This window comes from Ornithinicoccus halotolerans (assembly GCF_009602535.1).
GTDB classification, from domain to species: Bacteria; Actinomycetota; Actinomycetes; order Actinomycetales; family Dermatophilaceae; genus Ornithinicoccus; species Ornithinicoccus halotolerans.
The window spans coordinates 1-40,394 of the sequence record NZ_WIQI01000018.1 but is presented as its reverse complement, the minus strand read 5'-3'; the positions used below and the strand labels follow the sequence as shown (position 1 = coordinate 40,394).

Genomic DNA, 40,394 nt, shown 5'->3' with positions numbered 1-40,394 from the left:
CCACCGAGGAGGCCGACCAGTACGTCCCGGTGCGGGTCCCCCCGCGGCCGCGCCGGCGGCGTGGCGTGGCGCCGGTCACACCGGCCGCGGGTCAGGACCGGAGCGGCTTCGACCTGCCCGGCGAGGCCCGCCCCGGGAGCGGAGCCCGGGGCGGCGAGGAGCCACGCGCGTGGCCGGAGGACCCGGACGCCACCGGGCCGATCCCACGGCCGGGACGTGCCCGCCAGGGCCCACCGGGCACGACATAGGATCGGTCCCCGTCCGACCCGTCCGCCGCGCCCGAGGAGCAACCGACCGTGGCAGTCCGCGACATCACCGTCATCGGCCACCGCGCCCTGCACCAGCCCACCCGCCGGGTGCGCGAGGTGACCGACGAGGTGCGCACCCTGGTGGCGGACATGTTCGAGACCATGGAGGCCGCCGAGGGCGTGGGGCTGGCCGCCAACCAGGTGGGCGTGCGGCTGCGGCTGTTCGTCTACGACTGCCCCGTGCCGGAGCAGGAGAACGCCCGCGGCGTGGTCGTCAACCCGGTGCTGGAGCGGCTCGGCACTCCGGAGCCGCTGGACGAGGAGGAGGACGGCGAGGGCTGCCTCTCGGTCCCGGCCGAGTACTTCCCGCTGGCGCGGCACCCGCGGGCCCGGGTGACCGGGACCGACCTGGACGGCAACGAGGTGGTCGTCGAGGGCGAGGGTCTGCTCGCCCGCTGCCTGCAGCACGAGACCGACCACCTGGACGGCACCCTGTACGTCGACCGGCTGACCGGGCCGTGGAAGCGCGTGGCGCGGGAGGCGATCAAGGACCGCGGCTGGGCCGAGCGCAAGGTCCTCAAGTGGGACCCGGCCCGCCTCAAGGCCGAGAAGGTGTGACCGGGCCCGGAGCGCGGTTCCCGTCCGCAGGCCCTACATGTCCTCCAGCTCCCGGCCCTTGGTCTCGGGCACCCACTTGAGCACGAAGATCAACGAGGCCACCGCGCAGAACGTGTAGAAGCCGTAGGTGAGCCCCAGGCTGACCGCCGCCATGGCCGGGAACGACATCGAGATCGCGAAGTTCGCGAGCCACTGCGCGGCCGCCGCGAGGCCGAGAGCGGTGCCCCGGATGCGGTTGCTGAACATCTCCCCCAGCAGCACCCACACGCCCGGCCCCCAGGACATGCCGAAGAAGACGACGAACGCGTTCGCCGCGATCAGCGCGATCACGCCGCCGGTGTCGGTCAGCTCCGGCACCCGCTCGCCTCGGTCGCCCACGACGGTGGGGGCCATGGCAAAGATCCAGGCCAGCACGCCCAGCGAGATCGCCATGCCGGTGGAGCCGATGGTGAGCAGCCGTCGCCGGCCGATCTTGTCGATCAGCGCGATCGCCACCACGGTGACCACGATGTTGGTGACGGAGGTGATCACGGTCTGGGTGAGGGCGTCCTCCTCGGTGAAGCCGACTGCCTGCCACAGCGTCGAGGAGTAGTAGAAGATCACGTTGATGCCGACGAACTGCTGGAACACCGACAACGCGATGCCGATCCAGACGATCGGTAGCAGGGTCCGGCCGCCGGGCTTTACCAGGTCCCGCACCGAGGTGCGGGCGTCCCGCGCCACCGTCCGGCGGATCTCCTTGATCCGCTCCTCGATGCCGCTCACCAGCACCTGCCGCAGCACCTGTCGGGCGGTGCGCTCGTCGTTGCGGGCCACCAGGAACCGCGGCGACTCGGGGATGGTGAAGGCCAGCAACCCGTACGCCAGCGCCGGCACGATCTCGGCGATGAACATCCACCGCCACGCGCTGGCGCCGAACCACAACTGCTCCGCGGCGCCACCAGCCAGCCCTGCCAGCCAGGCGTCCGACAGCAGCGCCACGAAGATGCCGACCACGATGGCCAGCTGCTGCAGCGAGCCGAGCCGGCCGCGGATCTCGGCAGGGGAGATCTCGGCGATGTAGGCGGGCGCGATGACCGAGGCCGCCCCGACGCCGAGGCCGCCGACCACCCGCCAGAAGGTCAGGTCGACCGCGCCCTGGGCGAGGCCGGAGCCGATGGCGCTGACGAGGAACATCGCCGCCGCCAGCATCATCACGCGGGTGCGGCCGATCCGGTCGGCGAGCCGGCCGGCCAGGTAGGCACCGGCGACGCAGCCCAGCAGCGCCGAGGCCACCACGAACCCGGTCAGCCAGGGACCCATCCCGAACTGGGACTGCACGGCGGTGACGGCGCCGTTGATGACCGCGGTGTCGAACCCGAAGAGGAAGCCTCCGAGGGCCGCGACCGACGCCAGGTGGATCGCCTTGGTCAGGTGGTAGTCGCGTCCGCTGTGCTGATCGACGCTGCGTGCCTCCGTCATGGCCGACACCTTCCCACTCGCCGCGCCCGGCTGCTACCGCTGCGGCCGCGGCGTCGTAGGGTTGCCCCGACCGGCCGGCACACGAAGGAGTGGAGTATGGCGCTCGCCCAGCGACTGTCCCGCCTGGGGACCGAGACCGCGTTCGCGGTGGCCCTGGCAGCGGCGGACTGGAAGGCCCGGGGGAACACGGTCTACCCGTTCCACCTGGGAGACCTCGACATCCCCACCGCCCCGCACATCGTGGAGGCGATGAACCGCGCGATCGCCGACGGCAAGACCGGCTACTGCCCGGGCGCCGGGATCCCCGAGCTGCGCGAGGCCCTCGCCGAGGACATCGGCGGGATGCGCGACCTGAGCATCGACCCGGCCCAGGTCGTGGTGATGACGGGCGGCAAGCCGGTCATCACCAAGTTCATCCAGACCGTGATGGACCCGGGCCGGGAGGTGCTCTACCCCAGCCCCGGATTCCCGATCTACGAGTCCCAGATCGAGTACCACGGCGGTGTCGGCGTGCCTTACGGGTACCTGCCCGACGAGAGCGGGTTCCGGATCGACCTGGACCGGCTGCGGGACTCGATCACGCCCAACACCGTCGCGATCATCTACAACGACCTGCAGAACCCCATCTCGGCCGAGTCCAGCGACGCCGAGCGGGAGGAGATCGCGCGGCTGGCGAGGGAGCACGACCTGTGGGTGCTCTCCGACGAGGCCTACTTCGAGATGCGCTACGAGGGCACCTCCACCTCGATCGCCTCGCTGCCGGGCATGGCCGAGCGCACCGTCATCCTCTACACGTTCAGCAAGAAGTTCGCGATGACCGGGTCCCGGCTCGGGTGCGCGGTGGCCCCGGCCGAGGTGGCGAAGGTCTTCAGCACGCTCAACACCAACGACGAGTCCTGCACCACCCACTACGTGCAGTGGGCCGGCATCGAGGCGCTGCGCGGCACCCAGGAGCCGGTCCGGCAGATGCTGGACACGCTGCGTGAGCGCCGCGACGTCGCCTGCGACCTGGTCAACGCCACCCCGGGGATGTCGGTGCGCACGCCGCAGTCGACGTTCTACCTCTTCCCCGACGTCACCGAGGCGGTGTCACGAGTCGGTGCCGGCAACGTGGCCGAGTTCGCCGAGCGCGCGCTGCACGAGACCGGGGTCAGCTTCTGCACCCGGCACCACTTCGGCCGTCCGCTGCCCGGGGAGGACCGGGCCTACATCCGGCTGGCCTACTCCGGCATCGGCGTGGAGGCGATCCGGGAAGGCCTGGGGCGGCTGCAGGACTGGGTGGAGTCGGCATGAGCAGGGTGGTCGTCACCGGGCGCGTCCCACAGCCGGCGCTCGAGGCTCTCACCGCCACGCACGAGGTGGACCTGTGGGACGCCGAGGACCCGATCCCGCGCGAGGAGCTGCTGCGCCGGGTGGCCGGGGCCGACGCCCTGGTCACCCTGCTGACCGAGCAGGTCGACGGCGAGCTGCTGGACGCCGCGGGCGAGCAGCTGCGGGTCGTGGCCAACGTGGCCGTCGGCTACAACAACGTCGACGTAGCGGCCTGCCGCGAGCGCGGTGTCGTCGTCACCAACACCCCCGGCGTGCTGACCGAGGCCACCGCGGACATCGCCTTCGCGCTGATCCTGATGGCCACCCGCCGGCTCGGGGAGGGCGAGCGGATCGTCCGCTCGGGCGCTCCATGGCAGTGGGGCATGTTCTTCCTGCTCGGGTCCGGGCTGCAGGGCAAGCGCCTCGGGATCATCGGCATGGGCGGCATCGGCCAGGCCACCGCCCGCCGGGCCCGTGCCTTCGGGATGGAGGTCGGCTACCACTCCCGCAGCGCCTGTGACCCCGAGGTCGAGGCCGAGCTGGCGGCGACCCGGCTGGAGCTGGACGAGCTGCTCGCCAGCAGCGACGTGGTCTCCGTGCACTGCCCCTACAGCGAGGCCACCCACCACCTGATCGGCGAGCCGCAGCTGGCGGCGATGAAGGACACCGCCTACCTGGTCAACAGCGCACGCGGGCCGATCGTGGACGAGGCGGCGCTGGCACGCGCGCTGCGCGAGGGCACCATCGCCGGGGCCGGGCTGGACGTCTTCGAGCAGGAGCCACAGGTCCACCCCGAGCTGATGCAGCTGGAGAACGTCGTGCTGCTGCCACACCTGGGCTCGGCCACCGTCGAGACCCGCACCGCGATGGCGCAGCTGGCGGCCGACAACGCGCTCGCCGTGCTGGCCGGTGAGGAGCCGCCCACCCCCGTGCGCGGCTGAGAACGATCGGACCACCGCGGCCGAGGGACTGCGGACGGCGGCGCGCCGTCAGCAGGCTTGACGTGAGGGGCCGCCGGCACGACGATGCGCTTCACGGCATGCACATCCGATGTCTAGCGCACTCAACGCCGAGGAGCTCGCCATGTCACCCGCGGTCGACAAACTAGAGAAGGCCGATCCGTACCTGCTGACCCCGGAGGGGATCAAGGAACCGCCGGTCGGCTGGAAGGCCAGCTTCCGCTACTTCGGACCAGGGCTGATTCTTAGCGCCTCGATCGTCGGCTCCGGCGAGCTCATCGCCACCACGACGCTCGGGGCGCAGGCCGGGTTCGCCCTGCTCTGGCTGGTCATCTTCAGCACGCTCGTCAAGGTGGCGGTCCAGGTCGAGCTGGCCCGCTGGACGATCGCCACCGGCGAGCCGGCGCTGACCGGCTACAACAAGGTCCCGCCGAAGTTCGGCCGGATCGGCTGGATCAACGTGCTGTGGATCATCATGGCCCTGACCAAGCTGCTGCAGCTGGGCGGGATCATCGGTGGCGTCGCCGTGGCCTTCAGCATCCTGTTCCCCTTCGGCGGTGACCCGCTGGCCACCCAGTCGCTGGCGATCTGGACCACGATCGTGGCCGCCGGCAGCATCGCGATCCTCTACTCCAACAAGTACTCCCTCATCGAGCGGGGCGCGGTCGGCCTGGTCGTGGTGTTCTCGATCGTCACGATCATGATCGCGCTGGGGCTGCCGCTGACGCCGTTCGCCTACGAGGGCGCGGACCTGATGAGCGGCCTGGCCTTCGTCATCCCGGCCGGCGCGCTGGGTGCGGCGCTGGCGATGTTCGGCATCACCGGCGTCGGCGCCGACGAGATCACCTTCTACACCTACTGGTGCCTGGAGAAGGGCTACGCACGCTGGGCCGGCCCCAACGACGGCAGCGAGGAGTGGAAGCGCCGCGCGAACGGCTGGATCCGGGTGATGTACAAGGACGCGCTGGTGTCCTGGGTCATCTACACGTTCGGCACGCTGGCCTTCTACCTGATGGGCGCGGCGGTGCTGCACGAGCGGGGACTGGTGCCCGAGGGCAACGAGATGATCACCACGCTGTCGCGGATCTACACCGACGTGCTCGGTGACTGGGCCAGCGTGTTCTTCCTGGTCGGCGCGATCGCGGTGCTGGGCTCCACCATGTGGGCCTCCATCCCGAGCTGGTCGCGGATGTACGTGAACCTGCTGTCCACGGTGGGCATCGTGGACTGGAAGGACTGGGGCCAGCGGGTGCGCTGGATCCGCGGCTTCACCGTCGCGCTGCCCATCATCTGGGGCATCGCCTACCTGCTCATCCAGTCTCCGGTGATCATGGTGCAGATCGGTGGCGTCATGACCGGTGTCTTCCTGCTCGGCGTCGTCGTCGCCGTCTGGTACCTGCGCCGGACCGAGACCGACCCGCAGCTGCACGGCGGCACCTGGTTCAACGCGGTGCTGGTCATCAGCAGCATCGCGATCTTCCTGCTGGGCATCTACACCGTGCTCAACGTGCTGGGGATGACGCCGGAGGCCTGAGCTCCCTCTCGGTAGCGGCACGCGCACGACCGCGACGGCCCGGGCTCCCGGGGACCAGACGGCACCACCAGGTGACCGTCGTCCCGGGGCCCGGGCCTCGTCGTGCTGCGACCTCAGTGCTCCTCAGCGGCGTCCGCCTCGGCCTTGGTGGCGTGGACGGTGCCGTGCGGGTGCTCCGGCGGGGCGTAGACCGAGTACAGCTGCAGCGGCTCCTGGCCGATGTTGGTCACGTTGTGCCAGCTCCCGGCGGGCACCAGCACCACCCAGTCGTCACTGACCTCCTGGTCGAACGACAGGTCGTCGGGCTCGGGACCCATCTGCACCCGTGCCCGGCCGGCCTCGACGCGCAGGAACTGGTCGCGGTCCGGGTGGGACTCCAGACCGATCTCGTCGCCGGCGGCGATGCTCATCACGGTGAGCTGCAGGTTGCTGCCGGTCCACAGGGCGGTGCGGAACGTGGAGTTGGCCAGGGTGACCCGTTCGATGTCGACGACGTAGGGGCTGGGCCCCTCGTCGCGCAGCGGCGGGGCCGTGCTCGGGTCGGTCATGGCGGGGTTCCTCTGCTCTAGTCGACGTCGGGCGGCGACTGCTCGGCGACGAAGGCCACCAGCTCCGCAGGCACCGTCATCGCCTCGTCCTCCAGGCTGGAGGGCCACCACGACGTCGCCACCGGCGAGATCCCGGCATCACGCACACCCTGCTGCACCCACTCCGGCAGCGGGTCGCCCTCTTCGAAGCGCTTCGCCTCCGCCTTGTCCTCCTCCGGCAGGGCGACCCACCATCGCTTCAGTGCGTCCTTCTCCTCATCGGTCATGACATCCGACCCTAGGACAAGGCCCGACGCGCCGCTCCCGGACGGTGGGTCTCCGCAGCCGTGCGGACGAGGCCATCCGGCGCCACACTGGGACACGAAGGAAAGGAGGTCGCCATGCCCAAGACGACCAAGAGCGGCAAGCCCAAGCAGGACGAGCTGCCCAGCACCCTGCAGCGCTCCCCCGCCGAGGCGCAGCGGACGTTCGCCAAGGCCCACGACTCCGCCGTGGAGGAGTACGGCGAGGGGGAGCGCGCCAACCGCACGGCGTACGCGGCGCTGAAGCACAGCTTCGAGAAGGTCGGTGACCACTGGGAGCCGAAGGACGAGAAGGGTCCCTCCGACCAGCAGGCCAAGGGCGGCCGGGGCACCAACCGGAAGACTGCCGGCGGCGTCGACGCCAACGCCTCGAAGTCGCACCTGTACGAGGTCGCCAAGAAGCTCGACGTCCCCGGGCGCTCCTCGATGACCAAGGATCAGCTGGTCGAGGCGATCCAGAAGGCCAACGAGCGACAGACCCGCAAGTCCCGGTCCTGACCGGCTGCCGGGCGGTGGCCACCCGGACCGCTCGGCACCGGCCACAGCGCAGGACGACCCCCGCGCTCAGCGGTCGGTGAACCGGCGCACCGGTGGCGCCACCGCCCCGTCACCGGACACGGTCCGGTGGCCGCGCAGCGACGTCGCGCAGCCGATCCCGGCGATGGTGCCCTCCCCGGCAGCGACCGGTACCAGCTGCATACCGGGAGTGAGGTCGCCGGCGGCGTAGACGCCGGCGACGCTGGTGAGCTGGAACTCGTTCACCCGCACGTGGCCGTCCTCATCGAGGTCGCAGCCGAGCTCGCGGGCCAGGTCGTTGCCAGGGTCGTGCCCGTACGAGAAGAACACGATGCTGCCGCTGACGATGCCGCCGGCCTGCAGCCGGACGCCCTGCAGCTGCCCGGGGTCGCCCACGAGCGCCACGGGCCTGCCGTCGACGATCCCCACCTCGTGCTCGGCGCAGGTGTCACGCTGCGCGACGGTGAAGGGAGGGTCGTCACGGTCGGTGACGATGCACACCCCCTCGGCCCAGTCCAGCAGCTCTGCGGCGAAGGCAGGCACGTGCCGGCCCGCGCCGAGCACCACCACCCGGCGTCCGCGCGCCTCCTGACCGTCACAGGCCGGACAGTGGTACACGTCCTGCCCGTAGTGCTCTGCGAAGCCCTCCACGTCCGGGACCACATCGCGCACGCCGGTGGCCAGCACGATGCGGCGGGTGAACACCTCGGTGCCGTCCACGGTGGCCGCGAAGCCGTCGTCGCCGACCGCACGCACCGCGGTCACGCGGCCGTCGTGCAGCGTCACGGTCGGGTACTGCTGGAGGCCACCGCGGGCCTCGGTGAGGAACTCCTGCGGGGTGACGGGGTCCCGGGTGAGGTAGCCGCGGACGCGGGCGGTGCAGCGGTTGCGGTGCCCGTCGTCGTCCACGACGAGAGTGGTTCGCTGGTAGCGGCCCAGCCAGGTGGCCGCAGCGAGGCCGGCAGCGCCCCCGCCGACCACCAGGGCGTCGACGTGGTGAGGGAGGCTCATCCGGTCAGCTGGCTCACTCGCGGCCCTTCGCTGGCGGCGGTCCGGGGTCGGGAGCCCGGAACGGAGGGTCCAGCTGGCGGCGGTCCACCTCCTCCTCCAGGTCCGCCTCCGCCTCCTGCTCCGCCGCGGGCTCGGGCATGACGTCGGGCTCGGCGCCCTCCCACGGGGCGTCGTCGGACTCCGGGACGCCCGGCCCGGGGTCTGCGGCGGGCACGCCCTCGTTCCGGTCCCCGTGGCTGTCGCCCAGCGCGAACGGCTGCTCCGACGTCGACATGTGACCAACGTATACGGGGCCCGCTGCCACGGCCACGGGACGGATGAGCGTGCGCGCCTGAGCCGCGCACCTTCCGCTGACACGAGAAACATGGGCGCTGGTCCCCGGCGCGTCCCAACCGGCAGCCGTCCCGGTGCGTCACAATGACGCACCGACACAGGGAGGGGAACACCGTGCGCCCAGATGCTGACCGGCCGGGCCGACCCCGCCGCGCCCGAGCCGCGGCCGCTACTGCTACCGGGCTTGCCCTGGTCGTCGTCGCTGCCGCCGGGGTGGTCGCGCTCGGCGGCCAGGACGGCGCCCCTGCCACGAGTGACTCCCGCTCGACCGTCGCCAGTACACCCACCAGCGACCCGACCGCCGCGGCATCCGACACGGCCGCAGCCACCAGCCCGGCCGAGGTGACGACGGATGTGGCGGAGCGAACCGGGGAGCAGAGCCTGGCCACGTCACCGCCAGCGGCCACGTCGCCGCCGGCGGCCGCCCCCACGACCAGTGCCCTGCCGACGACGACCGACGACGCGGTGGCCATCTCGACGTCACCTGCTGAGTCCGACACCGCCAGCGAAACCGTGACCGGACCCCCGGAAGAGACCGCCGCGCCGGGGGACGCACCCGAGGACTCGCCCGACGCCGCACCAGGCGACCCGGCGGACGAGGGCCCCATGGCCGAGTGCTCCACCGGCGCGTACACCCCCGGGTCGTTGACCACCGACGGGTTGCCAGTGGCCGTGGCAGCCACCGCCGGACAGCTCCTCGAGGCGGCCATGGACTGCGACCAGGACTTCCTCATCGACCGGGCCGAACAGGACGGCACCGTGCTGTCCTTCGGCCAGGTGAGCGCCGAGGAGGCCCTGTCCATCCCGCAGGAGGATCCTCGCTACCTGGTGATGGCGGCCCTCCTCACCCGCACCAGCTGGACAGTCGACGACAGCCGCGGTGTCCGGCTGTACACCTGGCCCGCCGCCGCACTCCCCGGTAGCGCCACCGAGCAGCACTGGGCCGAGCTGCACGAGGCCGGCATCCACGACCCGCAGCTGGAGGAGACGATGCGCCGCAACAGTCACTACGACGGCTGGCGGATCTCGATCACCGAATCCGGCCAGTGGCGGCTGCTCGTTGCCGGTGACTGACGGGCAGCACCGCAGGTCCTAGCGGCTAACCGACGCTCTGCGTGATCGCGTGGTCAACTCTCGGGTCGAGCATCACAGCCTCGTGAGGACCGGTTGGCTCGGGACAGCTGGGAACCGCTCGGTTCTTGGGCGTGGGGGCGGCCCGCTCCACCACTCCTTCACCGCGCCCGTGGCACGCCTCGCGTGTTGGTGCCGCAGCCGTCTCCGAGGACGTGTCCCCAGAGCGATCAGCGCTGTGGGGCGCGCCCGTACGGGTTTCGAGGCCTCAACCACCTGACGTGTAGGTGCTGCACACGGCCTGGCGCAAGGCCCGAGCCGCCGCCGCACGCGAGGACCTCAGGATCCACGACCTCAGGCACACGGGCGCGACCATGGCCGCCATGACCGGCGCCACCCTTGCCGAGCTGCAGGCGCGTCTCGGGCACTCGACCGTGGCCGCCGCGCTGCGCTACCAGCACGCCGCTCAGGGCCGGGACGCCGAAATCGCCGCGAAGCTCTCCGACCTCGCCCGCCCCAGGGATGCGTAAGTAGGCAGTCTGCGGCACGGTGGCGAACCAGGCAGGGGGGCGTGACATCACCCTCACGCCGAGTAGCGGATCTTTAGATCCCGCCCTCCTCCAGCACACCGGGCATCCAGGTGGGGACCTAGACGCCGAGGACAAGGCAGAGCGATAGCTGCAGCCGAACGCCCTGATGGAGACGATCGACGGTCTCTACAAGGCAGAGTGCAATCCGCACCTCGGTCTTCCACGACGGGTCCTACGAGACCATTCCCGACGTCGCGTACGTGCCCGCCGCCCGGGTCGACTGGCACAACGACTGCCAGCGCCACTCGACCGTGGGCAAGGTCTCACCCATCGAGTAGAAGCAGCAGGAGCACTAGGCTGCACTCACGCCCGAGCCGCAGCCCAAATCACGCGGACAGAGAACATGGGGCGCGTCAGGGTGTAGCCAATAGACACTAGGGAGACCATGTCGACGCAATACCACCTCGCGCAGAGGGCAGACGTGCTCGCCTGGGCCGACCGCATCAACGCGAGATCCCAACTGCCTGAGATCATCCGTCGACTGATCCGCGAGACGAACGATCAGATCCTGAGCATCGACATGCCCAGCGACGAAGGCGTTGCCCGGCACGGGTATGACGGCATCGTACGAGCCGGGCGGGCGTCTCCTTTCGTCCCGAACGGTGTGAGTGTCTGGGAAATGGGTACGGACAAAAATGTACGGCGAAAGGCTGAAAAGGAGTACTCCGGCCGCACGCGGGACCCCTTGGGCGTCGACCCCGCGACCACGACGTTCTGCTTTGTCACTCCGCGCCAATTTCCAAACAAGCGGCGATGGCAGGAGGATAGGCGCGCGGAAGGCGCCTGGAAGGATGTTCGCGTCTTCGACGTCGACGATCTCTGGACTGAACTTGGCGATGCGCCAGCTACCCAATTTCGCTTGTCCGAGTTGCTTGACCTTCCGGCGAGCGGAGCTCGGTCGCTCGTCACATGGTGGGAGCGGTTTGCGCGACAGTCCACACCCGGCCTGACGCCTGAACTTGTCCTGACCGATCGCGCTGACGCCTCAGCCGAGCTCCTAGTCATCCTTGATAGGGACACCTCACACACGGTTGTTCATGGCGCAAGTGTTGACGACGTCCTGGCATTCGTTGCTTCCTCGCTACTCGCCGCCGACCCAACAGCCGGACGGCCCCTCCTTGACAAAGCACTGGTCGTCTCGGACGCCACTGCCCTGCGGTATCTCGACGCTCGCGGTGGCCTACTAATCCTTCTGCCTTTTGAGGAAGGTCTATACCGCGAGGCGCGACTGCTTACCAACCACCATGTCATTTACCTGGCGGAGGGGAACGCACCGAGCGACATTGCGCTCAAGCCGCTCGATCCCAGGAAGTTCGCCATGGGCCTACAGATATTGGGTGTCCCAGAGGGTCGCGCCAGGGCCCTCGGGGACGCGGCTAGCCGCAGCCTGGTGGCATTCCAGCGACAAGCGCCCGCGGGCGGAGAAGTACGGCACCCGAGTTGGAGCGATCAGTTGGCGTCGTCCTCTCGACGCCGCGTATGGCTGGCAGGAGCGTGGAATGCCTCCAGGTCAGCCGACCGCGAGGTCCTTGTTGCCCTAACCGGTGACCACTACGAAGCGCTCGAGGAGGATCTGAGTGAAATTCTCACAGACCCCGATCCAGTCCTAACACGTACTGGGCAGACTTGGGCGGTCGTGGATCGTCGCGACAGTTGGCAATACGCCGTGCCCAAATTGACCTTGACCGATCTTGAGCGCCTTGAAGGCGCCATCCAAACTGTCCTCGGTGCCATCGATCCGGCGCTTGAACTCCCAACGAGCGAGCGCTGGCTGGCCGGGATTCGAGGTCTAAGCCGAATTCATTCCTCCGACCTTCGGGCATCCATCGCGGCCTCCCTAGCCGTTCTCGGCGTGCGGGGTCGCATCGTCCAGCTCGGGAACGGACGGACCGCGGAGCAATGGGTCGATGGCGTAGTCTTCGCCCTACTGCAACGCGCCAACAAAGACACCTCACTCATGATGTGGACATCGCTGGCCGAGGCGCTCCCGGTGCTGGCCGAAGCTAGTCCCTCGATTTTCCTCGGCGCGCTTTCCGAGGGTCTTGACGGGGACGAGCCACTACTTGGCAAGATATTCACCGACACCGAGGAAGCCGGCCACTCCTTCCTCTCCGGCTCAAGTCCTCATTCGTCCTTTCTCTGGGCCCTCGAAACGCTCGCGTGGTCTCCAGAGCATGTCAGTCTGGCGGTCGAACTCCTTGCACGCCTTTCCGAGCTCGATCCAGGCGGACGTTTGGCGAACCGTCCATCGGCTAGCTTGCAAGCCATATTCCGGCCTTGGGCGCCGCAGACCAGTGCCACGTCGGAGGAGAGAGCGACGCTGACAGCCGGCCTTGCCGCGCGTCATCCTGACATTGCATGGAAACTCCTCTTGTCCATCATCCCTGAACCGCATGCAGTCGGCATGTATGGCCGCGCACCCGAGTACCGGGACTGGCCTGCTGAGAGAGACCAGAAGGTGACCTTCGGGGAGATCTGGAGGCAGGGAGACGATGCCATCACCAAGCTCCTGAGCCTCTTGGTCGACAATCCGCGCAAATGGCCGGAACTTCTCGAACGCGTTGACGACATGACAGACCCTCAACGCCAGCGGGTGCTGGAGGCTTTGACCAACGGCGAGAAGTTGGAGGAGGATCTACGGTTGGCCGTCTGGTCCACGCTCACCGAGATGATTCGGCGACACGAGGCGTTCCCGGACGCAAGCTGGTCCTTCGCCCCGGAACAGCTGGAGGCGCTCCGGGCAGTCGCAGACGAAATCAAGCCCGCACTGCCGATCGAGAAGCATCGCTGGCTATTCGAAGACGCCATGCCTGACATCCCCGAGCGCCGAGGCATGCCCTTCTCCGATTTCGAAGCCGAAGTTCAGCGACTCCGAGACGAAGCATTAGGCGAGATCGTAGACAATGGTGGGCAAGAGACCCTCCTCGCCCTCGCGTCTGAGGTGAAGTATCCCGGAATAGTAGGGGCGACCGCTGCAAGCGTGGGCTTGAACCTCGATGGCCTCATGGCTGGCCTCCTAGATGCGAGAGCACCAAGTCTTGTTGCCACGTCCATGGGCTACTTCCAGCGCCTCGCGGAAGATGAGGTGCGTCTCGAAACGGTGGTCCAAGGCAGCGCTCCCTCCGCCCTTGCCAAAGCAAGGCTCCTGCTGTGCCTCAAGCCTGAACCGGGCTTGTGGGCGAAGCTGCAAGAGTTCGGCCAGGAAGTGGTCGACCTCTATTGGGGCGAGTTCCGACCTTGGGGGCTAGGGTCGGGCTTCCCACACGTGAACGAGGCCGCGCGCGAACTGCTGCGGGTCGGGCGGCCCGCCGTTGCCCTCGACCTCTTGACGTTGTATCGCCGGAGCGAGTCGCTGGACCCCAGCCTCATCGTGCAGGGACTCAGAGACGCTCTAGCCGCGGGCCCCGACACCTTCGGGCAGGTCCGGGAGTATGACCTAGAGGAACTGCTCGACGCTCTGCGGCAGAGCGACATCGACCGCTCTGTGGTTGCGGAACTCGAGTGGCAGTGGCTACCGCTCCTTGGCTTCGACACCCCAAGCCCAACACTCGAGTTGGAGATGGCCAGCAGTCCACAGTTCTTCATGGAGGTCCTGTCACTCGCTTTTCGGGCCGAGGGGGACGATGCAGAGCCGAACCAACAATCGCGAGCCATGGCCAATCACGCTTTCCGGCTGCTGCATGAGTTCAAGGTGGTTCCTGGAAGCACCGGGCGCGGCGAGCCGATCAATGAGCACGTCCTGTGGACTTGGATGCAAGAGGTTCGGAACATCGCGAGGGGCTGCGATCGAGTCGCCATCGCCGAGGTGTACATCGGCCACATCCTGGCTCACGCAGCCGAGGATCCCGACGGCACTTGGCCAAGCCTCCCGGTGAGAAACGTCATCGAAGCCAGCGCCTCCCCGCGACTTGAGAACGGCTTCAGTGTTGAGACTTTCAACAAGCGCGGAGTCACCTCGCGGAGCCTGGACGAGGGCGGTGCCCAGGAGTACGAGCTGGCGGCGAAGTTCCGCGCGTGGGCGAGTGCTGTGCGTGCGACGGCACCTCGCACGGCAGCAGTCCTGAGTGGCCTCGGCGACGGCTACGAGAGAGACGGCCGTGCTGAGGATGAGCGCGCGGAGCTTCGTCGAAAGGGCCTAGGTTGGTGAGTACTTCACTGGCTAAACGCGGCTCCGACGCGAGCTGCGAGGCCCTCGATGGGGCCCCCGACGCCCGGGCGCTTCACGCCCTCCGCGCACCCTGACGCACCCGCGGGCCGGCATGAAGACGACGCCCGGCAGGCGCCAGGACGTCGGTGACTTGGCCTCGGCCTACCAGTCGTCTTCCCCCTGCCCACCTGCCACTGCACGAGAGCTTCGCTCATCAGGTCGGCGATCAGACGGCGTCGGCGTTCTGAGTGATCGCACTCGGGGCGTACGGCCGACGCACGCTTCTGCCGCGAGCCGGCTCGAGCCATGGGCAACGCGCCGAGTGCGAGCCACGCCCAGGATCGAGGTGGCCGGGCAGTGCTGACGGAAGGCACCGTGCCCTCTCGGCTCAATGCCGGGGAGGGGAGCTACCAACGGCTCTGGCGGCGGTGGAGCTTGTCGCTGCGTGCGCGGTAGGCAGCGACCACCCGGGCCAGAGACGGTTCAATCTCTGCTAGATCCTCGAGGTCCATGCGGTTGCTACCGAGTGCCCATTCGAGCCGGCTCAGCACCTCGACCCACTCCCTAGCGGACCGAGGCGTCCGCGACGCGGCCACCTGCACCCGCCTCTCTTCGACGACCTTCTCGACTCGCACGACCTCGACCACGCGGTCGACGACTTCAACCGCTGCGAGACCGGCGTCAGCGGCGCGCGTTGCTCCCAGGCGCGATGACGGCAGGAGCTGGAGCACCACTTCGGGACGCGTCCGCGAGGTGGCACCGACACCTCTGTCTCGCACCAACCGCACAGGATCGTCTGCCCTGCTTTCCGGCGAGCAGTGGAAGCGCCCCCGCCCTTGGGGGCGCCGCTATCCGTGGTCTCCATGAGCGCCTCCAGCGGGCCGCTGCGGTAGGGACGTTGATCGTGCCAACGATTTACCCGGTCCGGCAGTGCAAGAGGTGTGTGGGACATGAGCGGGCGGATTCTGGTCAGCGCCAGTATCGCTGAGCCTGCGAGGCACGGGCGCGGCTCAGGACCGATGAGCCTGCGCGAGGCGTGCTGGGCACGTGCGAGTCGGGGAGGGGCGAGTCGATGCGGCGGTGAGTCCTTAGGGGAGGGTCGTCCGCTTCAGGTGTGCAGAAGGTGCCGAGTGAGTCGATGAGGAGGTCCGTGGTGCAGAAGCAGGCGCATAGGCAGCAGGCGCGGCTCCGAGCTCGGCAGGCTCGAGCGAAGGTGCGCGAGGAGCAGGCGGAGAAGGAGCGGCGGCTGGCCCGGTGGGGCGAGGCAGTGGTCGTGGCACTGACCGAGCGTGACGCAGCGGTAGCCGAGTGCGAGCAGCGAGCAGGGCGAGCTCTGCGGTCGTTGATGGCGGAAGGGGGGGACTGCGGACGCAAGAGGCGCTGGCATGGTGCGGTTCCGAGACGTTGACGGGACGGGAGGTTCACCGGCTCATCCGAGGGGTGGTCGACGCCGCCGAGGGCGACGACCTAGACCAGGGCGAGCACCCGCACCAGGACATCGCTGATGCGGGCTGATCGGATGGCGTCCCGAGCAGGCGGGTCTGCTCAGTACCGTCCCCGCGACTTTGCCGGCGGCCCGGGGCGAACGGGGCTTAGCCAATCGACCTTGCGGGAGACCGGGCAAAGCCTCGGTATAGACCCCAGCTCGTCGCGGCAATGTCGGATGCGCCGAAGGTTGGCGTCCTCCTGGCGGCAGAAGCGTGCATCCGACTCCGAGTGATGCCCCAGCAGCCATCGCTCGTCAACGGTGCCGATCGCGGCCTCGCTGGCCTCAGTCCTCTGACTCAGCCATGAGGGCTACGGCCCGGTCTATGATCTGCCGTCGACGATGGTGCTCCGAGCCGGGGCGCCAGTCAGTGTCGTCTGGCTTTCCGTACCCCAACGGAGACTGCAATTGGTCGAGCAGCGCCTGGGCCTGGCGCTGCCCAGACTCTCGGGCAACCATCGCAAGTGGAATTACCGCGTTCCACGCAACGCTCATAGGAATCGCTGACCCTGTTGGTTGGTGCGACGCCTTCGCAAGCTGCTTCAGCGACTTACTGCCGTCGATCAGGTCGGCGAGTGCTTGGTGGGCATTCACGAGACGGGCCAGAGCATCCTCGACGAGCGGGATCGATAGCACAGTGTCCGCGTCCGCCCACTTGTCGAACTCACGGTCCAGCGACGCGTGCCCTGCCCACTTGTTCCTAACGAAGTGCACGTACTTCAGCGACGGGATGGTTCGGTGATCGACAGACGCCTTGATGTTGGCGAGCCCTTGCTGCTCCACAGATGTCCCGGTCGTGCCCTGTAGCGCGACAGTGAGGGCATCTACCGTGTGAGGCAGTGATCTCGTGCGGCTGTTCTGTCCGGCGTCGTTGACGGCGGCAACGGCAATGACGGCCAACCGCATCAGGTCATCGGCAACCCGCCTCAACGCAGCCGGAGCGACCTGGTTGGTGTAACCGGTGAAGGATGCGACGACCCTCCCGACGCCCTTCGCCAGGTAGAAGCTGTGAACGGCATCGATGACGAGGGTCTGTTGCGAGCCTTCCACCCGCCTACTGAGCGGCATTGAGCCGACGGCGGTGTCGAGCGTGCTGTGGCTGAGGGGCGCCCCAGCGATTTGGGGTAGGACGGATGCGTCGAACTCGGACTCGAACGGTGGCAGCTTCATAGGTCAACCCTGCCGTATCGGATCAGTCCGGGAGGCGCCCGCGCCCATCTAAGGCGAAACCTGCCGGGTTGCAGTCGGACTTTGGCGGAGTCGTGATGTCACTCACCTCGGCGTGGTTGACCAGCAGAGTCAGCGATGTGCAGTGAGCGCCGGCAGCGGCCGCCCGCTCGCGAAGACGCGCTACGGCTGGGACAAGACCGAAGGCGATGAGGACCTGAAGGACCGCGACCTCGTTCCTTCGCCGGTGGTGGCCCACCCCGACCGCATGAGCGCGTGAACGTCAACCGGGTGACGATGTCGGGGGCACACGGTGGAATGGGGCACGTGAGTCGGATGCCAGCTACCCCCTGACGCCGTCTTGGAGCGCATCTGCCAAGAGAACCTGGCGGTGTACCGCGAGTCGGCGGGTCGCCTGCAGGAGGACGTCAGTCAAGAGTCTCGGGCCTCATCGGGCCATACGGCCGGCAAGAAGCAGAAGAGCAGGTCCTCTGGCAGTGGCTCGAGACCGAGGCGCGCGGCAGCTCCGACACTGGGAATCAGCCGCACTTCGTTCGACTCCAACACATCGAGGTCGACCCACTCCGTGCCTGCGAAGTGCGCTTCTTCACGGTCAGGCGCCCAATCACCGCGTGTCATGCGCGCAGTCTGGCAGTCGAACTCGCCAAATGGGGGTACCCGGTCCAGACGCCTCAACGTCGACAGGCCACCGTCGACCGCGACCGGCAGGCGGCAATAGCGTGCGTTGCGACGGCAGGGGGCGTCGTGCGTGCGCGGCCGGGCGGGACGCCATCGCTTGGTTGACCGTAGCATCACAGCCGGGTTTCGACCGGGTCGTTCACCATGTCGCACCTGCGAGAACTCAACGCCTTGTCGTCCCATGCGCGAGGACTTTCCCGCGTGCGGCGTCAGTGAGTCAGGATTCCGATGACTTGGACCACGATCTCCGGCTGGTCGAGGTACACTGTGTACCTGCTGCTGTCGGCTATGACCAGCCGGCCGTTGGTCGACCGGGTGACTAGGTCTTCCTGGAGGTCTCGCCGAAGCGCCTCGTGGCGTCCACGAGCGGGATGTTACCGAGCGATCATGCGCCACCGACCTGCCGTGTCACTTCCGCGTAGGACTTCCACTCGACGACCGCGGCCAGGAGGTTTATGAGGCTGGACGGCCGGGTGGCCCAGTGCAGCTGCAGCACGCGCGGAAGCTGTCGCGCCGCACGGCCTCCCCGTGCCGCTATCGCCGCGACCCGAGGTCAGGGGTCCGGTCCTGCCGGAGTCCCGCAAAGCGGTGTGGGACCACGGGAACGCACGTGGTCGCCACCTCGACCACCACGCGGGCACTTTCGTCGCGAGGGCGAGCAGGGCGAGGACTGAGCAGTGGGCTGAGCCTGGACCACAGTGGCGATGCCATACATACGGCGACACTCCGGGGTCTCCGCATCCGAGTGATACGCGCGAGATGCGCTATGAATCGAGAGTGACGACCTCCTCGCCTGACAGCGGGTCTGGAGCTGTAGCCGGTTCAAACAAGGCCCGGGAATCTTTGTCGCAGTTTGTGGCCCGCGTGCTCGATCAGCTGGCCATCAGCGCCTGGCTGCCTTCGGCAGCCATGGTGCTTAGCCTTGCTTTCATGTTCCAGTATGCCTCCATAATGACAACTCAGACATCCCCTCCCCCCATCATCGAGGTGATGGTGATGGCAGCGCAACGACTCGCCAACATGAGCATTGGTGGCGCGCTTCTACTGCTTTTGTGTATCGTCGCCCTTACCGTACTGACTCAGGCCTTCGCTTTCGAGGCCATACGTACGCTTGAGGGATACTGGGGAACCTTCCGGGTCGCCGAATGGGTAGCAGGAAAGCGTCGTCAACGTTTTGCGAACCGGCGCGAGAAGTTGGACACCAAATACGATAGCTTGACAGCGCAGGCTTGGACAACCGCCCGGGATTGGCTGGAGCATGAGCAGCGACGACTGCAACGTGAGTATCCAGAAGGCGCCCTCTTGACCCCAAACGTGCTCGCGACCGTCGACGCTCGGGTTAGAGGTGAGGAGCAGCCATCGGTGACGTTGAGCAAGGACGAACGGGCGGTTGCGAATGATCTGGAGTGGAGCCGGTGGGCATCCCCTGAGCTGCTGCGTCGGCGCTTGAACGTCGACAAAAGGCGCCGAGACTTTCCCGAGCCGCACCGTGCTCTCCCCACTCGCTTGGGTAACGTTCTTCGTGCGCATGAGGATGACACCGGCGCAGATGATGTCGAAACCTTCGTGCAACGCTCCTTCGATGATCTTCCGTTCTCGCTGCGGGTCGAGCACGATGAGCAGCGGACTCGACTCGATCTATACTGCTCCATGGTTTTCGTGGCGGCCTTCGTAGGGCTGCTGTCCGCATTTCGCCTCAGTCAACTCGGCATCGGACATGTCGCAGTGACTCTAATACTCACGCTCGGTATGATGCTTGTCATGTATCGCGCGGCCTTGGCAAGCGCGCGTGCGTATGGTCTGCTTTTGGTCACAATAGCCGACAGGTTGCGTTGCGAAAACGAGCACATCGTGCCGCCAGCAGAAAAAGGGTGGAGTCTCAGGCTTCGCCTCGAGTCTCTTCAACGGCGTCTGACTGGCCGCATCTGAGAAAGTGGATGCAAGCTATGCGCCGGCGGTTTAACAGGTGACTCACGCTCGAATGTGCATCCCGCGTGGTCACAACGCCAACGCTTGTCTGACCTTTCCGGCGTTGGCGCCCTCCTGTCTATCACGCGTCCAGTGTCCTCCCGGGCCGGCCGCACGTCAATGGTCTGTGCTGAGGGGTGCCGTGGGCAATCCCGGAGGCTGGGACACGTGCAGCGGCGGCCGGCCCGCTGCGCTACGCGCCCACAACTTTTACGGGCAAGGCCGCTGTGCACGGGACCCGCCGTGAGCCGGCCAGCGGTCAACGGCCAGAGACGTGGTGGCACCATGGTGACACCAGCCCGCGCGGCGGCCGACTTACTCAGCGCGACCAACCGCACAGCGGCAGATGCGTGTACTCGGCTCTTGACTTAAGCTCCGCGATGAAGATGCCGGAATCGTGCGCTAAGGATCGATGCTCGCGCTGCCGCGTGACAAGTCCCTGCATATGGGCGGCGTGCGTCGCCAGAGCCCTCAGAGGCGCTGCGGCCATACGCTTCATCAGCATGCCTTCGCGAACGACCGTGGCGCTACTCGGTGATGGTTCGCAACCTTTCCCTTTCGCGCGGACGCAAGTGTTCAAGGATGGTGCCCATGCGCAAGTAACTGGACCCTACTGACTCTCGGCCATCCACCACCGAGCTGAGCGTGTAGAGCGACCACTCACCATCGTAATCTGGCTCCTGTGGCAACGTCTTGCGGAGGACCTGTAGGATGATCAACCGTGTCGTCGCAGCGTCCAGTGAAAACCAGAGGAATCTCCAATATCGGCGCGCGCGGACTCGGTCAGCATAGGGCGACAGAAGGAAGTGGTCAATCATCCAGGCGACGATCCCAAGTATCATCCAGGTGACGACTCGCGGTGCCGCATTTGGAGTCATCCACGCCAGGCCGTCAGTGAGGACAGCTACACCCAGACCCCCTATAATCAAGCCCCATATAAGTGGGTGCAGGTAACCCGACAGTTGCCATTTAGCGTGTTCAAGGCGCGCCCTATCGCTGAGCCGACGTGCAACCGATAAACCGAGTTCGCCTTGTTGGGTCCTATGACGACCCGGGTCGGCCTGCTCCCAGCCCTTACCCGTTATCGACCTGAGACGATCGTCCCGTTCCTGGGTCGCCACCTTCCTAGCCTCTAGATGATCTTCCACTACCGCTTCGATTCTGGCGCCATGCTCCTCAAGTGCCTCGACCGCCTTCATGACCTCCGCTGCTCGAAGTTGCCTACTCGATGAGCTCAGCCACTTCTCCGTGCCGACAGCGTGGCCCATGAGACAGTCTCCCGGGTACAGTTCAGCAAGATGCCGGAACTCACGAAGCGGTTCCTCATGTCGGTTCATTCTCCTTCACATCCCTGTCCGATCCACTGCGCACTGACCAAGAGGTAGAGGGTACGACTCTTGAGGGCGTTACCACTCAGGCCTGGACCTAGGAGGGGGTTGCACACACTCCTATGCGATGAGACTATGCATCTTCCGTCGCGTACTTTGCCTCCGATCTCCGCGTGCAAGCATCTGCCTTTAGAAATGGGAATGATAATAAGGCAAGCGCCATTTCCAAAGGGTGCTTGTAGGCTCGAGTCCATGGTGGCATGGCGCCGACGGTTCCCGCTAGCAGTCGCTCAACAGGAAGACAAGAGGCGATCGCGAAGGGCATCTGCTTCAGCAACGTTGGCGCGCCTGGTGGTCAGCCACCGGCACGTTCGTGAGCATCAGGTGCTAGGACCCGGGGCCATGCGAGAAGAGTATGAAGGCATCCACCCATCGGCGTGTCGGGCGATAGTGAGGACGCTCACGAGCATCCGGACATCGGCCGGATGAGCGATGTCACGACCGCGCATCGCGGGCTTGTGCGGAGGAGGGACGGATGGGGGTGCCGTCACCGGCCGGCATGTGGACGCAGATGAGATTGACGGGTAGGAAGCTAAGCACGCCGGTTTGGGTGCGCCATCCGATTGAGAGCCGGGTGGCAGACGGCGCACAGGACCTAGCGTTGCCAGCCTCCACGGCCTCGCTCCCAACCTCTGACGCGCTCGACCAGCACGGCGCGCCAGGCGGCCTCCCGCATCAGGTGAGGCTTCTTGAAGAAGATGTTCGCCCGCGCCACCATCGGTCCCGCGTTGGCCCCTCCGTACGGGAAGTAGTCCAGCGGGTCGCTGAGCGCGAAGTCGTTAGGAACGGCCATGACGTCGTAGCGGCTGCCGTAGTCGTCGTCGAAGATGCCTCCTTACCGAAGAAGCCCCGGGAGTGGTCAAAGCCCAGGACGTGCCCGAACTCATGGCACACAGTGCTGTGGTCGTTCGTCGTGAGGACGACCGCGTCAGCTCCCCAGCCGCCCCACTCGATCGCGTCACCGCCGTGCACGACCACGAAGACGTGGTCGAAGTCTTCCCGGCGCAGTCCCCGCTGGAGAAACGCTGCCGACACAGCCGCGTCTATCAACCTTGAGCGTGGGATGCGGCCGTCCTCGAGCGGGGTTCTGTCGGGAGAGATCTCGACCACACGTAGGAACCACGTCGTCTCGATCGCGAGCCCGGGGACGTTCTCGAGCCAGAACTTGGTCACCGACCACGGCCCGGCCTCGACCACGCGCCGCACCGCGTCGTCGGAGGGAACAGGGCCCTCCGTGCTGACCCCCGCCGGGTCATGCCCGTAGATGACCGCCACCCTGTGCGTCTCACCCATGATCGAGTGTGGCACCGTCCGGGATACACGGACAAGGTCGCGCGGATCGCCGTAAGCGGTCATCCGGAACCTGGGCGAGTCCATCTCCCGGGCATGGGAGGCAACCGTGCCCCCTTGATGTCAGCCGTTCCAGTGGCTTGTCGACTCGGCACTCGGTGTTCGTATGTCCGCCGATTCCCAATGCTGACTGCGCCGCTTTGTACCGACGCCGTGAGGGGTTCCCTTGGTGAGCAGGGGCAGCCAGTCTCCTCCAGACGGTCAGGTGCCCGGTAGGGTCATTGCTCAGCACCAGATTCGTGTGGCACCACGGGCCTGCTGAAGGCTGGTCAACGCGTGCCAATGGAGGGGCTGGGAGAGGCTCGTAACCACTCGTGCGCTCGGCCGCAAGTCAGATCGAGCCACGAGGAGTCATCGATGATGCACGTATGTTGCACGAAAGCGCCCATCGCCTGCTGTTCCGTGCGATATGCCCAGGTCAGCGGCTTTCGCCTGGGTGTCTTGTAATCAGATGCTTGGTGAGTCGATCTATGTCCACGACGTGGCCCTCCCATGTCACCCTTCCGCGCGTGGGACTCCGACGAGCGGGGTAGAGCCGGCGCAGACCGCAGTGGGACGCGCCCCGCGGCGTCGTTGCAGCGGCTGGAGAGACACCCTGGTCGTACCGCTGTGGCGACCATCCCCATGGAGGGTGGGGGACTGAACTGGATAATTTCCTGTTGGTCACCGCCAGTGCCGGCATCCCGGTCATTCAAGGCGTTGCATGGGCCGCGCCTTCACCGAACTGCCGACGGAGACGTTCATGTGTCTACGGCGTGCCGGGAAATCACTAGGTGTTCTGACGCCGCGGGGCACACCGCGTCGTCACGACCGGCACGAACAACCTCCAGGTTGGAGTCGTTTCCCCTGGGCGGTGGCCGTCCGAGTGGGTAGTGCCTCCCACATCGCAGAGGCAGCTAGGGGTTCTCGGCAGCGGAGCAGAGCGTCAGGAGGGGCAGCGGGGAGTTCCCCTGCCGGGTCCTGACCGGCGGCGGCCACACCGGACACAAATGCGGGCGTCTGTCCATGTGCGCGGACACGCGAGGCATGGTGGCGCGAGGCCCCCGCAGCAGGGCCTGCGGAGTCCACGGAACACCGGTGTGCGGAATAGCATTTGCGTTGGTTGAGAGGAGGGATCTGCCACGGAGGTGGACCTGCTCAGATGGGCGCGCCCGTAGGGATTCGAACCCCAAACCTTCTGATCCGTAGTCAGATGCTCTATCCGTTGAGCTACGGGCGCCCGTCGCCAGGAGGCAACGCCGGACCACTGTACCCGACCCTCGGCCACCGGGAGAAATCGTCTCAGGCCGCCGCCGACCTGCCGCGACGGAGCCGGTCCAGCGAGGTCATCACCGGCGTCGCGGCGACGCCGTGGACCACGACCGAGAGCACGATCGTGAACGCCACAACGCCCCACAGCTGCAGCCCCTCGGCGACGTACTCGCTGCTCAGTGCATAGGACAGGTAGAACACCGAGCCGATACCGCGCACCCCGAACCCGGCGACCGTCCAACGCTCGCTCCGGCTGAGGTCCGGCGTCCCGAGCAGCGACAGCCAGCCCGCGGCGGGGCGCACCACGAACAGGAACGCCACACCGACCAGCACGGCGGGCCAGTCCAGCTCCAGCAGCAGCCCGGCGCTCAGCGCGGCACCCAGCATCAGCAGCACCACAAGCGTCAGGATCGCCTCCAGCTGCTCGACCAGCTCGTGCAGCTGCTGGTGATAGTGGTGACTGCGCTCGACCGACCGGATCCCGAGGGCGGCCGCGAAGACGGCGAGGAAGCCGTAGCCGCCGATCAGCTCGGTCAGCCCGTAGACGGCGAAGGTGGCGGCCAGGGCCAGCAACGGGTTGCCGATCTCAGCGAGGCGCAGCAGCGGAACCCGGCTCCAGAACGCCATTCGGCCCAGCGCCAGCCCGGCGAACCAGCCGACCGCCGCGCCCAGCAGGATCTTGCCGACGAGGGTCCACAGCACCCACTCCAGTCCCCAGTCGCTGATGCTGCCGCGACCCATGAGGAACAGCCCCAGGTAGACGAACGGGAAAGCCAGCGCGTCGTTGAGGCCGGCCTCGGAGGTCAGCGCGAAGCGCACCTCGTCGTTGTCCCCGTCCTCGACGTCCGAACCGCCCTCTCCCGGCGTCGTCGGCGGCGGGACCTGCACCTCGGAGGCCAGCACCGGGTCGGTCGGGGCGAGCACTGCCCCCAGCAGGACGGCCGCGGGCACGGTTAGCCCCATCGACCACCAGCCGAGCAGCGCGACCCCGGCGATGCACAGCGGCATCGCCAGGCCCAGCAGCCGCCAGGTCACCCGCCAGCGCCGCCACCCCAGCGGCCGCTCCAGCGCCAGGCCCACCCCCATGAGCGAGACGATCACCGTGGCCTCCGCCAGGTGGGCGGTGGCCTGGGCGTTGAGGATCGGCGACATCGGGTCGTCGCCAGGCACCAGCAGGCCGACTACCACCCCGAAGCCCAGCACCACCATGGGCACCGACATCGCCCGGCCGTGCAGCATCTTGGGAAGCACGGTGGCCAGGAGCAGCCCGAGCCCGATGATGAGGTAGACCAGCTCCGGGGGCACGCAGCCACTGTAAGCGGCACGCCCCTCGCCCACCGTGCGGATCCGCGCTGGGCCGCTACGGTGGGAACCGGTAGACGAGGACACGACCACCGAGTCGAGGAGCGTGTCATGGACGCACGGCCCACCGCGCCCGGAGAGGGCAGCAGCAAGCCCCTCGTGGCGGACCAGCCGCTCCCACCAGGCAGCAACGCCGAAGAGATCGTCGACGAGCTGGACGCTCGGATCCGCCGGGGCGGCCCCGACGAGATCAAGGAGGCCGACGAGCAGGCCGACGCCGTCGAGGACCAGGACGACAACGGCGACAGCCGCGAGGAGGAGGCCTCCGACTCGGACTCGGACCCCACGGACGACGGCCGCGAGCAGGACGAGCAGTCCTGAGCCGAGGCACCCGCCAGGTAGCGGCGACACGACCGGTCCCCCACCGAGCACACAGACCAACAAACCCCCGGCGCCGACAGGCTCCGGGGGTTCGGTGCGCTCGGCACCGGTGGGCGGAGGCGGAGGGATTTGAACCCTCGATGGGGTTGTAGCCCCAAACCCGCTTAGCAGGCGGGCGCCATAGACCAGACTAGGCGACGCCTCCACGTCCCGCCGGGGTACCCGGGGTACCCTGCACGGAACGGCGTTCAGGGTACCCGGGGGCGGGCCCATCCACCAAAAGGTGGTCCCGGGCTTCTCGGGCGCCGTCGTCCTGTGTCGTGGAGAGGGTTCTGGAGTCGATGTCGTTCCTGCCGCCGCTGGGCGGCGCCGGTCGTGGGCGTGGTCCCGACGACGGTGGCCGCGGTCCCGACGACGCCTCCGGTGGTCCGGGGCGGGACGAGGGCCCCCGCGAGGAGAGCCCAGGAGAAGTCCTCCCCGGGCTGACGCGCGCCGAGTACCACGGGGGCGGCCGGCGCGGCCCGCAACCCGCCTCTCCGCCGCCGCGTGGCCCCGCCGGGCGCGGGGGGCTGCCGCGGGCGCTGGGGCTCACGGCCATCGGCACGGTGCTCCCAGGCGCGGGCCTGACCCGGACGCGGTACCGGGTGCTGGGATGGGTGCTGGTCGCCGCCGCGCTGCTGGGCGTGCTGCTGCTCGTGGGCTGGGTCGTCCGCAACGGTGCGCTGACGTCGGCCCTGGACGTCGCGACGCGGCCCGGGATGCTGCGGACCGTGGCCGTCCTGCTGGTCGTGGGTGCCTTGGGCTGGGCCGGGACCGTCGTGCTGACCGCGGTGACCGCCCGACCTCGCCCGATGACCGGCACCCAGCGAGGCGCGCTGGCCGGCTTCACCGCCCTGATGTGCCTGGTGCTGGCAGCGCCCGTGGCCGTCGGGCTGTGGTACATCGGCGCGCACACGGCGGCGGTGGACAAGATCTTCGTGCCCTCCGCGGACGGCCCGGCGGCGACCGAGCGGCCCAACATGGAGGAGGAGGACCCGTGGGCTCACCTGGAGCGGGTCAACGTGCTCCTGCTCGGCTCGGACGCGGGTGACAACCGAGAGGGGCTGCGCACCGACTCGATGATCGTGGCCAGCGTCGACACCCAGTCCGGGGACATGGTCATGTTCAGCGTGCCGCGCAACCTGGAGGACGTCCCGATCCCGGCCAGTCTCCCGCTGGCCCAGAAGTGGCCCAACGGCTACGACTGTGGGGCCGAGTGCCTGATGAACGGCATCTGGACCGAGGCCGAGGCGCACGCCGAGGAACACCCCGGGCTCTATCCCGGGGACACCGAACCCGGCCTGGTCGCCACGCGGGAGGTGCTCTCGGCGGTGCTGGGGCTGCCGATCCAGCACACCGTCATCGTGAACCTCGCCGGCTTCCAGGACCTGGTCGACGCGATGGGCGGGGTGCACATCAACGTCCAGGAGCGGGTCCCCATGGGCGGAGTCAACGCCACCGACGCCCAGGGCAACACCTACCTGGTGCCCGGCACCGAGAACGGCTGGATCGAGGAGGGCCCGCAGCACCTCAACGGGCGGCAGGCCCTCTGGTACGCCCGGTCGCGGGTCACCACCGACGACTTCTCCCGGATGCGCCGCCAGCGGTGCGTCGTCGCGGCACTGGTCGACCAGGTCAACCCGCTGTCGATGCTGCAGCGCTACCCGCAGATCGCCGCCGCGGCCGGTGACAACGTCTCGGTCGACATCGACACCGGGGACCTGCCCGCGTGGGCCCAGCTGGTGGAGCGGGTCCAGAACGGGACCATCCAGAGCCTGCCGTTCACCATCGAGAACACCAACGTCGCCGACCCCGACTTCGACCGGATCCGCGCCCGGGTGCAGCGGGCGATCGAGCCGCCCGAGCCGCCGGCGGCCACGGCGTCCCCCGGCCAGGACACCGGCGGCGCCACTGCCACGGCGGACGAGGAGGAGACCGGCCAGGCCGAGCCGACCCCGCCAGAGGAGGCCCAGGAGCAGGAGGACGAGGAGCCCACGGACCAGCTCGCCGACGTCGGCGCCGTCTGCTGAGCGGGCTGGGTGCCGGCCAGGGCATGAGAACGGCCCCCGGACCAGCTGGTCCGGGGGCCGTTTCCTGGGATGGCGGCTGAGCCGCTACCCCGAGAGCGTCAGACCGGGCGAACGGCGTCCGCCTGCGGACCCTTGGGGCTCTGCGTGACGTCGAACTCGACGCGCTGGGCCTCCTCCAGGGTCTTGTAGCCATTGCTCTGGATGGCCGAATAGTGGACGAACACGTCCGGGCCGCCACCGTCCTGTGCGATGAAGCCGAAGCCCTTCTCCGCGTTGAACCACTTCACGGTGCCCTGTGCCATAGGGACCTCTTTCCTCAGATGTTGCGATGCGAGCCCTCGCACTTCACGAGGGTGCGGCTGAGGTGACACCCCCCACGGACCTGGACCATGCCCAGAACTGCTGACCAACTGCCGCGGGGCGGGACCCGGTCGGACCGGGGCGCCTTCCGCGACTCGTGCGCTTACTGCGAGGAACTGCTACAACAACCGGGCACCACGGTACCAGCCACGCGGTGCCACAATGACATCGCGTCCACAGCCGGGAGCGGCCGTGGCCGTGACCGTGGAGGGTTCGCATAGTGGCCGAGTGCAGGCGCCTTGAAAGCGCCCGACGCGAGAGCGTCCGTGGGTTCGAATCCCACACCCTCCGCCAGCCGTGGCCTGCCGCCGGGCGCACGAATGGCTGCCGACCGGGTGCCGGGGTACTGTCGAGTCGGATGGTTCAGTCCACGACGTGAAGGAGTCACCATGCGTAAGCTGATGCTGTTGGTGGGCGCCGGGATCGGCTACGTCCTCGGCGCCCGCGCGGGCCGGGAGCGGTACGAGCAGATCACCGAGCAGGCCAACAAGGTCTGGGGCGACCCCCGGGTCCAGACCAGGGTGGAGGACGTGCGCCAGCAGGCGCCGCAGGTCGCCTCCAAAATGACCGGCTCCGCCCGGGGGGCCGCCGACCGGGCCAAGTCCAAGGTCAGCGGCCACGAGAGCACCGACCAGGACGGGTCCTACGACAACCCGACCGGCAGCCTCGACCCGGACGGGACCGCCACGGTTGACACCAGCGGATTCGGTCCCGGGGAGGAGCGGCTCCCCTGAGCCGCTGAGCGCCAGCCCGTGCCGTGACCGGCGCGAGGCCGACGAACGTGAGGAGGGCCGGTCCGATCGGACCGGCCCTCCTCGCGCTGTGAGGGACTCTCGTCGTGACCTAGATCCAGAGGGCCGGGTCGTCCTCGACGGAGTCGCGGGCGGCAGCCGCCTTGATCGTCGCCGGGACCCCGACCGCGACCGCGCCGGCCGGCACGTCCCGGACCACGACCGCGTTGGCGCCCACCGACGCGCCGTTGCCCACCACGACCGGGCCGATCAGCCGGGCGCCGGCGCCGAGGGTGACGCCGCTGCCGACGGTGGGATGGCGCTTGACCGGGTTCAGCGAGCGGCCACCCAGCGTGACGCCGTGGTACATCAGCACGTCGTCGCCCACCTCGGCGGTCTCGCCGATCACGACCCCCATGCCGTGGTCGATGAACACCCGCCGGCCGATCCGGGCCCCAGGGTGAATCTCCACGCCGGTAAGGGTGCGGGAGGCCTGCGACAGCAGCCGGGCGGGCAGCCGCACCGGACCGCCCCGGTTCCACATCGCGTGGGCGACCCGGTGCGTCCAGACCGCGTGCAGCCCAGGCGAGGCGAGCGCCATCTCCCAGCGGCTGTCGGTGGCGGGGTCGCGGGCCACCGCCGCCTCCAGGTCCTCCCGGAGCCGGTGCAGCCCCAGTCCCCACCGGCGCCCGAGGGCACGTCGCAGCCCCGCCCGCCGTGCGGGACGCGCGGTCTGCGTGCGCAGCATCAGTCGCGCAGCCCCTCGAACAGCACGGTGGACAGGTAGCGCTCGCCGAAGCTGGGGATCACGACGACGATCTGCTTGCCCGCCATCTCCGGCCGGGCCGCGATCTGCAGCGCGGCCCAGACGTTGGCGCCGCTGGAGATGCCGGCCAGGATGCCTTCCTTGGTCGCCAGGTCACGCGCGGTGCTGACCGCGTCGTCCAGCGTGACGTCGAGCACCTCGTCGTAGAGCTCGGTGTCCAGGATCTCGGGCACGAAGTTGGCGCCCAGCCCCTGGATCTTGTGCGGCCCGGGCTGGCCGCCGGTGAGGATCGGGGAGTCGGCCGGCTCCACGACCGCCAGGTGCACGTCCGGCTTCTGCTCGCGCAGGAACCGGCCCGCTCCGGTGATCGTCCCGCCGGTGCCCACACCGGCGACGAACACGTCGATCGCCCCGTCGGTGTCCTTCCAGACCTCCGGCCCGGTCGTCTCGTAGTGGACCTTGGTGTTGGCCGGGTTGGCGAACTGGCGGGCCCGGACCGCACCGCGCTCCTGGGCGATCTCCTCGGCCTTGGCGACCGCGCCCTTCATCCCCTCGGAGCCCGGGGTGAGCACCAGCTCGGCGCCGTAGGCGCGCAGCAGGCCCCGCCGCTCCAGGCTCATCGTGTCCGGCATCGCCAGCACCACGTGGTAGCCGCGGGCAGCGCCCACCATCGCCAGGGCGATGCCGGTGTTGCCCGAGGTGCCCTCGACGATGGTGCCGCCGGGCTGCAGCTCGCCGGCCTCGACGGCGGCGTCGATGATCGCGGCGCCGATCCGGTCCTTCACGGAGGCGGCTGGGTTGTGCGACTCCAGCTTGGCCACGACCGAGGCGTCCAGCCCCTCGGTGATCCGGTTGAGCCGGACGAGGGGGGTGCCCCCGATGACCTCGGTGATGTCGGAGTAGACGGGCATATGCCTGGTGCCACCTTTCGGGTCGGTGCTGGGCGTCGACGCGGCCGGCAGTCGGCCACGATCCCTCGCCAGTTATACATCACCCAACGCCCGGTTATTCCACGCCTGGGCACGGCCTGGACCCGGCCGCCGGGGGCCGCTGGTCCGTAGGATCAGCGCATGTCCGCTGTGCAGATCCTCGCCGCCGTCGTCGGGATCAGCGTGACCGTGGTCGCGGTCGCCCTGTTCGCACGCACCATCGCTGCCTTCGTCGCCCGGTTCCGGATGGGCCAGCCGGCCCCGGACCGCACCGACCAGCCGGGCCCGCGCACCGCCACCCTGGTGCGGGAGGTGTTCGGCCACACCCGGATGGCGCGCAAGCCGCTGGTCGCGGTCGCGCACTGGGTCGTGATGATCTCCTTCGGGCTGTTGCTCCTCACCCTGGTCACCGCCTACGGGCAGCTGTTCACCCCGTCGTTCGCGCTGCCGGTGGTCGGCCACCTGGCGCCGGTGGAGTGGCTGCTGGAGGTGTTCGCCTGGGGCGCGGTGCTGGGCATCCTGGCCCTGATGGTCATCCGCCAGCGGCGGCACCCCCGCGGCCTGGGCCGGCGCAGCCGGTTCTGGGGGTCCACGTTCTGGCAGGCCTACGTCGTCGAGCTGGTGATCCTCGGCGTGGGGCTGTGCATCCTGGCGCTGCGGGCGATGGAGCACGAGCTGGGCAGCCGGACCGGTGAGCAGTGGGCCGGACCGGCCCACTTCCCGCTCACGGCCTGGCTGTCCGGACCGGTCTCCGGGTGGTCCACCGGCGCGCTGGAGACCACCATCGTGCTGGTGGCGCTGCTGAAGATCCTCATCTCGATGGCCTGGATGATCACCATCGCCCTCACCCCGACGATGGGGGTCGCCTGGCACCGGTTCCTCGCGTTCCCGAACGTCTGGCTCAAGCGGCACGCGGACGGGCGGACGTCGCTGGGCGAGCTGCAGCCGATCCAGGTCGGCGGCGAGCCGGTCGACTTCGAGAACATCGAGGAGCTCGACGAGGACGCCTCCCTGGGCGTGGGGAAGCTGGAGGACTTCACCTGGAAGGGACTGCTGGACTTCTCCACGTGCACCGAGTGCGGCCGCTGCCAGGAGCAGTGCCCCGCCTGGCACACCGACAAGCCGCTCTCGCCGAAGATGATGGTCCTCAACCTGCGCAACCACCACCACGCCAAGGCGCCGTGGCTGGCCGCGACCGAGCAGGAGCGGGAGGAGGCGCTGGCCGGTGGGCCGGACCACCCGCTGGCCGCGGCCGCGGCCGAGGCGCAGCGCCCGCTGGTCGGGGAGACCACCGGCGACCCGACCGTGCCCGACGGCGGGGCGGTCATCGACCCGAGCGTGCTCTGGTCGTGCACCACCTGCGGGGCCTGCGTCGAGCAGTGCCCGGTCGACATCGAGCACGTGGACGAGATCGTGGACATGCGCCGCTACCAGACCCTGATCGAGTCCGCGTTCCCCGCCGAGCTGGGCGGGCTGTTTAAGAACCTCGAGAACAAGCAGAACCCCTGGGGCATGTCGGCACGGGCCCGGATGGACTGGGCCAAGGACCTGCCCTTCGACGTGAAGGTGGCGGGGGCTGACGTCGAGGACCTCTCGGAGGTGGACTACCTGTTCTGGGTGGGGTGCGCCGGCGCCTACGAGGACCGCGCCAAGAAGACCACGCGGGCGGTCGCCGAGCTGCTGCACGCCGCGGGGGTCAGCTTCGCCGTGCTGGGCGACGGGGAGTCCTGCACCGGCGACCCGGCCCGCCGCGCCGGCAACGAGTTCCTCTACCAGATGCTGGCCCAGCAGAACGTCGAGGTGCTCAACGAGGCCGGCGCCGGGGCCATCGTGGTGACCTGCGCCCACTGCTTCAACACCATTAAGAACGAGTACCCGCAGCTGGGCGGCCACTACGAGGTGGTCCACCACACCCAGCTGCTCAACCGCCTGGTCCGGGAGAAGCGACTCACCCCCGTCGCGCGCCCGGACGAGGCCGACAGCGCCGGCGTGGCCTCCACCGCCGGCAGCGTGACCTACCACGACCCCTGCTACCTCGGGCGCCACAACGGCGTCTACGCGCCGCCGCGGGAGCTGCTCGGCGCGCTGCCGGGCGTCGAGGTGCGGGAGATGCCGCGGCACGGCGAGAACTCGTTCTGCTGCGGTGCCGGCGGCGCCCGGATGTGGATGGAGGAGAAGCTGGGCACCCGGATCAACCTCAATCGGACCCAGGAGGCGCTCGACACCGGTGCCGACCGGATCGCGATCGGCTGCCCGTTCTGCCGGGTGATGCTCTCCGACGGGCTCACCGAGAAGCAGTCCGACGGGGGCCGGGACGAGGTGGAGGTCGTCGACGTCGCCCAGATGCTGCTTGCCGCGGTACGCCGCGGCGGCCAGCAGGAGCAGCCGGTCGCCGCAGCGGTCGGCGCTGCCGAGGGCGGGGCTGCGGGAAGCGCGGCCACCGGTGACGCCGAGTCGGAAGTCCACACCGGCGGCGAGGCAGCCGCTACCGGTGAGGCCGCCGCCGATGCCGCGACCGGCGACGTCGACTCCCCGAGCGGCCGGGAGTCGGCGGTCACCGACGCAGCGGACGGCGAGCCGGAGACCGAGGACCACCCGGGCACCGCCGCTCACCCGGACCCGGACGTCGAGCAGGAGCTGGCGACCGGCGGGCCCACGGACCCGGGCGCGGGGCCCGCGGACCCGACGACCGAGTCCGACGAGCCGGAGGACTCAGCCGAGGACGACTCCCCGGGCCGCTGACCGCCCGGCCCGGCGCCCCCCGGAGGCGTCGCCTCCGCGTTCTTGCCGGACGTCCACGGCGCCCGCGGGGGTCACCGCCCCAGCGCGGGTCACTCCCTCAGCCCTGCTCGTCGACGAAATCCTGGGCGACGTCAGCAGGGTCCTGGCCCTCGCTGACGACCTGCACCATCATCTCGACGAGCTTGTCGGTGGTGAGCGCGGCCGACACCTGGTTCAGGGACTCCTCGACCGCCGGGGTGAGGGCGTCGGTCCGGAGCAGCGGCACGACGTTCTGCGCGACGAACAGGTTCTCGGGGTCCTCCAGCACCACGAAGTCGTTCTCGACGATCGCGGGATCGGTGGTGAAGACGTTGGCCACGTCGACCTGGCCGTTCGCCAGCGCCTGGGCGGTCAGGTTGCTGCCGGCCGCCAGCGGACGGAACTGTGCGAACTCCAGGCTGTAGACCTCCCGCAGCCCGGGCACGCCGGTGTAGCGCTCCTCCCACTCCGGCGGGCCACCGAGCACCATGTCGGGTGCGTGCGGCTCCAGGTCGCCGATCGCCTGCAGGTCCAGCTCCGCCGCGGTCTCGGCGGTGACCACGACGGCGTCCTTGTCCTGTGCCTCGGAGGGCTCCAGCACGGTGAGGTCCTGCGGCAGCGCCTCCTGCAGCTCGGCGTAGACGCCCTCGGGGTCGGTGGCCTCGGCCTCGCTGTTGAAGTACAGCGTCAGCGCGCCGGTGTACTCCGGGATCAGGTCGATCGAGCCGTCCTGGATCCCGGCGATGTAGGTCTCCCGGTTGCCGATGTTCAGGCGCTTGTCCACGGCCACGCCCTCCTCCTCCAGCGCGGCGGCGTAGACCTCCGCCAGCAGCACGTTGCCGGGGAAGTTGGCCGAGCCGACCGTCACCGCCCCCGCGCCCTGGGCGTCGCCACCGACCCCGCCGCCGGTCGCACCGGTGTCGCCGGACGGCTGGGTGTCGCCGCCGGCGTCGCCGTCGCCCTCCTCGAGCGGGTCCCCGCCGCCACCGCAGGCGGACAGCGCCAGGGCGGCGACCAGGGCGCCGAGGGGAAAGGTGGTGGGCTTCATGGCTGCCTCCGTCGGTTCGGGGTCGGTGGGTCGATCGGGGTCGGTCGGGGCCGTAGGTCGGTCGGTGCTGGTCGTGCTCAGCCGCGGGCGAGCCGGCGGTCCAGGGCGGTGGCGCTACGGGCCCGCAGGCCGGTCCCCCCGGTCAGGCCCGGTGAGACGACGGCACGCTGGGCCAACCCAAGCACGAGGTCGGTGCCGAGGGCCAACGCTGCGACCAGCAGCGCGCCACCGGCCATCTGCGGGTAGTCACGGACCGCCTGACCGTCGATGAGGAAGCGGCCCAGCCCGCCGAGCCCGACGACCGCGGCGATCGTGGCGGTCGCGATGATCTGCAGCATGCCCGAGCGGATCCCGGCGATCGCCAGCGGGAGCGCACAGGGCACCTCCACCTGCGCCAGCACCTGCCACGGCCGCATGCCCATGCCGTGGGCGGCGTCGCGGGCGGCCGGGTCGACCTGCTCGATCCCCGCGTAGACGCCGGACAGCACCGGCGGGACCGCCAGCAGGACGAGCACGATGATGCTGGGTGCCTCGAACGCCAGCTCCCCGCGCAGCCGGGGCAGCAGCAGCAGCACGGCGATGAACAGCACCCCCAGCGAGGGGATCGCGCGGAACGCCCCGGCGATGTTGACCGCGACCACCCGGCCACGACCGGTGTGGCCGACGTAGAGCCCCAGCGGGACCGCGACCAGGCACGCCAGCAGCAGCGCGATGACCGAGTAGCGCAGGTGGGCGAGCGCCTGCGCGGGGATGCCGCCCTGCCCGCTCCAGTTGGCGGGGTCGGTGAGCCAGGCCAGCACGTCGGCCATCACGACGCGCTCACCTTCCAGGGGGTCAGCAGTCGGGTGACCAGGAGGATGACCAGGTCGAACAGGACGGCGAGCACGACGCACCCGATGACGCCGACCACGATCGGGCCCATCGCGTTGCGGTTGAAGCCGTCGGTGAACAGCGAGCCCAGCTGCGAGACGCCCACCAGCGCGGCCACCGAGACGATGGAGACGTTGCTGACCGCGGCGACCCGCAGCCCGGCCGAGATGACCGGGACGGCCAGCGGGAGGTCCACGGCCAGGAACCGGCGCGCCGGCCCGTAGCCCATCGCGGTCGCCGCCTGCCGGACGTGCCCGGGCACCGAGAGCAGGGCGTCGGCCACCGTCCGCGTCAGCAGCGCGAGGGTGTAGACGGTCATCGCGACCAGCACGTTGACCGGGTCCAGGATGCGGGTGCCGAGGAAGCCGGGCAGCAGGATGAACAGCGCCAGCGACGGGATGGTGTAGAGCAGGCCGGTGCCGGCGACCAGCGGCGGGTACAGCCAGCCGCGGCGGGTCGCCAGCCAGCCCAGCGGGATCGCCAGCGCCAGCCCCACCAGCAACGGGACCCCGGCCAGCAGCAGATGGTCCTGACCCAGCTCCAGCACGGTCGCCAGGTCGACGCCGAGCAGGCTCACTCGGTGCCCTCCGCCGTCCGGACGGTGTCCCCGGTCGGCCTGGGCGCCTGCTGGATCGCGCGCAGCACCTCGTCGGCGCGCACGGTGCCGACCAGCACACCCCGGTCGTCGACGACGACCCCCCGGCCACTGGGCGCCGACAGCGCGGCGTCCAGCATGCTGCGCAGCGTGCCGTCCTGCTGGGCCAGCGTGCCGCCGAGCCGCAGCCGCTCCTCGGGGTCGTCGGTGTGCCGCCACCCGAGCGGGCGACCGTCGGCGTCGATGACCAGCCGCCAGGCCTCGCCGCTACCCGGCGCGTGCCCGGTCCCCTCCCGCAGCGGCTGCTCGGCGTGGATCGGCACCTGGGCGCGCTGGAAGCTGAGCGCCCGGTAGCCGCGGTCGGCACCCACGAAGTCAGCGACGAAGTCGTCCGCGGGGTGGGCCAGCAGGTCCGCCGGCGAGCTGAACTGCGCGAGCGTGCCGCCCTCCCGCAGCACGGCGATCCGGTGCCCCAGCCGGATCGCCTCGTCGATGTCGTGGGTGACCAGCACGATCGTCGTGCCCAGCCGCTCCTGCAGCGCCAGGAACTCCTGCTGCAGCCCGCCGCGCACCACCGGGTCGACCGCGCTGAACGGCTCGTCCATCAGCAGCACGTCAGGGTCGGCCGCGAGCGCGCGGGCCACGCCCACCCGCTGCTGCTGGCCGCCGGAGAGCTGCGAGGGGTAGCGGCGCGCGTGCGCCGGCTCCAGCCCCACCAGCTCCAGCACCTCCCGGGCCCGCTCCCGCGCGCGGGCGCGCGACCAGCCGTGCAGCCGCGGGACGGTCATCACGTTGCCGAGGACGGTCCGGTGCGGGAACAGGCCGGCGTGCTGGATGACGTAGCCGATGCTGCGGCGCAGCCGGGCCGCGTCCATGCCGGCGGTGTCCTCGCCGTCGACCAGGATCCGCCCGGAGGTGGGCTCGACCATCCGGTTGATCATCCGCAGCGTCGTGGTCTTGCCGCAGCCGCTCGGGCCGACCAGCACGGTGATCCGGCCGCGCGGCGCCTCCAGACTGAGGTCGTCCACCGCGACCGTGCCGTCGGGGTACCGCTTGCCCACGCCTTCCAGGCGGATCATGCGAACTGACCCTACCGGGCGCCTGCGGGTCCGGGCCGTGGTGCCGTCCCGCGGCGCTCAGGCCCCGGAGCGGTAGAAGTTCTGGAACGACCGGCTCGCGGTCGGGCCGCGCTGACCCTGGTAGTGCGAGCCCTTGGCCTGCGAGCCGTAGGGGTGCTCGCTGGGGCTGGTGAGCCGGAAGAAGCACAGCTGGCCGATCTTCATGCCCGGGTGCAGCACGATCGGCAGCGTGGCCACGTTGGACAGCTCCAGGGTGACGTGACCGGTGAAACCGGGATCCACGAACCCGGCCGTCGCGTGGGTGAGCAGCCCGAGGCGGCCGAGGGAGGACTTGCCCTCGACGCGGGCCGCTACGTCGTCGGGGAGGCTGACCGACTCCAGCGTGGACCCGAGCACGAACTCCCCGGGGTGCAGCACGAAGCTCTCCCCCCGCTCCACCTCCACCAGCCGGGTCAGGTCCGGCTGCTCCAGGGCCGGGTCGATGACGGCGTACTTGTGGTTGTCGAACAGCCGGAAGTAGCGGTCCATCCGGACGTCGACGCTGGAGGGCTGGACCATCGCGGGGTCCCAGGGGTCCAGGCGCACCCGCCCCGAGTCGACCTCGGCCAGGATGTCGCGGTCGGAGAGCAGCACGCGCGACAGCGTAGCCGCCGTGCCCGTGCCCAACGCGCGCGACTGCTGAGTTGGTCACCGGGTGGGGACGCCGATCGGGTGAGGAACGCGCGCGACTGCTCAGTTGCGCACCGTGGTCGCGGCCGGCAGCGGGTCGCGGGGGCGCGGCGGAGGACACGGGTGCCGGTTTGTCTCAGCGGCCGGACCGTCGGTTAGACTGACCCGGCACTGACGTCCTGCGGGCGTAGTTCAATGGTAGAACATCAGCTTCCCAAGCTGAATACGCGAGTTCGATTCTCGTCGCCCGCTCCACGCGAAGGGCCGGCCCGATGGGCCGGCCCTTCGTCATGCCTCGCGGGTGTGCCGCATGACCCACTCGCCGTACGGCGGCAGCGCGTGGCTGACCGGCACCGCCAGGATCTCCGGCACGTCGTAGGGGTGCACCTCCTGCACCACCTCGCACAGCCGCGGGAACGCCGAGGCCACGGTCTTGGCCAGCAGCAGCCACTCCGCGTCGCGGTGCACCTCCCCCTGCCAGCTGTAGAGCGAGGCGATCGGCCCCATCGCCTGCACGCAGGCGGCCAGCTGCTGCTCGAGCAGGGTCCGGGCCAGCCGCTCGGTGGTGCGCTCGTCCGGCGCGGTGATCCGCACCTCGACCAGGTGGTCACCCGTCTCCGGCCCGGTAGCGGCCGGGTCGCCCACCGGCGTTCCGTCGCCCCCGACCGGGGTGCCCGCGGCGCTCATGCCGACTCCCCGAACGGCGGGGTGAACCGGCCGTCGACGGCGGTCCAGCCGCCGTCGACGAGCAGCTGGCTGCCAGTGACGAAGCTGGCGGCGTCCGAGGCCAGGTAGACGGCCGCGCCGACCATCTCCTCGGGCCGGGCCCACCGGCCCAGTGCGCTCTTGGTGGCGTACGCCTCGTGCCAGGCGCGGTCGGCCTGGACCGCCGCGGTGAGCGGGGTCTCCACCACGCCCGGGGCGATGGCGTTGACCCGCACCCCGCTCGGGCCCAGCTCGGCGGCCAGCGTGCGCACCAGTTGCACGGCACCGGCCTTGGTGGCGGAGTAGACGCTCTGCCCGGGCTCGACCGACAGCGCCCGGATGGAGCTGAACACGATGACCGAGCCGTGCCCCCGCTCGGCCATCGCGGGGGCGAAGGCGCGCACCCCGTGGAAGGTCCCACGCAGGTTCAGCCCGACCACGCGCTCGAACTCCTCCTCGGTGTAGTCCAGCAGCCGCTTGCGGACGTTGACCGCGGCGGTCAGCACCAGCACGTCCACCGGGTCCAGCTGCTCGGCGAGCCGGGCCAGCCCCGGGGCGTCCAGGACGTCGGCCTCGTGGTGAGCGTGGCCGCTACCCCCCTCGGCGCCGGCCCGGTGTGCCGCCGCCTCGGCGAGCCGCGGGTCCTTGTCCAGGCAGCTCACCCGGGCGCCGTGCGCGGCCAGGCCTGCCACGACCTCGGCGCCGATACCGCCACAGCCGACGACGACCGCATGCCGGCCGTCCAGCCGGAACATCTCCGCATACCCCATGCCGGGTCTCCTCCTTGATGTCTCTCGCGGGTCTAGTCGAACACGATCGTCCGCCGGCCGTGGAGCACCACGCGGTGCTCCACGTGCCAGCGCACCGCCCTGGCCAGCGCCATCGCCTCCAGCTCCTGGCCGGCGCGGGCCAGCTCGGCCGGGCTCATCCGGTGGTCCACCCGGCGGAAGTCCTGCTCGATGATCGGCCCCTCGTCCAGGTCGGCGGTGACGTAGTGGGCGGTGGCGCCGATGACCTTCACGCCGCGGTCGTGAGCCTGGGCGTAGGGCCGGGCCCCCGCGAAGCTGGGCAGCAGCGAGTGGTGGATGTTGATGATGCGGCCGGGCAGCTCCGCGCACAGCCGCGCCGAGAGCACCTGCATGTACCGGGCGAGGACGACGGTGTCGGTGCCGGTCTCGGTGACCACCTCCCGCAGCCGGCGCTCGGCCTGCTCCTTGGTGTCCGGGGTGACCGGCACGTGGTGGAAGGGCACCCCGTAGAACCGGGCGTGCTCGCGCAGGTCGTCGTGGTTGGAGACCGCCCCGACGACCTCGACGGGCAGCTGCCCGCTGTGGGCGCGGAACAGCAGGTCGGTCAGGCAGTGGCCGAGCCGGCTGACCATGAGCAGCACCCGGTGCTGCCGGGACCGGTCGTGCACCCCCCACTGCATCGCGAACTCCTCGGCCACCGGGGCGAGGGCCGCCTCCAGCCGCGGCAACGGGAGCGGCTGGCCCTCGCGCACCAGCTCCATCCGTAGGTGGAACTCCCCGGCGGTCGGGTCGGCGAACTGCTGGCTGTCCGCGATCGTCAGCTGCTGCTCGAGCAGCGCGCCGGTGACCGCGTGCACGATCCCGCGCCGGTCGGGGCAGGAGACCGTCAGCACGAACTCCCGCCCGGGCTCCGGTGCGTCGGCGGTCAGGGACATGGGGGGAGTCTACGGAGCCGGGTTCGTCCGGCAGCCGCTCGGGAGGGCGTCCCGGTAGCAGCGCCAGCTCCCGCCCTCGGTCGTGACCGTCTCGGCGGCCAGCACCGCGCGCACCACCGCGCGGGTCGTGCAGCGCGCCGCGGCCACCAGCAGCTCCTGCAGCAGCGGGAGGTCGGGGCCGGGGCGGTCACCGGTGGCGAGGGCGAAGAAGGTGTCGCCGTCGAGCATGGTGTGGACGGGGTCGACCGCCCGGGCCAGGCCGTCGTGGGCGAGCCCGGCGACCTTGGCGCACCGGGCCTTGTCCAGCGTCAGGTCGGTGGCGACCACGCCGATCGTGGTGGCCAGCGTGCGGGGGAACCCCAGCTCCGCCGGGACCGCGGCGGCGGCCTCCCGGGCGCGGGCGAGCTCCTCCGGGTGGGGGTCGGCGAGCCGGTAGGACGCCGGCGGGCCGGGCACGCGGCCGTCCCCGCCGGTCGCCGGCAGCCGCA

General features: G+C 69.5%; 35 protein-coding genes, 4 tRNA genes and 1 pseudogene. 18 read left to right on the top strand and 22 right to left on the bottom strand.

From position 1 onward, the window contains the following. Positions 1-248: pseudogene (locus tag GFJ45_RS16695) on the top strand (hypothetical protein); the annotation flags it as partial. 48 nt (positions 249-296) lie between these two features. Next, positions 297-866 carry a peptide deformylase gene (gene def / locus GFJ45_RS05760; protein ID WP_153395083.1) on the top strand — a complete coding sequence of 190 codons (570 nt, stop codon included), beginning with the start codon at positions 297-299 and terminating at the stop codon, positions 864-866. A 33-nt stretch (positions 867-899) separates the two neighbouring features. Here def and GFJ45_RS05755 read toward each other — a convergent pair whose 3' ends face one another. Next, a complete protein-coding gene (locus GFJ45_RS05755; RefSeq protein ID WP_153395081.1) occupies positions 900-2,327 on the bottom strand; it encodes a sugar porter family MFS transporter in 1,428 nt (475 codons plus the stop codon). A gap of 96 nt (positions 2,328-2,423) precedes the next feature. Between GFJ45_RS05755 and GFJ45_RS05750 the strand changes: the two genes are divergently transcribed. The 3 genes from GFJ45_RS05750 (at position 2,424) to GFJ45_RS05740 (ending at position 6,131) form a co-directional block, all read left to right on the top strand. After that, positions 2,424-3,620: a pyridoxal phosphate-dependent aminotransferase gene (locus GFJ45_RS05750; RefSeq protein ID WP_153395079.1), complete on the top strand. Its 1,197-nt coding sequence runs from the start codon at positions 2,424-2,426 to the stop codon at positions 3,618-3,620. Next, positions 3,617-4,579, top strand: a complete 963-nt coding sequence (locus GFJ45_RS05745; protein ID WP_153395077.1) for a 2-hydroxyacid dehydrogenase — start codon at positions 3,617-3,619, stop codon at positions 4,577-4,579. Before GFJ45_RS05750 ends, GFJ45_RS05745 begins: the two co-directional genes overlap by 4 nt. Positions 4,580-4,688: 109 nt before the next feature. Further along, complete coding sequence (locus GFJ45_RS05740; RefSeq protein WP_228386564.1) at positions 4,689-6,131, top strand: Nramp family divalent metal transporter; 1,443 nt, start codon at positions 4,689-4,691, stop codon at positions 6,129-6,131. A gap of 113 nt (positions 6,132-6,244) precedes the next feature. Here GFJ45_RS05740 and GFJ45_RS05735 read toward each other — a convergent pair whose 3' ends face one another. Continuing rightward, the gene (locus tag GFJ45_RS05735) at positions 6,245-6,679 is read right to left on the bottom strand and encodes a cupin domain-containing protein (protein ID WP_153395075.1); all 435 of its coding nucleotides are present in this window, start codon (positions 6,677-6,679) and stop codon (positions 6,245-6,247) included. Positions 6,680-6,696: 17 nt separating this feature from the next. Continuing rightward, on the bottom strand, positions 6,697-6,945 hold the full coding sequence (locus GFJ45_RS05730; RefSeq protein ID WP_153395073.1) for a hypothetical protein: 249 nt from the start codon (positions 6,943-6,945) through the stop codon (positions 6,697-6,699). A gap of 114 nt (positions 6,946-7,059) precedes the next feature. On the opposite strand from GFJ45_RS05730, the gene GFJ45_RS05725 reads away from it, so the two are divergent. Beyond that, positions 7,060-7,479: a ChaB family protein gene (locus GFJ45_RS05725; protein ID WP_153395071.1), complete on the top strand. Its 420-nt coding sequence runs from the start codon at positions 7,060-7,062 to the stop codon at positions 7,477-7,479. A gap of 66 nt (positions 7,480-7,545) precedes the next feature. Here GFJ45_RS05725 and GFJ45_RS05720 read toward each other — a convergent pair whose 3' ends face one another. Both GFJ45_RS05720 and GFJ45_RS05715 read right to left on the bottom strand, forming a co-directional pair. Continuing rightward, positions 7,546-8,508 carry an NAD(P)/FAD-dependent oxidoreductase gene (locus GFJ45_RS05720; protein ID WP_153395069.1) on the bottom strand — a complete coding sequence of 321 codons (963 nt, stop codon included), beginning with the start codon at positions 8,506-8,508 and terminating at the stop codon, positions 7,546-7,548. Between the two features lie 13 nt (positions 8,509-8,521). Further along, positions 8,522-8,782, bottom strand: a complete 261-nt coding sequence (locus tag GFJ45_RS05715; protein ID WP_153395067.1) for a hypothetical protein — start codon at positions 8,780-8,782, stop codon at positions 8,522-8,524. 413 nt (positions 8,783-9,195) lie between these two features. On the opposite strand from GFJ45_RS05715, the gene GFJ45_RS05710 reads away from it, so the two are divergent. From GFJ45_RS05710 to GFJ45_RS05700, 3 genes are all read left to right on the top strand, one after another. Beyond that, the gene (locus GFJ45_RS05710; RefSeq protein ID WP_194288535.1) at positions 9,196-9,915 is read left to right on the top strand and encodes a hypothetical protein; all 720 of its coding nucleotides are present in this window, start codon (positions 9,196-9,198) and stop codon (positions 9,913-9,915) included. 284 nt (positions 9,916-10,199) lie between these two features. Continuing rightward, on the top strand, positions 10,200-10,442 hold the full coding sequence (locus GFJ45_RS05705) for a tyrosine-type recombinase/integrase (RefSeq protein ID WP_323368713.1): 243 nt from the start codon (positions 10,200-10,202) through the stop codon (positions 10,440-10,442). 445 nt (positions 10,443-10,887) lie between these two features. Then, on the top strand, positions 10,888-14,649 hold the full coding sequence (locus tag GFJ45_RS05700) for a hypothetical protein (protein WP_153395063.1): 3,762 nt from the start codon (positions 10,888-10,890) through the stop codon (positions 14,647-14,649). A gap of 1,771 nt (positions 14,650-16,420) precedes the next feature. Here the strand turns inward: GFJ45_RS05700 and GFJ45_RS05695 are convergent. Further along, positions 16,421-17,305, bottom strand: coding sequence for a hypothetical protein (locus GFJ45_RS05695; protein WP_153395061.1), 885 nt, complete (start codon positions 17,303-17,305; stop codon positions 16,421-16,423). Positions 17,306-17,447: 142 nt separating this feature from the next. Between GFJ45_RS05695 and GFJ45_RS16910 the strand changes: the two genes are divergently transcribed. Further along, on the top strand, positions 17,448-17,582 hold the full coding sequence (locus tag GFJ45_RS16910) for a hypothetical protein (protein ID WP_267128848.1): 135 nt from the start codon (positions 17,448-17,450) through the stop codon (positions 17,580-17,582). 1,283 nt (positions 17,583-18,865) lie between these two features. Continuing rightward, complete coding sequence (locus GFJ45_RS05690) at positions 18,866-19,930, top strand: hypothetical protein (RefSeq protein WP_153395059.1); 1,065 nt, start codon at positions 18,866-18,868, stop codon at positions 19,928-19,930. 2,022 nt (positions 19,931-21,952) lie between these two features. Here the strand turns inward: GFJ45_RS05690 and GFJ45_RS05685 are convergent. Beyond that, positions 21,953-22,150, bottom strand: coding sequence for a hypothetical protein (locus tag GFJ45_RS05685; RefSeq protein ID WP_153395057.1), 198 nt, complete (start codon positions 22,148-22,150; stop codon positions 21,953-21,955). A gap of 62 nt (positions 22,151-22,212) precedes the next feature. On the opposite strand from GFJ45_RS05685, the gene GFJ45_RS16300 reads away from it, so the two are divergent. Beyond that, the gene (locus GFJ45_RS16300; RefSeq protein ID WP_194288534.1) at positions 22,213-22,413 is read left to right on the top strand and encodes a hypothetical protein; all 201 of its coding nucleotides are present in this window, start codon (positions 22,213-22,215) and stop codon (positions 22,411-22,413) included. 1,440 nt (positions 22,414-23,853) lie between these two features. Here GFJ45_RS16300 and GFJ45_RS05680 read toward each other — a convergent pair. Together GFJ45_RS05680 and GFJ45_RS05675 are read right to left on the bottom strand one after the other, a co-directional pair. Next, positions 23,854-23,926, bottom strand: a tRNA-Arg gene (locus tag GFJ45_RS05680). 62 nt (positions 23,927-23,988) lie between these two features. Further along, on the bottom strand, positions 23,989-25,263 hold the full coding sequence (locus GFJ45_RS05675; RefSeq protein ID WP_228386561.1) for a cation:proton antiporter: 1,275 nt from the start codon (positions 25,261-25,263) through the stop codon (positions 23,989-23,991). 108 nt (positions 25,264-25,371) lie between these two features. On the opposite strand from GFJ45_RS05675, the gene GFJ45_RS05670 reads away from it, so the two are divergent. Then, positions 25,372-25,641, top strand: coding sequence for a hypothetical protein (locus tag GFJ45_RS05670; RefSeq protein WP_153395056.1), 270 nt, complete (start codon positions 25,372-25,374; stop codon positions 25,639-25,641). Positions 25,642-25,755: 114 nt separating this feature from the next. On the opposite strand, the gene GFJ45_RS05665 is transcribed toward GFJ45_RS05670, so the two are convergent. Then, positions 25,756-25,846 (bottom strand) — tRNA-Ser (locus tag GFJ45_RS05665). 115 nt (positions 25,847-25,961) lie between these two features. Here GFJ45_RS05665 and GFJ45_RS05660 point away from each other — a divergent pair. Next, positions 25,962-27,710, top strand: a complete 1,749-nt coding sequence (locus tag GFJ45_RS05660; protein ID WP_153395055.1) for an LCP family protein — start codon at positions 25,962-25,964, stop codon at positions 27,708-27,710. 98 nt (positions 27,711-27,808) lie between these two features. Here the strand turns inward: GFJ45_RS05660 and GFJ45_RS05655 are convergent, their stop codons facing one another. Then, positions 27,809-28,012, bottom strand: a complete 204-nt coding sequence (locus GFJ45_RS05655; RefSeq protein ID WP_153395054.1) for a cold-shock protein — start codon at positions 28,010-28,012, stop codon at positions 27,809-27,811. 264 nt (positions 28,013-28,276) lie between these two features. Between GFJ45_RS05655 and GFJ45_RS05650 the strand changes: the two genes are divergently transcribed. Both GFJ45_RS05650 and GFJ45_RS05645 read left to right on the top strand, forming a co-directional pair. Next, positions 28,277-28,364, top strand: a tRNA-Ser gene (locus GFJ45_RS05650). A gap of 95 nt (positions 28,365-28,459) precedes the next feature. Next, complete coding sequence (locus GFJ45_RS05645; protein WP_194288533.1) at positions 28,460-28,804, top strand: YtxH domain-containing protein; 345 nt, start codon at positions 28,460-28,462, stop codon at positions 28,802-28,804. Positions 28,805-28,913: 109 nt separating this feature from the next. Here the strand turns inward: GFJ45_RS05645 and epsC are convergent, their stop codons facing one another. Both epsC and cysK read right to left on the bottom strand, forming a co-directional pair. After that, the gene (epsC, locus tag GFJ45_RS05640) at positions 28,914-29,549 is read right to left on the bottom strand and encodes a serine O-acetyltransferase EpsC (RefSeq protein WP_153395053.1); all 636 of its coding nucleotides are present in this window, start codon (positions 29,547-29,549) and stop codon (positions 28,914-28,916) included. Further along, on the bottom strand, positions 29,549-30,478 hold the full coding sequence (gene cysK / locus GFJ45_RS05635) for a cysteine synthase A (protein WP_153395052.1): 930 nt from the start codon (positions 30,476-30,478) through the stop codon (positions 29,549-29,551). Before cysK ends, epsC begins: the two co-directional genes overlap by 1 nt. A 159-nt stretch (positions 30,479-30,637) precedes the next feature. On the opposite strand from cysK, the gene GFJ45_RS05630 reads away from it, so the two are divergent. Beyond that, positions 30,638-33,238 (top strand): 4Fe-4S dicluster domain-containing protein, encoded by a 2,601-nt coding sequence (locus tag GFJ45_RS05630; protein ID WP_153395051.1) that lies wholly within the window; start codon positions 30,638-30,640, stop codon positions 33,236-33,238. Between the two features lie 97 nt (positions 33,239-33,335). Here GFJ45_RS05630 and GFJ45_RS05625 read toward each other — a convergent pair whose 3' ends face one another. The 5 genes from GFJ45_RS05625 to dcd all read right to left on the bottom strand — a co-directional run bounded on the left by GFJ45_RS05625 (position 33,336) and on the right by dcd (position 37,481). After that, complete coding sequence (locus GFJ45_RS05625) at positions 33,336-34,304, bottom strand: ABC transporter substrate-binding protein (RefSeq protein ID WP_153395049.1); 969 nt, start codon at positions 34,302-34,304, stop codon at positions 33,336-33,338. Positions 34,305-34,381: 77 nt separating this feature from the next. Next, positions 34,382-35,113: an ABC transporter permease gene (locus GFJ45_RS05620; protein ID WP_194288536.1), complete on the bottom strand. Its 732-nt coding sequence runs from the start codon at positions 35,111-35,113 to the stop codon at positions 34,382-34,384. Beyond that, positions 35,113-35,751 carry an ABC transporter permease gene (locus tag GFJ45_RS05615; protein WP_153395047.1) on the bottom strand — a complete coding sequence of 213 codons (639 nt, stop codon included), beginning with the start codon at positions 35,749-35,751 and terminating at the stop codon, positions 35,113-35,115. The genes GFJ45_RS05620 and GFJ45_RS05615 overlap by 1 nt, the downstream gene beginning before the upstream one ends. Beyond that, complete coding sequence (locus GFJ45_RS05610) at positions 35,748-36,848, bottom strand: ABC transporter ATP-binding protein (RefSeq protein WP_153395045.1); 1,101 nt, start codon at positions 36,846-36,848, stop codon at positions 35,748-35,750. Before GFJ45_RS05610 ends, GFJ45_RS05615 begins: the two co-directional genes overlap by 4 nt. Before the next feature lie 57 nt (positions 36,849-36,905). Next, positions 36,906-37,481, bottom strand: coding sequence for a dCTP deaminase (gene dcd / locus GFJ45_RS05605; RefSeq protein WP_153395043.1), 576 nt, complete (start codon positions 37,479-37,481; stop codon positions 36,906-36,908). Positions 37,482-37,698: 217 nt separating this feature from the next. Between dcd and GFJ45_RS05600 the strand changes: the two genes are divergently transcribed. Further along, a tRNA-Gly gene (locus GFJ45_RS05600) sits at positions 37,699-37,772 on the top strand. A 33-nt stretch (positions 37,773-37,805) separates the two neighbouring features. Here GFJ45_RS05600 and cutA read toward each other — a convergent pair. The 4 genes from cutA to GFJ45_RS05580 all read right to left on the bottom strand — a co-directional run. Continuing rightward, on the bottom strand, positions 37,806-38,204 hold the full coding sequence (cutA, locus tag GFJ45_RS05595; RefSeq protein ID WP_153395041.1) for a divalent-cation tolerance protein CutA: 399 nt from the start codon (positions 38,202-38,204) through the stop codon (positions 37,806-37,808). Beyond that, positions 38,201-38,992, bottom strand: a complete 792-nt coding sequence (locus tag GFJ45_RS05590; RefSeq protein WP_153395039.1) for an SDR family NAD(P)-dependent oxidoreductase — start codon at positions 38,990-38,992, stop codon at positions 38,201-38,203. Before GFJ45_RS05590 ends, cutA begins: the two co-directional genes overlap by 4 nt. A gap of 32 nt (positions 38,993-39,024) precedes the next feature. Beyond that, positions 39,025-39,906: a formyltetrahydrofolate deformylase gene (gene purU, locus GFJ45_RS05585; RefSeq protein ID WP_153395036.1), complete on the bottom strand. Its 882-nt coding sequence runs from the start codon at positions 39,904-39,906 to the stop codon at positions 39,025-39,027. Between the two features lie 9 nt (positions 39,907-39,915). Further along, on the bottom strand, positions 39,916-40,394 hold a 479-nt coding region (locus tag GFJ45_RS05580), incomplete at its 5' end, for a P1 family peptidase (RefSeq protein WP_194288532.1).

Excerpts from the sequence above, each read along its gene's own strand:
- GFJ45_RS05755 (WP_153395081.1), bottom strand. The coding sequence starts at position 2,327 with ATGACGGAGGCACGCAGCGTCGATCAGCACAGCGGACGCGACTACCAC.
- GFJ45_RS05750 (WP_153395079.1), top strand. The coding sequence starts at position 2,424 with ATGGCGCTCGCCCAGCGACTGTCCCGCCTGGGGACCGAGACCGCGTTC.
- GFJ45_RS05745 (WP_153395077.1), top strand. The coding sequence starts at position 3,617 with ATGAGCAGGGTGGTCGTCACCGGGCGCGTCCCACAGCCGGCGCTCGAG.
- GFJ45_RS05740 (WP_228386564.1), top strand. The coding sequence starts at position 4,689 with ATGTCTAGCGCACTCAACGCCGAGGAGCTCGCCATGTCACCCGCGGTC.
- GFJ45_RS05735 (WP_153395075.1), bottom strand. The coding sequence starts at position 6,679 with ATGACCGACCCGAGCACGGCCCCGCCGCTGCGCGACGAGGGGCCCAGC.
- GFJ45_RS05730 (WP_153395073.1), bottom strand. The coding sequence starts at position 6,945 with ATGACCGATGAGGAGAAGGACGCACTGAAGCGATGGTGGGTCGCCCTG.
- GFJ45_RS05725 (WP_153395071.1), top strand. The coding sequence starts at position 7,060 with ATGCCCAAGACGACCAAGAGCGGCAAGCCCAAGCAGGACGAGCTGCCC.
- GFJ45_RS05720 (WP_153395069.1), bottom strand. The coding sequence starts at position 8,508 with ATGAGCCTCCCTCACCACGTCGACGCCCTGGTGGTCGGCGGGGGCGCT.
- GFJ45_RS05715 (WP_153395067.1), bottom strand. The coding sequence starts at position 8,782 with ATGTCGACGTCGGAGCAGCCGTTCGCGCTGGGCGACAGCCACGGGGAC.
- GFJ45_RS05700 (WP_153395063.1), top strand. The coding sequence starts at position 10,888 with ATGTCGACGCAATACCACCTCGCGCAGAGGGCAGACGTGCTCGCCTGG.
- GFJ45_RS05695 (WP_153395061.1), bottom strand. The coding sequence starts at position 17,305 with ATGAAGCTGCCACCGTTCGAGTCCGAGTTCGACGCATCCGTCCTACCC.
- GFJ45_RS05685 (WP_153395057.1), bottom strand. The coding sequence starts at position 22,150 with ATGGCCGTTCCTAACGACTTCGCGCTCAGCGACCCGCTGGACTACTTC.
- GFJ45_RS05670 (WP_153395056.1), top strand. The coding sequence starts at position 25,372 with ATGGACGCACGGCCCACCGCGCCCGGAGAGGGCAGCAGCAAGCCCCTC.
- GFJ45_RS05655 (WP_153395054.1), bottom strand. The coding sequence starts at position 28,012 with ATGGCACAGGGCACCGTGAAGTGGTTCAACGCGGAGAAGGGCTTCGGC.
- GFJ45_RS05645 (WP_194288533.1), top strand. The coding sequence starts at position 28,460 with ATGCGTAAGCTGATGCTGTTGGTGGGCGCCGGGATCGGCTACGTCCTC.
- epsC (WP_153395053.1), bottom strand. The coding sequence starts at position 29,549 with ATGCTGCGCACGCAGACCGCGCGTCCCGCACGGCGGGCGGGGCTGCGA.
- cysK (WP_153395052.1), bottom strand. The coding sequence starts at position 30,478 with ATGCCCGTCTACTCCGACATCACCGAGGTCATCGGGGGCACCCCCCTC.
- GFJ45_RS05630 (WP_153395051.1), top strand. The coding sequence starts at position 30,638 with ATGTCCGCTGTGCAGATCCTCGCCGCCGTCGTCGGGATCAGCGTGACC.
- GFJ45_RS05625 (WP_153395049.1), bottom strand. The coding sequence starts at position 34,304 with ATGAAGCCCACCACCTTTCCCCTCGGCGCCCTGGTCGCCGCCCTGGCG.
- GFJ45_RS05620 (WP_194288536.1), bottom strand. The coding sequence starts at position 35,113 with ATGGCCGACGTGCTGGCCTGGCTCACCGACCCCGCCAACTGGAGCGGG.
- GFJ45_RS05610 (WP_153395045.1), bottom strand. The coding sequence starts at position 36,848 with ATGATCCGCCTGGAAGGCGTGGGCAAGCGGTACCCCGACGGCACGGTC.
- cutA (WP_153395041.1), bottom strand. The coding sequence starts at position 38,204 with ATGAGCGCCGCGGGCACCCCGGTCGGGGGCGACGGAACGCCGGTGGGC.
- GFJ45_RS05590 (WP_153395039.1), bottom strand. The coding sequence starts at position 38,992 with ATGGGGTATGCGGAGATGTTCCGGCTGGACGGCCGGCATGCGGTCGTC.
- purU (WP_153395036.1), bottom strand. The coding sequence starts at position 39,906 with ATGTCCCTGACCGCCGACGCACCGGAGCCCGGGCGGGAGTTCGTGCTG.